The sequence below is a fragment of the Flavonifractor sp. An306 genome, from assembly GCF_002159455.1.
GTDB lineage: Bacteria > Bacillota > Clostridia > Oscillospirales > Oscillospiraceae > Flavonifractor.
This window is the reverse complement of record NZ_NFIQ01000024.1, coordinates 1-47,598: the sequence shown is the minus strand read 5'-3', so window position 1 is coordinate 47,598 and position 47,598 is coordinate 1. Positions and strand designations below refer to the sequence as shown.

General features: G+C 62.1%; 53 protein-coding genes, 1 rRNA gene and 2 other annotated features. Of the genes, 36 read left to right on the top strand and 18 right to left on the bottom strand.

The genetic code is table 11. The features are described from left to right. Positions 1–106 (top strand): 5S ribosomal RNA (rrf, locus tag B5F88_RS08015); the annotation flags it as partial. Between the two features lie 57 nt (positions 107–163). Here rrf and B5F88_RS08010 read toward each other — a convergent pair. Then, positions 164–784: a DUF1643 domain-containing protein gene (locus B5F88_RS08010; protein ID WP_087344047.1), complete on the bottom strand. Its 621-nt coding sequence runs from the start codon at positions 782–784 to the stop codon at positions 164–166. Between the two features lie 84 nt (positions 785–868). Here B5F88_RS08010 and sfsA point away from each other — a divergent pair, with 84 nt between their 5' ends. The 7 genes from sfsA (at position 869) to B5F88_RS07975 (ending at position 6,725) form a co-directional block, all read left to right on the top strand. Next, entirely contained in the window at positions 869–1,549 is a 681-nt protein-coding gene (gene sfsA, locus B5F88_RS08005; protein WP_087344044.1) for a DNA/RNA nuclease SfsA, read from the top strand. 24 nt (positions 1,550–1,573) lie between these two features. After that, positions 1,574–2,275 (top strand): GNAT family N-acetyltransferase, encoded by a 702-nt coding sequence (locus B5F88_RS08000; protein ID WP_087344041.1) that lies wholly within the window; start codon positions 1,574–1,576, stop codon positions 2,273–2,275. A gap of 104 nt (positions 2,276–2,379) precedes the next feature. Further along, entirely contained in the window at positions 2,380–2,703 is a 324-nt protein-coding gene (locus tag B5F88_RS07995; RefSeq protein ID WP_087344038.1) for a helix-turn-helix transcriptional regulator, read from the top strand. Next, on the top strand, positions 2,700–3,992 hold the full coding sequence (locus B5F88_RS07990; protein ID WP_087344035.1) for a DUF2812 domain-containing protein: 1,293 nt from the start codon (positions 2,700–2,702) through the stop codon (positions 3,990–3,992). The genes B5F88_RS07995 and B5F88_RS07990 overlap by 4 nt, the downstream gene beginning before the upstream one ends. Continuing rightward, positions 3,989–5,104, top strand: a complete 1,116-nt coding sequence (locus B5F88_RS07985; RefSeq protein ID WP_242959683.1) for a DUF2812 domain-containing protein — start codon at positions 3,989–3,991, stop codon at positions 5,102–5,104. The genes B5F88_RS07990 and B5F88_RS07985 overlap by 4 nt, the downstream gene beginning before the upstream one ends. Before the next feature lie 29 nt (positions 5,105–5,133). Then, the gene (locus B5F88_RS07980) at positions 5,134–5,730 is read left to right on the top strand and encodes an NAD(P)H-dependent oxidoreductase (protein ID WP_087344032.1); all 597 of its coding nucleotides are present in this window, start codon (positions 5,134–5,136) and stop codon (positions 5,728–5,730) included. Then, positions 5,730–6,725 (top strand): asparaginase, encoded by a 996-nt coding sequence (locus tag B5F88_RS07975; RefSeq protein ID WP_087344029.1) that lies wholly within the window; start codon positions 5,730–5,732, stop codon positions 6,723–6,725. Before B5F88_RS07980 ends, B5F88_RS07975 begins: the two co-directional genes overlap by 1 nt. 61 nt (positions 6,726–6,786) lie before the next feature. Here B5F88_RS07975 and B5F88_RS07970 read toward each other — a convergent pair whose 3' ends face one another. Both B5F88_RS07970 and B5F88_RS21335 read right to left on the bottom strand, forming a co-directional pair. Further along, a complete protein-coding gene (locus B5F88_RS07970; protein ID WP_242959682.1) occupies positions 6,787–7,512 on the bottom strand; it encodes a LysR family transcriptional regulator substrate-binding protein in 726 nt (241 codons plus the stop codon). After that, positions 7,509–7,679, bottom strand: coding sequence for a LysR family transcriptional regulator (locus B5F88_RS21335; protein ID WP_242959681.1), 171 nt, complete (start codon positions 7,677–7,679; stop codon positions 7,509–7,511). The genes B5F88_RS07970 and B5F88_RS21335 overlap by 4 nt, the downstream gene beginning before the upstream one ends. 136 nt (positions 7,680–7,815) lie before the next feature. Here B5F88_RS21335 and B5F88_RS07965 point away from each other — a divergent pair, with 136 nt between their 5' ends. Both B5F88_RS07965 and B5F88_RS07960 read left to right on the top strand, forming a co-directional pair. Beyond that, entirely contained in the window at positions 7,816–8,985 is a 1,170-nt protein-coding gene (locus B5F88_RS07965; protein ID WP_162612143.1) for a M20 family metallopeptidase, read from the top strand. A gap of 24 nt (positions 8,986–9,009) precedes the next feature. Further along, positions 9,010–10,395, top strand: a complete 1,386-nt coding sequence (locus B5F88_RS07960; RefSeq protein WP_087344023.1) for a YfcC family protein — start codon at positions 9,010–9,012, stop codon at positions 10,393–10,395. 98 nt (positions 10,396–10,493) lie between these two features. On the opposite strand, the gene recR is transcribed toward B5F88_RS07960, so the two are convergent. From recR to ilvA, 4 genes are all read right to left on the bottom strand, one after another. Further along, positions 10,494–11,096 (bottom strand): recombination mediator RecR, encoded by a 603-nt coding sequence (gene recR / locus B5F88_RS07955; RefSeq protein ID WP_087344020.1) that lies wholly within the window; start codon positions 11,094–11,096, stop codon positions 10,494–10,496. Next, positions 11,096–11,578, bottom strand: a complete 483-nt coding sequence (locus B5F88_RS07950; RefSeq protein ID WP_087344017.1) for a hypothetical protein — start codon at positions 11,576–11,578, stop codon at positions 11,096–11,098. Before B5F88_RS07950 ends, recR begins: the two co-directional genes overlap by 1 nt. 4 nt (positions 11,579–11,582) lie before the next feature. Further along, entirely contained in the window at positions 11,583–12,230 is a 648-nt protein-coding gene (gene rpe / locus B5F88_RS07945; protein ID WP_087344014.1) for a ribulose-phosphate 3-epimerase, read from the bottom strand. A gap of 247 nt (positions 12,231–12,477) precedes the next feature. Next, positions 12,478–13,698 carry a threonine ammonia-lyase gene (ilvA, locus tag B5F88_RS07940; RefSeq protein ID WP_087344011.1) on the bottom strand — a complete coding sequence of 407 codons (1,221 nt, stop codon included), beginning with the start codon at positions 13,696–13,698 and terminating at the stop codon, positions 12,478–12,480. Between the two features lie 134 nt (positions 13,699–13,832). Here ilvA and B5F88_RS07935 point away from each other — a divergent pair, with 134 nt between their 5' ends. The 7 genes from B5F88_RS07935 (at position 13,833) to B5F88_RS07905 (ending at position 20,520) form a co-directional block, all read left to right on the top strand. Next, entirely contained in the window at positions 13,833–14,474 is a 642-nt protein-coding gene (locus B5F88_RS07935; RefSeq protein WP_087344008.1) for a 5-bromo-4-chloroindolyl phosphate hydrolysis family protein, read from the top strand. A gap of 14 nt (positions 14,475–14,488) precedes the next feature. Further along, complete coding sequence (locus tag B5F88_RS07930; RefSeq protein WP_087344005.1) at positions 14,489–15,670, top strand: toxic anion resistance protein; 1,182 nt, start codon at positions 14,489–14,491, stop codon at positions 15,668–15,670. 3 nt (positions 15,671–15,673) lie between these two features. Continuing rightward, a complete protein-coding gene (locus B5F88_RS07925; protein WP_087344001.1) occupies positions 15,674–16,195 on the top strand; it encodes a hypothetical protein in 522 nt (173 codons plus the stop codon). Between the two features lie 9 nt (positions 16,196–16,204). Beyond that, positions 16,205–17,143, top strand: coding sequence for a TPM domain-containing protein (locus B5F88_RS07920; protein ID WP_087343998.1), 939 nt, complete (start codon positions 16,205–16,207; stop codon positions 17,141–17,143). 109 nt (positions 17,144–17,252) lie between these two features. After that, the gene (locus B5F88_RS07915) at positions 17,253–17,921 is read left to right on the top strand and encodes a response regulator transcription factor (RefSeq protein ID WP_087343995.1); all 669 of its coding nucleotides are present in this window, start codon (positions 17,253–17,255) and stop codon (positions 17,919–17,921) included. A gap of 1 nt (position 17,922) precedes the next feature. Further along, the gene (locus B5F88_RS07910; RefSeq protein WP_162612142.1) at positions 17,923–19,557 is read left to right on the top strand and encodes a HAMP domain-containing sensor histidine kinase; all 1,635 of its coding nucleotides are present in this window, start codon (positions 17,923–17,925) and stop codon (positions 19,555–19,557) included. 45 nt (positions 19,558–19,602) lie between these two features. After that, on the top strand, positions 19,603–20,520 hold the full coding sequence (locus B5F88_RS07905) for a DUF975 family protein (RefSeq protein WP_087343988.1): 918 nt from the start codon (positions 19,603–19,605) through the stop codon (positions 20,518–20,520). A gap of 48 nt (positions 20,521–20,568) precedes the next feature. On the opposite strand, the gene ilvD is transcribed toward B5F88_RS07905, so the two are convergent. The 6 genes from ilvD to ilvB form a co-directional block, all read right to left on the bottom strand. Next, positions 20,569–22,230: a dihydroxy-acid dehydratase gene (gene ilvD, locus B5F88_RS07900; protein ID WP_087343985.1), complete on the bottom strand. Its 1,662-nt coding sequence runs from the start codon at positions 22,228–22,230 to the stop codon at positions 20,569–20,571. 90 nt (positions 22,231–22,320) lie between these two features. Then, the gene (locus B5F88_RS07895; protein ID WP_087343982.1) at positions 22,321–22,773 is read right to left on the bottom strand and encodes a hypothetical protein; all 453 of its coding nucleotides are present in this window, start codon (positions 22,771–22,773) and stop codon (positions 22,321–22,323) included. A 129-nt stretch (positions 22,774–22,902) separates the two neighbouring features. Beyond that, entirely contained in the window at positions 22,903–23,421 is a 519-nt protein-coding gene (locus tag B5F88_RS07890; RefSeq protein WP_087343979.1) for an immunoglobulin-like domain-containing protein, read from the bottom strand. A 99-nt stretch (positions 23,422–23,520) separates the two neighbouring features. After that, on the bottom strand, positions 23,521–24,540 hold the full coding sequence (gene ilvC / locus B5F88_RS07885; protein ID WP_087343976.1) for a ketol-acid reductoisomerase: 1,020 nt from the start codon (positions 24,538–24,540) through the stop codon (positions 23,521–23,523). 113 nt (positions 24,541–24,653) lie between these two features. Further along, positions 24,654–25,211, bottom strand: a complete 558-nt coding sequence (gene ilvN / locus B5F88_RS07880) for an acetolactate synthase small subunit (RefSeq protein ID WP_087343973.1) — start codon at positions 25,209–25,211, stop codon at positions 24,654–24,656. A gap of 15 nt (positions 25,212–25,226) precedes the next feature. Continuing rightward, the gene (gene ilvB, locus B5F88_RS07875; RefSeq protein WP_087343970.1) at positions 25,227–26,936 is read right to left on the bottom strand and encodes a biosynthetic-type acetolactate synthase large subunit; all 1,710 of its coding nucleotides are present in this window, start codon (positions 26,934–26,936) and stop codon (positions 25,227–25,229) included. 49 nt (positions 26,937–26,985) lie between these two features. Continuing rightward, positions 26,986–27,208: a binding site (T-box leader), on the bottom strand. Positions 27,209–27,573: 365 nt separating this feature from the next. Here ilvB and rsxC point away from each other — a divergent pair. From rsxC to rnfB, 6 genes are read left to right on the top strand one after another with little or no spacing between them, the layout of a single operon-like run. Then, entirely contained in the window at positions 27,574–28,920 is a 1,347-nt protein-coding gene (gene rsxC / locus B5F88_RS07870; protein ID WP_087343967.1) for an electron transport complex subunit RsxC, read from the top strand. Beyond that, complete coding sequence (locus tag B5F88_RS07865; RefSeq protein WP_087343963.1) at positions 28,917–29,978, top strand: RnfABCDGE type electron transport complex subunit D; 1,062 nt, start codon at positions 28,917–28,919, stop codon at positions 29,976–29,978. The genes rsxC and B5F88_RS07865 overlap by 4 nt, the downstream gene beginning before the upstream one ends. 3 nt (positions 29,979–29,981) lie before the next feature. Then, positions 29,982–30,539, top strand: a complete 558-nt coding sequence (locus tag B5F88_RS07860; protein WP_087343960.1) for an FMN-binding protein — start codon at positions 29,982–29,984, stop codon at positions 30,537–30,539. Between the two features lie 14 nt (positions 30,540–30,553). Beyond that, a complete protein-coding gene (locus B5F88_RS07855; RefSeq protein WP_087343956.1) occupies positions 30,554–31,201 on the top strand; it encodes an electron transport complex subunit E in 648 nt (215 codons plus the stop codon). Beyond that, positions 31,201–31,791, top strand: coding sequence for an electron transport complex subunit RsxA (gene rsxA, locus B5F88_RS07850; protein WP_087343951.1), 591 nt, complete (start codon positions 31,201–31,203; stop codon positions 31,789–31,791). Before B5F88_RS07855 ends, rsxA begins: the two co-directional genes overlap by 1 nt. A gap of 15 nt (positions 31,792–31,806) precedes the next feature. After that, positions 31,807–32,703, top strand: coding sequence for an RnfABCDGE type electron transport complex subunit B (rnfB, locus tag B5F88_RS07845; RefSeq protein ID WP_087343948.1), 897 nt, complete (start codon positions 31,807–31,809; stop codon positions 32,701–32,703). 61 nt (positions 32,704–32,764) lie between these two features. On the opposite strand, the gene B5F88_RS07840 is transcribed toward rnfB, so the two are convergent. The 3 genes from B5F88_RS07840 to B5F88_RS07830 form a co-directional block, all read right to left on the bottom strand. Further along, positions 32,765–32,935, bottom strand: coding sequence for a DUF1540 domain-containing protein (locus B5F88_RS07840; protein WP_087343945.1), 171 nt, complete (start codon positions 32,933–32,935; stop codon positions 32,765–32,767). 58 nt (positions 32,936–32,993) lie between these two features. Next, on the bottom strand, positions 32,994–33,773 hold the full coding sequence (locus B5F88_RS07835; protein ID WP_343286460.1) for a hypothetical protein: 780 nt from the start codon (positions 33,771–33,773) through the stop codon (positions 32,994–32,996). Positions 33,774–33,853: 80 nt separating this feature from the next. Further along, on the bottom strand, positions 33,854–34,372 hold the full coding sequence (locus B5F88_RS07830; protein WP_087343939.1) for a gamma carbonic anhydrase family protein: 519 nt from the start codon (positions 34,370–34,372) through the stop codon (positions 33,854–33,856). A gap of 128 nt (positions 34,373–34,500) precedes the next feature. Here B5F88_RS07830 and B5F88_RS07825 point away from each other — a divergent pair, with 128 nt between their 5' ends. Further along, positions 34,501–34,713, top strand: coding sequence for a hypothetical protein (locus tag B5F88_RS07825; RefSeq protein ID WP_087343937.1), 213 nt, complete (start codon positions 34,501–34,503; stop codon positions 34,711–34,713). Positions 34,714–34,757: 44 nt separating this feature from the next. Here the strand turns inward: B5F88_RS07825 and B5F88_RS07820 are convergent, their stop codons facing one another. Next, positions 34,758–35,300, bottom strand: coding sequence for a putative ABC transporter permease (locus B5F88_RS07820; RefSeq protein WP_087343934.1), 543 nt, complete (start codon positions 35,298–35,300; stop codon positions 34,758–34,760). A 202-nt stretch (positions 35,301–35,502) separates the two neighbouring features. On the opposite strand from B5F88_RS07820, the gene pyrB reads away from it, so the two are divergent. The 12 genes from pyrB (at position 35,503) to B5F88_RS07760 (ending at position 46,990) form a co-directional block, all read left to right on the top strand. Then, the gene (pyrB, locus tag B5F88_RS07815) at positions 35,503–36,561 is read left to right on the top strand and encodes an aspartate carbamoyltransferase (protein WP_087343932.1); all 1,059 of its coding nucleotides are present in this window, start codon (positions 35,503–35,505) and stop codon (positions 36,559–36,561) included. Positions 36,562–36,712: 151 nt separating this feature from the next. After that, complete coding sequence (locus tag B5F88_RS07810; protein WP_087343929.1) at positions 36,713–37,258, top strand: RNA polymerase sigma factor; 546 nt, start codon at positions 36,713–36,715, stop codon at positions 37,256–37,258. Then, positions 37,258–38,076 (top strand): hypothetical protein, encoded by an 819-nt coding sequence (locus B5F88_RS07805; protein WP_087343926.1) that lies wholly within the window; start codon positions 37,258–37,260, stop codon positions 38,074–38,076. The genes B5F88_RS07810 and B5F88_RS07805 overlap by 1 nt, the downstream gene beginning before the upstream one ends. Positions 38,077–38,135: 59 nt before the next feature. Continuing rightward, positions 38,136–38,347, top strand: a binding site (T-box leader). A 50-nt stretch (positions 38,348–38,397) separates the two neighbouring features. Next, positions 38,398–41,031 carry a valine--tRNA ligase gene (locus B5F88_RS07800; RefSeq protein ID WP_087343923.1) on the top strand — a complete coding sequence of 878 codons (2,634 nt, stop codon included), beginning with the start codon at positions 38,398–38,400 and terminating at the stop codon, positions 41,029–41,031. Positions 41,032–41,194: 163 nt separating this feature from the next. Next, the gene (locus B5F88_RS07795; protein ID WP_087343920.1) at positions 41,195–41,956 is read left to right on the top strand and encodes a hypothetical protein; all 762 of its coding nucleotides are present in this window, start codon (positions 41,195–41,197) and stop codon (positions 41,954–41,956) included. A 94-nt stretch (positions 41,957–42,050) separates the two neighbouring features. After that, complete coding sequence (locus B5F88_RS07790) at positions 42,051–42,356, top strand: STAS domain-containing protein (protein WP_087343917.1); 306 nt, start codon at positions 42,051–42,053, stop codon at positions 42,354–42,356. A gap of 15 nt (positions 42,357–42,371) precedes the next feature. Beyond that, on the top strand, positions 42,372–42,815 hold the full coding sequence (gene spoIIAB / locus B5F88_RS07785; RefSeq protein WP_087343914.1) for an anti-sigma F factor: 444 nt from the start codon (positions 42,372–42,374) through the stop codon (positions 42,813–42,815). Further along, the gene (locus tag B5F88_RS07780; protein ID WP_087343911.1) at positions 42,812–43,522 is read left to right on the top strand and encodes a sigma-70 family RNA polymerase sigma factor; all 711 of its coding nucleotides are present in this window, start codon (positions 42,812–42,814) and stop codon (positions 43,520–43,522) included. The genes spoIIAB and B5F88_RS07780 overlap by 4 nt, the downstream gene beginning before the upstream one ends. A gap of 141 nt (positions 43,523–43,663) precedes the next feature. Further along, on the top strand, positions 43,664–45,118 hold the full coding sequence (locus B5F88_RS07775; RefSeq protein ID WP_087343909.1) for a hypothetical protein: 1,455 nt from the start codon (positions 43,664–43,666) through the stop codon (positions 45,116–45,118). Positions 45,119–45,136: 18 nt separating this feature from the next. Beyond that, positions 45,137–46,102, top strand: a complete 966-nt coding sequence (locus B5F88_RS07770; RefSeq protein ID WP_087343906.1) for a glycosyltransferase family 2 protein — start codon at positions 45,137–45,139, stop codon at positions 46,100–46,102. After that, positions 46,086–46,502, top strand: a complete 417-nt coding sequence (locus B5F88_RS07765; protein ID WP_087343903.1) for a GtrA family protein — start codon at positions 46,086–46,088, stop codon at positions 46,500–46,502. The genes B5F88_RS07770 and B5F88_RS07765 overlap by 17 nt, the downstream gene beginning before the upstream one ends. Before the next feature lie 98 nt (positions 46,503–46,600). Continuing rightward, positions 46,601–46,990: a serine proteinase gene (locus B5F88_RS07760; RefSeq protein WP_087343900.1), complete on the top strand. Its 390-nt coding sequence runs from the start codon at positions 46,601–46,603 to the stop codon at positions 46,988–46,990. Positions 46,991–47,104: 114 nt separating this feature from the next. Here the strand turns inward: B5F88_RS07760 and B5F88_RS20640 are convergent, their stop codons facing one another. Next, the gene (locus B5F88_RS20640) at positions 47,105–47,278 is read right to left on the bottom strand and encodes a hypothetical protein (RefSeq protein ID WP_162612141.1); all 174 of its coding nucleotides are present in this window, start codon (positions 47,276–47,278) and stop codon (positions 47,105–47,107) included. Positions 47,279–47,598 lie beyond the last annotated feature (320 nt).

Genomic DNA, 47,598 nt, shown 5'->3' with positions numbered 1-47,598 from the left:
ATTGCGGTGAGGGTCCACCCGTTCCCATCCCGAACACGGAAGTTAAGCTCACCTGCGCCGAAAATACTTGTCTGGAGACGGACCGGGAAGATAGGTAACGCCAACACAAAAGACGGACAGTGAAAACTGTCCGTCTTTTGCTGTTTTTAACTGCTTGGGGCGGCTAAAAACAAGTGTTGAGGTAGTTTGATACATCAAAGATATCCAAAGTGCTGTCCTTCCTGAGGTAGAGCGGGTGATGGGGGTGCCCCTTTTTGGAGAACGGCCCGGCGGAGTACCAGGTGGCGCCCAGCTCATTGCCGATGCGCACCATATCGGTCAGGCAGGTGGGCAGATAGGGCCGCTTCTCGATGATCGCGCCCCAGGCCGCCCAGACGGCGGGAGTCCCGGTTCTGGTTTGCTCCAGGGCCCAGCGGAAGGCAGCCATATTCTCCTGGTGGAGGACAGGGTTGCACGCCGTTTCCATATCGTCCGGCCGGGTGGCCCGCTGGGCGTAGACGTTGAACATGATAAAGCTGTCATATCCGTTGCCCAGGGCAATGCGCTCCACCGATTTCAGCGTATTGTCCAGGTTGTTGGGCGCGGCTGTGGACGGGTTGATGCCCACACAGATCAGGGGCCGCTCCCCGGCGGTGCCCAGGATGTAACGGTAATCGCAGTAAAAGTTGGGTACAAACAGCCAGTGGGCCACATCATAGTCGGGGTTGGGGAGGCGGGCCTCCTCTAGAGCCTGAGCAAAGGGTAAAACAGACTGCTCAGCGGTTCCGCAGGTGGGAATATGCATGGAAAAACCTCCTGACAGACGGCTTGCGGGGAAGACCGTCCAATGGTATACTCACTTTAACAGGATACAGGCAGGAGAGAAGAAATGCAATACCAACGGATTGAAAAGGGTCGTTTTTTATCCCGTCCTAACCGGTTTATCGCCCATGTGGAGCTGGACGGGCGCACCGAGGTGGTCCATGTTAAAAATACCGGCCGCTGCCGGGAACTGCTGATACCAGGGGCGACAGTCTACCTGGAGAAAAGCGACAACCCCGCCCGCAAAACCCAGTACGATCTGATTGCTGTGGAAAAAGGAACGCTGCTGGTCAATATGGACGCCCAGGCCCCCAATCAGGTGTTCCGGGAGTGGGCGGAGGCGGGGAACTTCCAGGAGAGACTTACCCTTCTGCGGCCGGAGACCACTTGGGGGGATTCCCGCTTTGATTTCTATTGGGAGGCGGGCGGACGCCGGGGCTTTGTGGAGGTAAAGGGGGTCACCCTGGAGGAGGACGGCCATGCCTGTTTTCCAGACGCCCCTACGGAGCGGGGTGTCAAGCACCTGAATGAGCTGGCGCGCTGCCAGGCGGACGGGTATGAGGCTGCCGTGTGCTTTGTGCTCCAGATGGCGGGCATGAAAGACTTCGCCCCCAATGATCGCACCCATCCCGCCTTTGGCGATGCGCTGCGGCAGGCCGCCCAGGCCGGGGTACGGATCATGGCCCGGGAATGTGCCGTAACGCCGGACAGTCTAACCATCGGGGCGGCAGTTCCGGTCTTGTTATAACCAACCACAGAGGAGAAGGGGTTTATGAGGCCGATTTATCAGTTATACCCCAGCGAGATCGGAGCCAAGGGGAAAGCCTACCTGGCCCTGCGCCGCTGCCGGGCGGAGGATGTGGACGAAACCCTGCAGCGGGGCCGTGAGGAGCTGCTGGGCCAGGGCGCCACCGAAATCTATGTTACATCCAGCGACCCCGCCGCCCCTCTGGAGGAGGGCGTGCGTGGAGGCTGCCGTCTGGTCCATGTCCGGGACATGCTGTGGATGGAGCGAGAGCTCCAGGAACTTCCGGCAGAAGCCCAAGGTGTTACTCTGGTCCCCCTGGAGCGGAGCCGGGGCGGGGCGTGGCTGACCCTCCATAACGAGTGCTTTTTCGATATGCCCAATTCCGCGACCTACGGTCCTCTGGATCTGGAGCGGGCCCTCTCCCAGGAGTGCCGGTGCGGCTTCGTCCACTGGAGGGACATACCCGTGGGGGTGTATGAGCTGGCGCTGTCCCAGGACCTGCCGGAGGTGGAGGGAATCGCGCTGTGTAAGGATTTCCGGGGCAAGGGGCTGGGCCGGAGCCTGCTGGCTGCCCTGCTGTCCCAGCTGCGTGATGCCGGATACCGGCGGTGCAGGCTGCTGGTAGCCACCGACAACCAAAACGCCTTTGGGCTGTACCGGTCCATGGGTTTTAAGGCGGCAGGGGTGCAGAGCCAGTGGTTTCAGATGCTGGCGGAACAGGATTAAGGTAAGAGGAGCCAATGGGGCTCCTCTTTTTTACTTGACATATATCGAATATTGATATACTATTCTTATAGCGAACATCGATATACCTGGAGGAGGTGAGGGATATGGCCCGGAAAAAGCTGGAGACCCTGACGGAGCAGATGTTTTATGTCTTGCTGGCCCTGCGGCAGGAGCGCCATGGCTACGGGATTATGCAGGCCATCACCGCCCTCACCAAGGGCCGGGTGAACATTGGGGCGGGTACGCTGTACGCCCTGCTGGAGCGGTTTGAGGGAGAGAAGCTGATCGTCCTCACCCGGGTGGAGGATAAGCGAAAGTACTACCAGCTCACCCCGGAGGGGGACCGGGCCCTGCGGGAGGAATACCGGCGCATCCGGCAGCAGGCGGCGGACATGGAGGCTGTTTTGCGGGAGGAGGAAGGGACATGAAACGCAAGTGGATGCTGTTTACCTATCCTGTCATGGACATCAAGGCGGCGGAGGCCGCGCTCAACCGGCAGGCGGAGCAGGGCTGGCGGCTGGAAAAACTCTGGCTGGGTCTGCTGGCTTCCTTTGTTCCGGTGGAGGAGCCGGTGAGCTACTGCATCGACTGGTACGACCCCAGCCGGGAGGACGGGCTGGACTACCGCACCCTGCTGGCCGACGCAGGCTGGCAGCGGGTGGGGCAGCTCAGCTATTGGAACCTCTACGAGGCCCCGGCCGGATCAGCCCCCATCCAGACGGACGGGGAGCTGGAGTACCGGCGGTTCCGGAAAAAATCCCTGCGGCGCATGGCGATTGCCTGGGGAACCGTGGTTTGTATGGTGGCAGTACTGGGTTTGCTGGGCCTTCTGAGCGGCTTGGAATGGCAGTTTTATCTCACCTTCCTCACCGATACCAACACGGGGGCCATGGTGCTTGTGCTGCTGCCTCTGCTGCTTCCGGAGGGCCTGCTGTGGTCGGGGCGGCTGCTGCTGCGGCTGGGCCAGTGGAAACATGCCATCGCCCGGGGAGAGCCCTTCCCGGTGCCGGGGCGGAGAAGCGTTCTGCTGGCCCGGCTGTGTACCCTGGCTGGCTATGTACTCGTACTCCCCCTGGTGCTGGCCTTCCTGCTGGATGCTATGATGGGGGAACTAAACCTGGGGTGGCTCATCGGCATGAGCATTGCCTGTCTGATTATACTGGGCGGGGACCCCAGGCTGGAATATCAGCGCAAGCGCCGGCATGCCAAGTATATGCTGGCCTGTATGGCAGTGCTGCTGGCGGCGTGGCTGCTGCCTCTGTCCGGGGTGGCGGGGCTGGTGTGTGTCAAGCCGCCCCTGGCTGACGAAGGGCTCCTGCCGGAGCGGGCAGAGCTGGAGGTGGTGGAAACCCACGCCACCCTGTTGTCCGCCCGGACGGAGCGCAGGGAATTTGGGCCGTTAAAAGCGGGAGGCTCGATAGATGGCGTGGCGGACAGCCAGGTATGGAGGCTTCCCTGGGACTGGCTGGCCGACTGGGTGACAGAGCAGTATCGGAAGGAACTGGGTATTGCCAACCAGAGGGAGCTGTCCGGCTATGAGGATGTGTGGCTGGTGCGAAGCGCTATCTCTGAGAACCACTACCCGGAGGGATGTGTGAAGGATATCTGGCTGATCCACCGGGGCAGCGTTGTTCTGTGGGTGCAGACCGATATGGGGCCGCTGGACGAGCAGTGGCTGGACGGCATTCTGGCCCGGCTGGAGGAGGGTGAAGTGTGAAGGAGAAGATGACCCGTTGGTTCCGCTACACCGCCGAGGACGTGAAGGCCGCCCAAGCGGAGCTGGATGAGCTGGCGGAGCAGGGCTGGGAGCTGGCGGAGCTGGGGATCTTCACCGCCTCTTTCCGTCATGCGGAGCAGCCCCGCCGGTGCTGGGTGGAGCCTGCCCGTTGGACCTCCATCCGCCGGAAGGATGAACAGGCCCGGACGGACTACCTGGCCCTGTGCGAAGAGGCGGGCTGGAATCTGCTGGACGAGGCGGGCGGCCTGTTCTATTTCCAGGCCCAGCCGGATACCGATCCGGCCCCCATACAGACCGACGGCAGTCTGGAATGGGAGGATGTGCTGAAAAAGAGCCTGTGGAATCAGGCCTACACCTTTTTCTATCTGGTGGTCTACTGGGTGGCCTGGGCCGCCGGACGTTTTTTCCTGGATCAGCCCCGGGTGTGGGAGATGTTTTTCTCCAATGGGGCTATGCTGGTTCAGCTCCTCCTGCTGCTCTGGCTGGCGGTTAACCTGTATCTGGGCATGCGTGTGGTGCGCTACCGGAAAAAGTGCCGCCGGGCGGCGGAGGCGGGGAAGCCTATGCCGGAGCCCGGACGGAAGGCTGCCAGATTCCGGGGAGCTGTGCCCCTGGTGTACATCCTTTTGGGAGCAGCCATCATCCTGAGCTTCCTGCTGGGCTTCAACAGTAAGCGGTACAACCTGGAGGAGGGTTGGCTGACCACGGAGCGCTCCGTCCTGGGGGAAAGTGCAGAATACCGGGAGTTCTCTGAAAAAGGCGACCTGTGGCTCGAATCCTATGACTGCAAGATTTCCTGGCTGGTGGGAACTATTTGCGGTGACCTGCGGGCTATTGAGGGAGACGAGAACCGCCTCCACCGCTATTTCCACTACCACGGCCCGGTGGAGCTGACCGAGACCGACCTGGGCTATGACCAGGCCTGGAGCTATACCTGGGGCGGGGGAAACGGCCTGATCTTCCGTCAGGGGAATCGGGTGGTCCATATGGAGGCGGAAAATCTGGACCTTACCGACAGAACGGTGGTGGACGGCCTGCTGGACTGGCTGGACCAGGCCGCTTGCGCCGCGGAGGAAAATATGATAGCATGAGGGAAAGATAAAACCGGGAGCGTGAGCATATGGAAAATCTGCTTTTTATCAACAGCTGCGTGCGTGAGGAGAAGTCCCGCACTCTGAAGCTGGCCCGCCGCTTTTTGACGCGTTATCAGGCCGCACATCCCGAAACAGTGATTACAGAGCGTGATGTTTGTGCGGATAGATTACAGCCTCAGTATCCCGAAGTGCTGGCCGAGCGGGATGAACTGTGGAATGCCGGGCAGCTGGACCAGCCCATGTTTGAGGCGGCCCGGCAGTTTGCCGCGGCGGACAAGATTGTCATTGCAGCGCCTTTTTGGGACCTGTCCTTTCCGGCGGCGCTGAAAATTTATCTGGAGCGGATTTCGGTTACCGATATCACCTTCGGCTACGACACCGACGGCAAGGGCGTGGGTCTGTGCAAGGCGTCCAAGCTGCTCTATATCACCACCCGGGGCGGCTACTACGCCGGTACGCCCCTGGATATTGCCACCGCCCACATCAAGGGCCTGGGCGTGATGTACGGCATCCCCGACGTGCGCTTCCTGGACGCCGAGGGGCTGGACGATATCCGCAATGACAAGCAGGCGCTGCTGGACGCCGCCATGGAGCGGGCTGACGCTCTGGCGGAGGAGTTCTGATGGCCCGTCGGATTTTGCTGCTCACCACAGGGGGCACCATTGCCTCCCTACCCACCGAGGAGGGGCTGGCCCCCGGCCTGGCCGGCGCGGAGCTGGCAGGCCTGCTCCCCCGGGGGATCACCGATGCCTACGACCTGACCATTCAGGATATCCTCCATCTGGACTCCTCCAACATCCAGCCGGAGGAGTGGCAGACCATTGCCCGCCATGTTTTTGATAACAGAAGGGAATATGACGGAATCGTTATTACCCACGGGACTGATACAATGGCCTATACCGCCTCGGTGCTCTCCTTTATGCTCCGGGGAATTGCCATTCCGGTGGTGCTGACCGGGGCTCAGCTGCCCATGACCCACCCTCTCAGCGATGGGCTGGAGAATCTGCGCACTGCGCTGGCCATGGCGGCCTCCGGGGTGGCGGGGGTGTTTCTGGCCTTCGACCGAAAGGTGATTCTGGGCTGCCGGGCGGTGAAAACACGCACCACCGACTTTGACGCCTTTGAGAGCGTCAACTGGCCTCTGGCGGGAATGGTGGACGGCAAGGGCCTCCAGATCCGGCGGGAGAGCATCCCCACTCCAGCGGGGGGCTGCACCCTGCGGGACAAGCTGTGCGACAAGGTGTTCCTCATCAAGCTGACCCCCGGCCTGGACCCGGAAATTTTTGATATGCTGCTGCAGATGCACTACCGGGGCATCGTCATCGAGGCCTTCGGGGCGGGAGGGCTCCACTTCGTCCGGCGGGACCTGATCGCCAAGCTCCAGGCGGCGGCCCAGGCGGGCATGGCGGTGGTGGTGTGCAGCCAGTGCCTCTATGAGCCCAGCGATTTCTCCCTCTATGAGGTGGGGCAGAAGGCCCTGGAGCAGGGCGTGATCCAGGGCCGGGACATGACCACCGAGGCGGCGGTGACCAAGCTGATGTGGGTGCTGGGCCAGACCGACGACCCGGCCATTATCCGGGACTATATGGAGCGCTCCCTGGCGGGAGAGATGGCATAACGGAAAAAGTGCATATTCAAAATGCCCGGCGGATATTGCCTTTGCAATATCCGCCGGGCATTTATTTGACGTGTTCGGCGACCCAGGACTGGACGTATTCCAAAAAGCGGGAGAGCACCGGGGAGAGCGTCCCCTGTGAGCGCACAGCCAGGGCGATGTCCCGATACTGCGGAGGGTCCATGGGGACCAGGGCGATATGGTAGGGCATCCGGCTGGCGATCAGCCCGTTGATGATGCCCACGCCCATGCCGCTCTCCACCATAGAGGCGATGGCGTAGCTGTCCTCCATAAAGTAGCGGGTGTTGGGGTGAATGTTGCAGCAGTCGAAGATGGTGGTGATATCCCGGTCGTGGGTCTCCCGGATGTAGATGAGGGCGTCCTCCGCAAAGCGCGAGACCGGATAGGCCGGCGCGGTAGCCAGCGGATGGTTGAGGGGGAGGGCGACATAGATGGGATCCTGTTTCAAAAAGATGGTGCGCAGCGGCGGGTTGGCGTGGATATTGAGGGGAAGGGTGACAAAGGCACAGTCCACATCCCCCTGGATAAGCTTGAGTTCGGAGGAGCTGTACTCCAGCTCGCAGGAAATATCAAACTCAATGTTTGGGTAGAGGGAGAGAAAGGACTGGACGATCTGGGGCAGCCAGTGGGCGGCGACGCTGTGGAAGGTGGCGATGCGGACGCTTCCGCGGGTCAGCCCCAGCAGCCCGCTGACAGAGGCCTCCAGTTCCCGCTGGGCACAGCAAACGGCCCGGATGCTGGGCAGCAGCTGCTGGCCCTCTGTGGTCAACTTGACGCCCCCCGGCTTCGAATGAGCAGCGGGATGTCCCACTCCCGTTCCAGGTCGGTGATGACCCGGCTGACCGCAGGCTGCGTATAGCCGAGCACATCGGCCGCCCGGGTGATATTCCCAAGCTCTACGGTTTTCAGAAAGACTTCATATTTTGATAATTCCACGCGGGTACACCATCCATGAAAATTTCTTATGGAAGCAATAGAGATCTTTAATTTGTTAAATTCACGTTTAAATTGTACAATATGCCTGCTAAAAAGTCAACGTTCCATGTTGAAGCTGATGGGAGGACGGGCAAATATGACAGAGGAAATCGCAAAGAGTATCCAGGCAGTACGGGAGCGGGTTGTGTCGCACCGGCGCTCGCTGCATCAGATCCCCGAGGTGGGGCTGGAGCTGCCGCAGACCGCGGCCTATGTCCGAAAGGTTCTGATAGAACTGGGGTGTGAGCCCCAAACAATCGGGAGCTGCGGGCAGGTTGTGACCCTTGGGCAGGGGACGGGCACGCTGCTGCTACGGGCGGACATGGACGCGCTGCCTGTGCAGGAGTGTACGACGCTTCCGTTCCGGTCCACCAATGGAAATATGCATGCCTGCGGCCACGATATGCATACGGCGGTGCTGCTGGGTGTGGCGGAGGTGCTGAAACAGCATGAGAAGGCCCTGCCGTGCCAGGTCAAGCTGGTGTTCCAGCCCGGCGAGGAGCTTGGCACAGGCGCGGAGAGCCTGGTCAAAGCCGGCCTTCTGGAGCATCCCCATGTGGATGCGGCGGCCGCCCTCCACGTGGAGCCGACGCTGGAGGTGGGCAAGTGTACCTATGGGACGGGGGTTATGACCTCGGATATTTACGACATCTTCATCCGTGTGGAGGGGAAGGGCGGCCACAGCTCCCAGCCTGAGACGACGATCAACGCGTTGGCGGCTGCCAACGGAATTTATCACACGCTGAGCGGGCTGGTACAGCGGGAGGTCAGCGGCTTTGACACCGCCATTCTGGCCCTCTGCTCCATGCATGCCGGCAGCCAGAGCAGCCCCAATATTGTGCCTGAGGTCTGTGAAATGGCGGGTACGCTGCGGTGCTTTGACCGTGCCCTGGGGCAGCGCCTGGTGGCCCGGGTGCGGGAAATTGTGGCCAGCGAGGCGGCCAGTTACCGGGCCAAGGCCACGGTGGAGACGCTGCTCACCCCGTCCCTGACTGTGGACGAGGGCCTGGCCCAGATGCTGCTCCCGGCCCTCAACACCGTATTTGGTCAGAAGCACGTGGCCCGTGTGGGCGCGTCCGCCGGCAGCGAGGACTTTTCTTACATTGCCCAAGAGGTTCCGGCTTTCTTCTGCTGGGTGGGGGCGGGCGCTCCGGGCAATCCGCCGCTGCATAATCCCAACCTGGTTCTGGACGAGCGGGCGATGGAGTACGGCCTGAAGGTGATGACAGAGCTGCCCTTTGTCTGGGCGGAGCAGAATAACGCCTGAGCGGCGGGAAGGAGAGAATTCGAGATGGAGAAGAAAGAAAAGAAACCATTTCAACTGCCCCACGTGATCCTCATCCTGATGATCATTATGGTGGTGGTCACAATCATGTCGTTTTTCATTCCCAGCGGACAGTTTGTCCGCGACGCAAACGGCGTGGTGGACCCCAGCCAGTTCAGCTATGTGGAAAACGAGAATCCCATTACGCTGTTTGACTTCTTCTATGCCATCCCCCACGGCATCGTGGAATCTGCCAGCATCATCATTTCCATCATGGTGATCTCCGGGGTGCTCTATGTGATTGAGCAGACGGGCGCCATCGCGGCGGGCCTCCAGCGGTTGAATTCCGTGTCCAAGGGCAGAGAGCTGGTCATTGTGCTGGGCCTGATGTTTGTGTTCGGCATTCTGGGCGTGATCGGCTGGGGCGAGGACGCCCTGCCCTTTATCCCGATGGTGGTCAGTCTGGCGCTGGCGCTGGGCTACGACCGTATGGTGGGTGTGGCCATCGTACACGTGGGAATCTGCATTGGCTTTACCAGCGGCGCCTTCAATATTTTTACCACCGGCGTCTGTCAGGAGCTGGCCGGGATCAGCCTGTTCTCCGCCTGGCAATTCCGGCTGGTGGAGTTTCTGGCCTACTTTGTCGTAAGCGCCCTTTTCGTTGCCGCCTATTGCAAGCGCATCAAGCGGGATCCCTCCAAGAGCGTGATTCCCGGATACCGGGATGGGACCGATCGGGCACAGGGAATGATGGACGTCAAGGTTCCCATGACGGTCCGGCGTGTCCTGACGCTGCTGACCCTGCTGGTGGCCCTGATCACCCAGGCTGTGGGCGCGGTGCAGTTTGGCTGGGATATGGAAGACATCAGCGGCATGTATATCATCGTGGTGGCCGTTGTGGCCATTATCAACGGCGTAAACCCCAGCAAGGTGTGTACGGACTTCATCAAGGGTACCACCACGGTTATGTCTGCCGTAATCGTCATCGGCGTGGCCCGCGCGTCCTATCTGCTGATGGAGCAGGCCCAGATTGTGGACACGATCATCCACTCCCTGGCTGCCATGTTTGAAGGGAAAAGCCCGTTTATGGTCATTTTCCTGCTGTACATCTTTGTCATCGTATTCAATGCCTTTGTCATTTCCGCCAGCGGCAAGGCCTTTATTCTGTTCCCCGTGCTCAAGCCTCTGGCGGATATCCTGGGCATCAACCAGCAGGTGGTGGTCACCACCTTCCAGCTGGGAGACGGCTTTACCAACTATGTGTTCCCCTCCTCCGGCAGCCTTATGGCCGGACTGGAGCTTGGAGGGGTCACCTATCAGCAGTGGCTGAAGTTTGCAGGCAAGCTCCTGCTGGTGCTGGTGCTGCTGGGCGGCGGATTTGCGTTCCTGGCGCAGATCATCGGCCTATCCTAAGCAGAACCCGGAAAATAGAAAAAACGGCGGAGCGCTGTGTCAACACACAGCGCTCCGCCGTTTTTGCGCCAGGCGCTAAGAAAAACGGGCGGCTCCCGTTACATCTCCCTGCGGCCCTCCAGGGCCCGCAGCAGGGTGGCGTCGTCGGCGTACTCCAGGTGGCTGCCCACCGGGATGCCGTAGGCCAGCCGGGTGACCTTTACCTGGAAGGGCTTCAGCAGCCGGGAGAGGTACATGGCGGTGGCCTCGCCCTCGGTGTCCGGGTTGGTGGCCATGATGACCTCCCGCACCCCTCCGGCGGAGACCCGGGCCACCAGCTCCTTCACCCGCAGCTCGTCGGGGCCCACGTGGTTCATGGGGGAGATCACCCCGTGGAGCACATGGTATACCCCGGCGTACTCCCGGGAGCGCTCCATGGCCATCACGTCCTTGGGGTCGGCCACCACGCAGATCACCGACTCGTCCCGCTTGGGGTCCTGGCAGATGGGGCACAGTCCGTCCCCCTGGGAAAAATTCTGACACACCGGGCAGCAGTGGATGGCCGACTTGGCCTCCACAATGGCCTGGGCAAACTCTGCCGCCTCTCCCTCCGGCAGGGAGAGGACGAAAAAGGCCAGCCGCTGGGCGCTCTTGCGGCCGATCCCCGGCAGCCGGGCGAACTGTTCCACCAGCTTTTCCAGGGCGGGGGGGAAATATTGCATCAATCTATCCTTCCTTCTGAGACAATAATGGGACCATCGGACCCGCCGCCGCGCTCCAGGATGGCGTCCAGATGGAGGGCGCGGCACAGGGGGTCCAGCTTGGGGCAGGCCACCCAGTCGGCAGCGGGGAGGGCGTCTCCATACTTCACCGTATGCACCACGCTGCCGGGCAGAAGATAGCAGTTGTGGGAGAGGTTCAGCGGGCAGAGATAGGATTCCCCCGCCCGCAGCACCAGGACACGCAGGCCCTCCGGCCGCTCCTCCGCCATCACCATGGCGCCCTTCTGCACCACAGTCAGCTCATGGACGTACCGGTGGAGGTGGCTGTTCTGCCAGCCGCTGTCCGCCACGGCTTCGGTACGGATGTAGGAGCTGCCGTCGGAGGCGCACAGGCGAAAGCGCAGCTCGCCATTGTCCATCCGCTCATGACGGGTGGTGATACCCAGGGCCTCCGCCTGCCCGGGAGAGATGGGGCTGGGCATAGGCTCACCCCTCCCGCAAAGCGGCGATGGCCGCCGCCGGCTCAGCCGCGCCGTATACCGCCGAGCCCGCCACCAGGGTGTCCGCCCCGGCGGCAATAACAGCTCCGGCGGTTTTGGGGCTGATGCCTCCATCCACCTCCAGCCGGCAGGCGGGATTGTACCGGTCAATGAGCGCCCGCACCTGCCGGATGGTGTCCAGCTGCCCCTCCATGAAGGCCTGGCCGCCGAAGCCGGGCTCCACCGTCATCACCAGCACCATGTCCAGCTCCTCCAGGTAGGGCAGCACTGCGCTGGCGGCGGTGATGGGCCGGAGGGCTACCGCCTTCTGTACGCCGCATTCGCCCATCAGCTTCAGAGCCTCGGCGATGCGGGTGGGGTGGTCGGCCTCCAGGTGGATGGAGAGCAGATCGGCGCCAGCCTTGGCAAAGGCCTCAACATAGCGCACCGGCTTGTCAATCATCAGATGGACGTCCAGAAACATGTCGGTACACTTGCGGATGGACTGGACCACCGGCACGCCGATGGTGATGTTGGGCACGAAGCAGCCGTCCATCACGTCCACGTGGAGCCAGTCGGCGGTGGACACCCGTTTGATGTCCCGCTCCAGATTGACAAAATCAGCTGAGAGGATGGAAGGGGCAATTTTAATCATCCGTTACCACTCCAGACACAGTTTTTTGAGGAAAAAGCGGGGGACAGGCCTCCGGTTCCGGGGGCAGCCGGGGGCAAAGAGACCCTCTGCCACATAAGATACGTCAAGCGGATGTCGCTCCGGGGCCCCGCCGGTCCTCCCCATGCGCCCACGGGCCGCCGGCCCGGCGGCCCATGCCCCGGGACTGCGCGCCGCATCATATAGTGTCCGGGGGAGCGTCAGCTCTCCCGGACACAGTGGTTAACCTTTAATTGTAAAAGTCGTTGGTGTGGCACTCCCGGGCCTGGTACCCGGCGGCGCACATGGCCTCCAGAATGGCCCGCTTGTGGGTGTGGCCGAAGGCCTCCAGGGTGACCCGCAGCTCCACGCCGCTCTGGCGGTTGATGTTGACAAACTGATTGTGCTCCAGCTTGATGATGTTGCCGTTGGCCCCGGCCACGATCTGGGCCACCCGCAGCAGCTCGCCGGGCCGGTCGGGCAGCTGCACCGAGAAGGTAAATACCCGCCCCCGGTTGATGAGCCCGTGCTGCACCAGGCTGGCCACGGTGATCACGTCCATGTTGCCGCCGGAGAGGACAGGCACCACGTTTTTGCCCTTGCACTTGAGATGGCTCAGGGCGGCCATGGGCAGCAGGCCGGCGTTTTCCACAATCATCTTGTGCTTTTCCATCATGTCCAGGAAGGCGTCCACCAGCTCGTCGTCATCGATGGTGATGATGTCGTCAATATTTTTCTGAATATAGGGGAAAATCTGGTCGCCGGGGGTTTTGACGGCCACGCCGTCAGCGATGGTCTCCACCTTGTCCAGGGTGACGATATGCCCGGCGTCCAGGCTGGCCTTCATGGAGGCCGCCCCGGTGGGCTCCACCCCGATGACGGTGACGTTGGGGTTGAGCAGCTTGGCCAGGGTGGACACGCCGGTGGCCAGCCCGCCGCCGCCGATGGGCACCAGGATCACGTCCACGTCGGGCAGGTCCTGGAAAATCTCGTAGGAGATGGTGCCCTGGCCGGTGGCGATGGCGGGGTCGTTGAAGGGGTGGACGTAGGTCAGCCCCTCCTCCTCCGACAGCTTGGCGGCCAGCTGGGCGGCGTCGTCAAAGGTCTCCCCGTGGAGCACCACCTTGGCGCCGTAGTCCTTGGTGTTGTTCACCTTTACCAGAGGGGTGGTGGTGGGCATGACGATGGTGGCGGACACCCCGGCCTGCTGGGCGGCGTAGGCCACCCCCTGGGCGTGGTTTCCGGCGGAGGCGGTGACCAGACCTTTGGCCTTCTCCTCCTGGGACAGGGTGCTGATTTTATAGTAGGCGCCCCGGATCTTGTAGGCGCCGGTGACCTGCATATTCTCCGGCTTGATGTACACATGGTTGCCGGTAGCCTTGGAAAAGGCGGGGCTGTACAGCAGATTGGTGTCCCGGATGACCCCGGACAGCACGCTGCGGGCCTCTTTGAACTCCTTCAGGGTGAGCATGGACAGACTTCCTCTCTTTAAATCGGTGAGTATCTTTAATAATAATGACTTTTCCCCCTAAAGTCAACGTGTTCTTGACACCGGGAAGGGGGAAAGGTACAATAAAGCAAACCTCATTTTTGGAGGATCTGCCAATGGCAAAGCTTGTCAAAAAATCTCCCGTCCCCCTCTATCTGGCGGCGGCGGTATGGGCCGTGTGGGCCGTGTTTGCCCCCATGTACGCCTGGTGGCACTTTGTGCTGGCGGCGGTGTGTTCGGCGGCGGCGTGGCTGCTGGGCAGGAAGCTGTTTCCCGACCGGGTGCAGATCGTGCCGGACGAGCAGCCCCCTGTCCGGGAGCCGGTGGACCCTCTGCTCCAGGAGCGGCAGCGGGCCCTCTCCGAGCTGCGCCGGCTCAACGACAACATTCAGGATGAAACAATTTCCGCCCAGATCAGCCACATGGAGGAGGTCACCGGCAAGATCTTTGACCTGGTGGCCCAGGACCGGAGCAAGCTCAGCCAGATCCGGCGGTTTTTGAACTACTACCTGCCCACCACCCTGAAGCTGCTCAACGCCTATGACCGGATGGACCAGGCGAGGGTGGAGGGAGCCAATATTGATGGGACCATGGGCAAGATCGGGGCCATGCTGGACCAGATCTGCGCCGCCTTTGACCGGCAGCTGGACGCCCTGTTTGCCCATGAGGCCCTGGACATTTCCACCGATATCACAGTGCTGGAGCAGATGCTGGCCCAGGAAGGGCTGGGCGGCGTCCAGCTGGGACAAGATGAGTAAAAGGAGAGAGTACCATGACGGATCACACTGATTTCACCCCGGAACTGACCCTGACGCCCAATCTGGATTCCGCCGCCGCCGAGGCCAAGGCTCCGGAGGCCCCGTCTCTTACCCTGACCCCCGACGCCCCCGCCGAGGCTCAGAAGGAGGCCAACGCGGTGCAGCTGGACGAGAGCCAGCTTACCGAGGCGGAGCGGAAGATGGTGGACGACTTTGCCCAGAAGATCGACATTACCGATTCCAATCTGGTGCTCCAGTACGGTGCGGCGGCGCAGAAGAATATCGCCGGCTTTTCCGAGAGCACCCTCAAGTCGGTGCGCACCAAGGACCTGGGCGAGGTGGGGCAGGCCCTGTCCTCCCTGGTGGTGGAGCTGAAGGGCTTCGGCAAGGACGAGGATGAGAAGGGCATTTTCGGCTTTTTCAAGAAAAAGCGCAATGAGCTGGAGGCCATGAAGGCGTCCTATTCCAAGGCGGAGGCCAATGTGGACAAGATCGTTACCGTTCTGGAGGGCCATCAGGTGACCCTGATGAAGGACATCGCCATGCTGGACCAGATGTACGATCTCAACACCAAATATTATAAGGAACTGACCATGTATATCCTGGCGGGCAAGAAGCGGCTGAGCCAGGTGCGGGCCGGGGAGCTGGAGACGCTGCGGCAGAAGGCGGCCCAGTCCGGAGCCCAGGAGGACGCCCAGGCCTATAACGACCTGGCCAATATGTGCACCCGCTTTGAGAAGAAGCTCCACGACCTGGAGCTGACCCGGATGATCTCCATTCAGATGGGCCCCCAGACCCGCCTGATCCAGAACAACGACGCGCTGATGCTGGAGAAGATCCAGTCCTCGCTGGTGAACACCATCCCCCTGTGGAAGAGCCAGATGGTGCTGGCTCTGGGGCTGGAGCACTCCCGCCAGGCCACCGCCGCCCAGAACGCGGTGACCAACATGACCAACGAGCTGCTGCAGAAGAACGCCGACATGCTGAAGATGGGCACCATTGAGACCGCCCGGGAGGCCGAGCGCAGCGTGGTGGACATCCAGACCCTCCAGCACACCAACCAGCAGCTCATTTCCACCCTGGACGAGGTCATGAAGATCCAGCAGGAGGGCGCCCAGAAGCGGCGGGAGGCCGAGGTGGAGCTGGGAAGAATCGAGGGCGAGCTGAAGCAGAAGCTGCTGGAGCTGCGGGGTTAACCCATGAAATTTTTCAAGAGCTACACCGGCGGTCTGGTGGTGCTGGCAGTGGTGATTGTGCTGTCGGTGCTGCTGGGGTCCCACCGGTCTCTGGTAAGCGAGCGGGCCAAGGTGGAGGCGCAGTTTGCCTCCATCGCCGGGGATCTGCAGGACTGCCTGGACATCACCGCCAATGTGCTGACGGTGGGTGGGCGCTACCTGGAGGAGGACGAGCTGGCGGGGCTGGAGGGGAGCCGGAACATGCTCTCCGACTGGCATGGCATCTCCAGCGGCTACACCGCCTACACCAGACTGCAGGAGGAGGCGTCCGCCGTGCTGGACGCCCTGGAGACCTGTGCGCTTACCGAAAAGGACCGGCAGTATGTCCAGGGCTTCCGCACCGACCTGGCCGCCGAGGCAGACACCATCGCCCGGGACGGCTACAACGCCGCGGCGGAACAGTTCAACCGCAGGGTGCTGGGGGCCTTTCCCGCCAACATTCTGTCCCGGCTGACCTTTGTGGCGGGGGCGGAGCTCTTTGCATAGGAGGAGACCATGAGACGGAAATTTTGGAATGTGCTGCTCTGTCTGGCCCTGGGGCTGGTGCTGCTGTCCGTCACCGCCGGGGCGGTGGTGGAGCCAACCGAGGCCTTTTACGTGGCGGACTACGCCGACGTGCTCAGTGCCGACACCGAGCAATATATCATTGACAAAAACCAGACCCTCTTTGACACCACTGGCGGGCAGATCGTGGTGGTGACGGTGGAATTCATGGACGGCATGGATTCCGCCGACTACGCCATGCAGGTGGTGGAGAACTGGGGCGGCATAGGCGACGTGGACCGGGACAATGGCTTTCTGCTGGTATACGCCGTGGGGGAGAACAAGGTGTGGGCCATGACTGGCTCCGGTCTGGAGGACGCCCTTCCCGCCTCCCAGATAGAGCGGTATCTGGAGGAGTATTTTTACGACGAGTATGACGCCCAGTCCTATGACCGGGGCACCCGGGACTTTTTTGACGCCATCTATGCCTGGTATGAGAGCTATTATGCCGGCAGCGCCGGCGGCGGGGAGCAGGACTTCCACTATTACCCCGAGGCGGAGCCGGATTATGTCCATGGCTACGTGGGGTCGGTGTTCGGATTTGGCGTGTTTGGCCTGATGGGCCTGATCATCCTGCTGGTGATCCTGGCCTGCCTGACGGACGGCATCAGATACCGGCGTTACCGCCGGCGCTATCTGATGCCCGGTATGCCCCCTCCGCCCTATGTGTACCGTCCCTTTATTTTCGGGCGGCCCCACCGGCCCAGGCCACCCCGCCCGCCCATGGGCGGCGGGTTCCGGAGCGGCGGCAGTTTCCGCGGCGGCGGTGCTGGCCGCAGCGGCGGCGGGTTCCGCAGCAGCGGCGCAGGCCGAAGCGGTGGTGCTGGCCGCCGTGGCGGCGGATTCCGGAGCGGCGGAGGCTTCCGCGGCGGCGGCGCCGGACGCCGGTAACAGTACATAGAAACGTCCCGGAGGATTCTTCCTCCGGGACGTTTTTTTCTCCATGACATCAAACCGACACAAGTGGGTGTTATCCTGAGGCCGAAAGGAGGGAAGGAACATGGAAGAGCGGGTGCTGCTGGCCGAGGACGAGGTGCGGATGCGAACCATTGTCCGGGACTATTTTCAGGCCCACGGGGTGGGCTGCGACCTGGCAAAGGATGGGGCGGAGGCCCTGGAGCTGCTGCGGCAGCGGGACTACGACGCGGTGCTGCTGGATGTGCTTATGCCCGAAGCCGACGGCTTTACGGTGTGCCGGGCAGTGCGGGAGCACAGCCGGGTGCCCATTCTGTTTCTCACCGCCCTGGGGGAGGAGCGGGACATGCTCCGGGGCTATGCGCTGGGGGCGGACGACTATGTGACAAAACCCTTCTCTCTGGCGGTGCTGCTGGCCAAGACCCGGGCCCTGATCCGCCGCAGCCGGGGGGAGGAGGGCGAAAGGCTCACCTGTGGTGCCATTGCGCTCCAGCCGGCCCTCCGCCGGTGTGCCGTGGGGGAGACGGCGGTGGAGCTGGCCCCCCGGGACTATGCCCTGTTGCTCTGCCTCATGCGCAACCAGGGCCAGGTTCTCAGCCGGGCCCAGCTGCTGGACAAGGTGTGGGGCATTGACTTTGACGGCGGCGAGCGGGCGGTGGATGTGCGCATCCGGGCCCTCCGGGCCGCATTGGGCCCGGCGGGAAAGCAGATCCGGACGGTGTTCAAGGCGGGTTATCGAATGGAGGGCGGCTGACATGAAGGATAAACGGCTGTTTATGAGGTACCTTGGGGGGACATTTGGGATTTTTTTGCTGCTGTGGGGGGCGGCCATGGCCGCCCTGGTCTGGGTCAACTGGCAGTGGACCAGTCAGGATGTTCTGACGCAGCGCTACCAGCTTCCGAATGCGATTCTGATGGGAGATACCTCCTTCAACTGGGAGTCCGAAACAGCTGAGGAAAAGGGCTGGATCTCCTGCCAGCTGACGGTCAGCGGCTGTGAGAACCTGAAAGACTACGGCGGGCAGGTTTTTGTGCGGGCGTACGACAAAGAGGGGGGGCGGCTGGGCCAGAGTCAGATGCTGACGGCGACCGCCACGCTGTATAGCGAGGACGATATCCATATGTCCGAAGCCATCTTCTGCCGTATACTCCTGGACCAGGCCATGACGGACGAGCAGTTGGTGGAGGCCGCCCGGTTTATGAATCGCCGGGGGACGGGGTACTATCTGGAGCATATTGGATTGGGGGTCCCCATCGGCGGCGAATCGGAGGTGGTGGGCTGGCTGAAGGATAATGTGCTCTATGTCCAAACGCTGACCCTCCAGCTGGGGGAGGAGCAGGTGGTACTTGGGGGTTCGGACGTGGAGCTCTTTCCCGGACAGGAACCGGCGACCTACCGGATCGGCTGGGTGGAGTTCTCCACCCCCCTGACAGGCAGGGGCGGGCCGGAGAAGCGGCTGGAGCAGTACCGGGAGATGGAGGCGGATGTGGACGACCTGGAGGAGCTCAATCAGGAATGGGGGAAGAGGCCGCTGATTGCGGCCAATAACCCATCCAATGCCAGCCTGATCAGCAGCGGCGCCCATGCGGTGGCCTACAGCTACTGTTTGTCCCCGTACTACGCCCTCACCGGCCTGGGTCCTGCAGCCCTGCTGACCCTGGGGGCGGCGGTGTTTCTGGCGCTCCTGACGGCCTGGCTGGAGTACCGGGCCATCCGGCGGGAACGGGCCTTCACCCGGGCGGCGGCCCACGAGCTGAAAACCCCGCTGGCCATTCTCCGGGCTCACGCTGAATCCCTGAAAGAGGACATCGACCCGACCAAACGGGAGGAGTACCTGGACGTGGTGCTCTCCGAGACCGACCGGATGACCGCCCTCACCGGCGCTCTGCTGGATCTGGCCCGGCTGGAGCGGGGGGAGGCCCTGGTCCGGGAGCCGGTGGAGCTGTCCGCTCTGGTGAAAGGGGTCTTTGACCAGCTGGCCCTGCCCCTGGAGCGGAAGGGGGTGGCCCTGAGGCTGGAGCTGTCCCCGCTCTGGACGGAGGGCGACCGGGCCTGGCTGGGGAGCGTGGTGGAAAACCTGGCCTCCAACGCCCTGCGCTACGGTAGGCCCGGCGGCGTGGTTACGGTGAAGCTGGCCAAAGAGGGCAGATGGGCGGCCCTGACGGTGGACAACGACGGAGAGAACATTCCGGAGCGGGAACTGCACCGGCTCTGGCGTCCCTTCTATCGGGGGGACCAGAGCCGCAGCCGGGACACCGGCGGCACCGGCCTGGGTCTGGCCATCGTGAAAGCGGCGGTAAAAGCCCATAGGGGAGACTGCGCCGTGTCCAACCGGGACGGCGGCGTAACCTTCCGGGTGTGGCTGCCCGGCTTGCAAAGCGCCCAGTGATGTGGTATGATACCTTCACCATAAAGAGATTGTGAGGGATTACCCATGGGATTTAACCGCCCGGAGGCAAAATATCGGGCCAGAATGGCCATGCAGGGTGCCTACCCGCACCCCATGCTGGTGACGCTGGTATATGTGCTGCTCACCGGCGTCATTACCAATGTGATCATGTTCTTTGTGTCTGATCCGTTTAGCACCGCCTACCTGTACATACTGGACGGGGCGGATGTGGATGAGGTCTACCGCTATATCCTGACCGGCCCCCGGGTGACGGTCTATCTGCTGGTGCAGTTGCTGATCACGCTTTATCTGTGGGTCATGCAGTTCGGCTATACCGCCTACGGCCTGGGTCTGGCCCGGCGGACGGGGCCGGGCTATCGCACCCTGCTGGAGGGCTTCCTCAACCTGGGCAAGGCCCTGCTGGTCAGCTTCCTCACCGCCCTGTTTGTCGTTCTGTGGGGCCTGCTGGGCATGGTGCCCGGCATTGTGCTCACCTTCCTGGGGGCCCTGATGGGACCGCTGGGTCTGGGCCTTGTGATTTTGGGTATGGTTGGGATGATCGGCGGCGGTGTTGCCCTGGAGGTCGTCATGTCCTACCGGTACCGACTGGCCATCTACTATCTGCTGGACCACCCCGATATGGGCGTTCTGGAGTCCATTTCCAACAGCAAGCAGACCATGAAGGGCAAAAAGATTGACCTGTTTGTGATGGACCTGTCCTTCCTGGGCTGGCTGATTCTCTCCGTATTCACCCTGGGCATCCTGGGCCTGTGGGTATCGCCCTACCTGTGCGCCAGCGAGGCCAACTTCTACCACTGGGCGGTGAACGGCGTGTTCCCCGGAGATGATGGCGTTGGGAATCCCTCCTTCGGCGGCCAGCTCCCCGGCGGCCCCACCTCCGGCGGACCGGACTCCGACAGCTCCGGCCCCTCCGACACCTATCACAGCCCCTACGGCGACTGACGGCAAAAAACGCCGGACTGCCTGTTTTGGCAGTCCGGCGTTTTTCCTTTATTCCAGCACCGCGCCTCTGGCGGCGGAGGTGACCAGCTTGGCGTACCGGGCCAGATAGCCGGTTTTGACCTTGGGCTCGGGACACACCCACTTGGCCCGGCGGGCGGCCAGGGTGGCCTCGTCCACGTTCAGCGTGATGGAGCAGCTGGGGATGTCGATGGAGATGATGTCCCCCTCCTCCACGAAAGCGATGGGACCGCCCTGGGCGGCCTCGGGGCAGACGTGGCCGATGGAGGCGCCCCGGGTGGCGCCGGAGAACCGGCCGTCGGTGATGAGGGCCACGCTCTCCCCCAGGCCCATGCCGCAGATGGCGGAGGTGGGGTTGAGCATCTCCCGCATGCCGGGGCCGCCCTTGGGACCCTCGTACCGGATCACCACCACGTCGCCGGAGACGATCTTACCCTCATAGATGGCGGAGATGGCCTCCTCCTCGGAGTTGAATACCCGGGCGGGGCCGGTGTGGCGCATCATCTCGGGGGCCACGGCGGAGCGCTTCACCACGCAGCCCTCGGGGGCCAGGTTGCCCTTGAGCACCGCAATGCCGCCGTCGGCGGAATAGGGGTTTTCGATGGGCCGGATCAGCTCGGGATTCCGGTTGACCACACCCTCCAAATTCTCCTCCAGGGTCTTGCCGGTGCAGGTGAGCACGCTGGTGTCCAGCAGGCCCTTCTTGGTCAGCTCCTTCATGACGGCGTACACGCCGCCGGCGCCCTCCAGATCCTCCATGTAGGTGTCCCCGGCGGGGGCCAGGTGGCACAGGTTGGGGGTTTTGGAGGAGATCTCGTTGGACATATCCAGGTCCAGCTCAATGCCGCACTCGTGGGCGATGGCGGGCAGGTGGAGCATGGTGTTGGTGGAGCAGCCCAGGGCCATGTCCACCGTCTCGGCGTTGTGGAAGGCGGCCTCGGTCATGATGTCCCGGGGCTTGATGCCCTGGCGCACCAGTTCCATGATCTGCATGCCGGCGTGCTTGGCCAGCCGCAGCCGGGCGGACCACACGGCGGGGATGGTGCCGTTGCCCCGCAGGCCCATGCCGATGGCCTCGGTGAGGCAGTTCATGGAGTTGGCGGTGTACATGCCGGAGCAGGAGCCGCAGGTGGGGCAGGCGTTGTTTTCATAGTCCTCCACGCCCGCCTCGTCCAGCTTGCCCGCCTTGTAGGCGCCTACCGCCTCGAACATATGGGAGAGGCAGGAGCGGCGGCCGTCGTTGAGCCGGCCGGCCAGCATGGGTCCGCCGGAGCAGAAGATGGTGGGGATATTCACCCGGGCGGCGGCCATCAGCAGGCCGGGCACGTTCTTGTCACAGTTGGGGATCATCACCAGACCGTCGAACTGGTGGGCCAGGGCCATGGCCTCGGTGGAGTCGGCGATCAGGTCCCGGGTTACCAGGGAGTATTTCATGCCGATGTGGCCCATGGCGATGCCGTCGCACACGGCGATGGCGGGAAACTCCACCGGAGTGCCTCCGGCGGCCCGGACGCCGGCCTTCACCGCCTCGGCGATTTTGTCCAGATTCATATGTCCGGGCACGATCTCATTGTAGGAACAAACCACCCCGATGAGGGGGCGCTCCAGCTCCTCCTTGGTGTAGCCCAGAGCGTAAAACAGGGAGCGGTTGGGGGCGCGCTCCACCCCTTTGGTCACATTATCGCTGCGCATGGCAAGCCCTCCTTGCGGATTATTCGTCGGAGTTTATTATAGCGCAGCAATGTGTGAAAAGAAAGATAGCTGTGATACAATCTTGCACAATTATGTGTCCAATACAAAATAGGCCAGCTGGCAGCTCTGGGGGTCGTAGATTGCTATGGTGCAGTTGAGGGGGAAGTCCCGGCTGTGTCCAGCCGGAGAGCGGTCAGAATACCAGTACCAGCCCTGGCTTGGAACCGTGTAGTCCAGCCCCTGGCCGGCCAGCAGGGAGAGGATGGATTCCATCACAGTGGCGGGCAGCTCGTCCAGAGGCAGGGTCTGCCAATCCGTCCGTCCGGCCAGCTCCTCCGCCAGAGCCGCCCCGTTCTCCGGGGTGAAGGCCAGGATCAGGCAGGAGGTTCCATCCCCATGAAAGCCCCCGTGGGTGTCGATGTTGGTGAGCACATCCCCGGCGGGCAGGGACAGGTCCAGCGCCTGGGCTGCCTCTTTTGCGGGAGAGGCGGAACAGGCCGTCAGCAGGAGTACCGGCAGGAGCAGCAGCAGTCGTCTCAGCATGGGCAAAGCCCCCTTTCTGCCCAACAGGATACCACAGGTTATATCATAAATCAATTAATATTTATTGAAAAACAATATCTTAAGAAAAACGTAAGGGCCGCTAGAACAGGCGGCCCTTATGTTTTTCGGTCAGGCGATGGTGAACTGGGCGTATGCCATCTGCTTATCGTAGTCTCCGCTGTCCCGGAAGTCCGTGATCTCCTTGCCCAGCCGGTAGGTGCCGGCGGGGAGGGAGCCGTAGAGCCAGTCCCAGTCCACCGTCCACTGGACGGAGTCCTCCATGGGGATGGCCCAGGCCTCTGCGGTCCACGCCACGTCGTACTCCCGGGGAAGCTGCTCCACCGCAGTCCAGCTTTCTCCCTCCAGAACCTCCAGGCTGTAGTAGCTGCCGGTCTGCAGCTCTCCGGTAGGGGAGCCGCCGGACTGAGTGCAGGTGAGGGTAAGGCCGGTGGGGGACACGTCCTCAGCAGTGAGGGTAATCCCCCAGTCGTATTCCCCTTCTGTGGGGCTGGATGTTGTCGGGGTGGGGCTTTCTGCTGCAAGGGGCGTGGTCTCGGCCTGGGGCGGCTGGGCCGCCGTACCCTGGGCGCAGCCCGCCAGGGTGAGGGCGGCGGCCAGCGCCAGGGCCAGCGTGGTATGCTGCTTCATAGTCTGTCCCTCCTTTGCCCTTTGGACGAAACCGCATGGGAAAAGTTCCATAAAAGCAGGGCTCCGGAGGATTCCGGAGCCCTGTCTGCGGTCTGTTCTTTAGTTGGAGGCGGTATCCAGGTCCTGGTCGCCGCCCCAGATCATGTTGCGGCGCAGCTCCTCGCCCACGATCTCCATCTGGTGCTTCTTGAGCTGGGCACGCTTGGAGTTGAAGAAGGTGCGGCCGTTCTTGTTCTCGGCGATCCACTTGCCGGCGAAGGTGCCGTCCTGGATGTCGGCCAGCACGGCCTTCATGTTCTTCTTGGTCTCCTCGTAGGGGAGCACACGGGGGCCGGAGACATACTCGCCGAACTCAGCGGTATCGGAGATGGAGTAGTTCATGGCCGCCACGCCGCCCTTGTTGATCAGGTCGATGATCAGCTTCATCTCGTGGATGCACTCGAAGTAGGCGTTCTCGGGCTCGTAACCGGCCTCCACCAGGGTCTCAAAGCCGCAGCGCATCAGGTCCACCACGCCGCCGCACAGCACGGCCTGCTCGCCGAACAGGTCGGTCTCGGTCTCGTCGTGGAAGGTGGTCTCCATCACGCCGGCCCGGGCGCCGCCGATGCCGGCGATGTAGGCCAGGGCGATCTTGTAGGCGTTGCCGGTGGCGTTCTGCTCCACGGCCACCAGGCAGGGCACGCCCTTGCCGTTGACATAGGTGGAGCGGACGGTGTGGCCGGGACCCTTGGGAGCGGCCATGAACACATCCACGCCGGCGGGGGGAACGATCTGCTGATAGCGGATATTGAAGCCGTGGGCGAAGGCCAGGGCCTTGCCCTCGGTCATGTAGGGGGCGATGTCCTTCTTGTATACCTCGGCCTGGACCTCGTCGTTGATGAGGAGCATCACGATATCGCCCCACTGGGCGGCGTCAGACACGGTCTTGACCTGCAGGCCGGCCTTCTCGGCCTCGGCCCAGCGCTTGGAGCCCTGACGCAGGCCCACGCAGACGTCGCAGCCGGAGTCCTTCAGGTTGAGAGCGTGGGCGTGGCCCTGGGAGCCGTAGCCGATAATGGCGATCTTCTTGCCGTTCAGGTAGGACAGGTCGCAGTCCTTCTCGTAATACATCTTAGCCATACACTTTGCACTCCTTTATGATATGCTGTGGATCTTTGTCCCCGATGATAGCACAGCGGGGAGAAAAAGAATGATACGCATGATACAATCTCAAAAAGTTTTCCAAGGGGCGCTTACAGGAAGTTCTTGCCCAGGTTGAACTCGGCCTGCTCCTTGTTCTCATCGCTGATGGTGTAGGCGCCGCGCTCCAGGGCCACCATGCCGGTGCGCACCAGCTCCAGGATGCCGAAGGTCTCCAGCAGCTTCTGCATGGCCTCGGCCTTGGTCTCGTCGCCGATGAGGGCCAGGGTGAGGGATTTGAGGGATACGTCGATGATGGAGGCCCGGAAGATGTTGGCAATCTGGATGACCTCGTTGCGGATATCGTGGGTTTCGGCCTTCACCTTGAACATGACCAGCTCCCGGCGGATGGACCGCTCGGGCAGCAGCTCCTGCACGGAGTAGACGGGGAACTGCTTGCGCAGCTGGTTCATGATCTGCTCGATCATGGGGGCGTCGGCCATCACCTCGATGGTGATACGGGACACGGTGGGGTCGTCGGTGGTGCCCACCGCCAGGGACTCAATGTTATACCCCTTCCGGGAGAACAGCCGGGACACCTGGCTCAGCACGCCGGCGGAGTTTTCCACCAGCACCGAGAGGGTACGGCGGATGGCATTGGGTTCATTCATGTTCCACGCCCTCCTTTAATCCAAAATGAAGTCGGTGACCGGGGTGCCGGCGGAGACCATGGGGTGGACCATGGCGTCCTTGTCGATAGCGCACTCGATCACATAGGGCTTGCCGGCGGCCACCGCCCGGCGGAAGGCGGCCTCAAACTCCGGCTGGGTGGCGGCCCGCTCTCCCTGGATGCCGTAGGCCTCCGCCAGCTTGACAAAGTCGGGGCCCCGGTCCAGATCGGTCTGGGAGAAGCGCTTGTTGTAGATCAGGTTCTGCCACTGGCGGACCATGCCCAGGGTGCGGTTGTTGAAGATCACGGTGATCACCGGGATGTTGTAGTGCTCGGCGGTACACAGCTCATGGCAGTTCATGCGGAAGCAGCCGTCGCCGGTGCACTGGACCACCACCTTGCCCGGGTTGCCCACGCTGGCCCCCATGGCGGCCCCCAGGCCGAAGCCCATGGTGCCGAAGCCGCCGGAGGTGATGAACTGGCCGGGGCGGGAGAAGTGGTAGTACTGGGCGCACCACATCTGATGCTGGCCCACGTCGGTGGCGATGATGGCGTCCCCGTCGGTGACGGCCTGGATGGTCTCCAGGATCTCGTGGGGGTGGAGGATCTCGTCCTTCTTCAGGGGGACCTCCTTCTGGGAGAACACCCACTGCTTCCACTCGGGGTAGTCGTGGGCGGGCAGCTTGGCGTTGAGCAGCTCCAGCACCCGGCGGGCGTCGCCGATGATGTGGTGGTCGGTGACCACGTTCTTGTCGATCTCCGCCCGGTCGATGTCGATATGGACAATCTTGGCGTTGGGGGCGAAGGTGGCGGGATCGGTGGCCACCCGGTCGGAGAATCGGCAGCCGACGGCGATAAGCAGGTCGCACTGGTCGCTGGCGTGGTTGGAGGCGTGGGAGCCGTGCATGCCGATCATGCCGGTGAACAGCCGGTGGTTGCCCGGGCAGGCGCCGCCGCCCATGATGGTGGAGGCCACCGGAGCGTTGAGGGTCTCAATGAATTTGCGGAACTCAGGCACCGCGCCCCGGGAGCGGATCACGCCGCCGCCCACCAGCACCAGAGGCCGGCGGGCCTCCTCGATCATGTCCAGCAGGGTCTGGATGTCCCCGGCGTCGGGCTCGGGGGCCTTCAGCTCGTGGCTGGCCCGGCGGAGCATGGCCCCCAGGCGGCCGTGGTTGGCGTGCTCGGACAGGGGCAGGCGCTCATATTCCGCCTCAGCGGCGGTGACGTTCTTGGCGATGTCCACCAGCACCGGGCCGGGCCGGCCGGACCGGGCGATGGCAAAGGCCTCCCGGAGCACGTCGGCCAGTTGGTTGGGGTCCTTCACCAGGTAGTTGCACTTGGTGATGGGCATGGTGATGCCGGTGATGTCCACCTCCTGGAAGGAGTCCTTGCCGATGAGGTTCTCACTGACGTTGCAGGTGATGAACACCACGGGGGAGGAGTCGTAGTAGGCGGTGGCGATGCCGGTGGTCAGGTTGGTGGCGCCGGGGCCGGAGGTGGCGAAGCACACCCCCACCTTGCCGGTGGCCCGGGCGTAGCCGTCGGCGGCGTGGGAAGCGCCCTGCTCATGGGCGGTGAGGATGTGGCGGATCTTGTCCTTATAGCCGTGCAGCTCAAACTCGTCGTATACATTTAATATGGTGCCGCCGGGGTAGCCGAATACCGTGTCCACCCCCTGCTCCAGCAGGCATTCCATCAGGATCTGGGCTGTTTTCATTCTCATGGGTTGGATGACCTCCTTTGACTGGAATAAAAAACATGGCGGCCTCGTCCCATAGGACGAAGCCGCCATGACACTCCGTGGTACCACCTAACTTCGCGGGGCAAACCCGCGCACTCTTGCCCCGATAACGGAGGGTGACCGTCCCCGCCTACCTGTGCTTTCAGCGGAACTGCTCCCGGGTGACCTTCCAAAGCGGCCTCACGGGAGCTTACACCAGCCGCTCCCTCTCTGCGCTTGCGCGCCGCCCGTACTCTCCCGGTCATCGCCTTTTGCCTTCGTAATCTTACGAAAGATAGATTTACAAAATATGATAAGCGTCCCCACCCGGTTTGTCAATGCGGTAAGGCGGGATTTTTGAACTTCTACATTTTAAACAAGTAAAGTGCTCTGGAAGCCTTGAAAATCTGCCGATCCATCAAAATTTAAACTGGGCAGTCTGCTGGAAAAGAGTCCCGGTTTTTGAGGCGGGAAGAGTGGAAAAGAAACAAAACTGAGCAGTTCAGCGAAAAAAGTCAGAAAAATGTTAGATTTATCTAGACAATTTCAAGCGATTGCGATATGATTATTCTGTTTGAAATACCGGTCAAACAACTCAGAAAAATGACCCGTGTGTGGGCCAGATTTGCGAGGTGGACCTATGAAGCAAAGCTTTTATGGCGGCGTGCACCCCCATGACCGGAAGGAGTTGGCACGCCACAAGGAGATTGCGCCGCTGAGCGCGCCTCCCAAGCAGGTGGTCATCGCCATGGCGATGCATATCGGCGCTCCCTGCAAGCCCATTGTGGCGGTGGGTGACCACGTCAAGGTGGGCCAGAAGATCGGCGAAGTGGCCGGTCTGGGCGCTCCCATCCACGCCTCGGTTTCCGGCGAGGTGAAGGCCATCGAGCCCCGTCCCTACGTGGGCGGCGGCAAGATGATGTCGGTGGTGATCGAGAACGACTTCCAGGATACCTGGGGGAGCGAGCTCCAGCCCCACGACGACTACACCAAGCTGAGCACCGACGAGATCGTCAACATCGTCAAGGAGGCCGGCATCACCGGTATGGGCGGCGCCGGATTCCCCACCCATGCCAAGATCAGCTCCGGTATCGGCAAGGTGGACACCATCATCCTCAACGGCGCCGAGTGTGAGCCCTACATCACCGCTGACCACCGGCTCATGCTGGAGCAGGGCGAGCGGGTCATCGGCGGCGCCCGGATCCTGATACAGGCCTTTGGCCTGAAGAGCGCCGTTATCGGCGTGGAGGCCAACAAGGAGGACGCCATCGAGCACCTGAAGAGCCTGGTGGGCGGTAAGGGGGACGTGATTGTGGAGTCCCTGCGCACCCGCTATCCCCAGGGCGCTGAGAAGCAGCTCATCCAGCGCATCACCGGCCGGGAGGTGCCGCCCGGAGGCCTGCCCGCCCATGTGGGCTGCGCGGTGTTCAACGTGGGCACCGCCGCCGCGGTGTATGACGCCGTGGTGTCCGGAAAGCCTGTGACCCACCGTGTACTTACCGTTACCGGCGACGCCATTCAGGAGCCCAAGAACCTGCTGGTACCCCTGGGCACCTCCTTCCAGTACCTCATCGACGAGGCCAAGGGCTTCAAGGAGGACCCCGACCGTGTCCTCACCGGCGGCCCCATGATGGGTATTGCCCAGTACAACCTGGATGTGACGTGCATCAAGGGCACCAACGCGGTGCTCTGCCTCACCAAGCGGGAGGCCGCTCCCGTGGTGGAGGAGGAGGTCTGCCTGCGCTGCGGCCGCTGCGTCAACGTCTGCCCCATGCACCTGACCCCCGTGTACATGCACCTGTACGCCGAGAAGGGCATGTGGAAAGAGGCGGAAGCCCTCAATGTCATGGACTGCATCGAGTGCGGTTCCTGCAACTACATCTGCCCCGCCCGCATCCATCTGGTCCAGTCCTTCCGGGTGACCAAGGGTGAGCTGCGGAATCTGGCGGCCAAAGAGAAAGCGGCGAAGGAGGCGGCCAAAGCATGAACGACGTGAAAAAGCTGAATCTGACGGTGGCTTCGTCCCCCCACGTGGCCTCTCCCATCGACACCCAGAACCTGATGCGGGATGTGCTCATCGCCCTGGTGCCCGCCCTGGTGTTCGGCGTGGTGTTCTTCGGCCCCCGTGCTCTGGTGGCCACCATCATCTCCGTGCTGGCCTGCGAGTTCTTTGAGTGGGGCTATCGCAAGCTGATGCACAAGTCCATGGCCAACAAGGACCTGTCCGCCGCCGTCACCGGCGTGCTGCTGGCCTTTGTGTGCGCCCCCACCCTGCCCTACTGGATGCTGATCATCGGCGACTTCTTCGCCATCGTGGTGGTCAAGCAGCTCTTCGGCGGCCTGGGCCAGAACTTCATGAACCCCGCCCTGGCCGGCCGTGCCTTCCTGATGCTGTGCTACCCTGTGGCCATGACCACCTGGGTGGTGCCCGGCATCGGCACCGACAAGTGGGCCGGCCTGCTCTCCGGCTCGGTTACCATGACCGGGGCCGACGTGGTCACCGGCGCCACCCCCCTCTCCGCCGACTTTATGCAGGGCGGCCTGCTGCCCGACGTGTCTCTGCTGGACGCCTTTGTGGGCAACGTGGGCGGCTGTATCGGTGAGATTTCCGCCCTGGCTCTGCTGGCGGGCGGTCTGTACCTCATCGCCCGGGGCGTGATCCGGGCCCGCATCCCCGTGGCCTACATCGCCACCGTGGCGGTGCTCACCTTCCTGTTCCCCATGGGCGGCAACGACCGGCTGACCTGGATGGCCTATCAGCTGTTCACCGGCGGCCTGTTCCTGGGCGCCTTCTTCATGGCCACCGACTATGTCACTAGCCCCGTCACCAAGAAGGGCGAGGTCATCTTCGGCATCGGCTGCGGTCTGCTGACCGTGTTCATCCGCTACTTCGGCGGCTACCCCGAGGGCGTGAGCTACTCCATCCTGATCATGAACTGCTGCGTGTGGCTCATTGACAAGGTGGGTAAGCCCAACCGCTACGGCGTGACCAAGGAAATGAAGGCTGCCGCCAAGGCCGCCAAAAAAGCCGGGAAGGAGGGCTAAACCATGAGCGAAACTGCAACCAAGAAGAAAGAGCCTGGGATGGCCACTCTGGTCATCGTGCTGTTTGCCATCTGTGCGGTGACGGCCCTGTTGCTGGGCCTGACCAACTATGTGACCAAGCCCTTTATTGATGAGAACGCCCGGCTGAAGCAGGAGAAGGCTATGTCCGACGTGCTCCCTGCCGACAGCTATACCGAGGTCACCGACCAGTACACCGGCGGCGACCCCACCGTGCTCAACGTCTATGACGCCGGGGAGGCCGGCTATGTGGTGCAGGTCAAGCCTGCCACCTCTTTCAGCGGCAACCTGACCGTAATGGTGGGCGTGGGCGCCGACGGCGCCTGCACCGGCATCTCCATCACCAGCAGCGGTGAGACCTCCGGCCTGGGTTCCAATGCCAGCAAGCCCGCCTTTGCCGACCAGTTTGTGGGTAAGACCGGCGAGGTCAAGGTGACCAAGGACGGCGGCGAGATCAACGCCATCACTGGCTCCACCATCACCTCCCGCGGCGTGTCCGAGGCCGTTACCAGCGCCATCGCCGCCGCGGCCAGCATGGGCTAAGGAGGTAAGCGAAGATGAATGTAAAGAATCAACTGCGTGACGGCCTGTTCTTCCAGAACCCCGTTACCGTCCAGCTGCTGGGCATGTGCTCGGTGATGGCCATTACCACCACCCTGTTCAACGGCCTGGGCATGGGCGTGTCCGTGCTGGTCATCCTGACTCTGGCCAACATCATCATTGCCCTTCTGCGCAAGATCATCCCCAACAATATCCGTATCGCCTGTTTTATCGTGGTTATCGCCGGCTTCGTGACCATCGTTGACCTGTGCCTGCAGGCCTTCCTGCCGGACCTGTCCTCCAGCCTGGGCCTGTTCATCCCCCTGATCGTGGTGAACTGTATCATCCTGGGCCGGGCCGAGGCCTTTGCCTACAAGAACGGTCCTGCTGCCTCCGCTCTGGACGGTATTTTCCAGGGCCTGGGCTACACCATGGTGCTGGTCATCATGTGTGTGGTCCGTGAGCTGCTGGGCAACGGCACCTTCGGCGGCGGCATCCTCAACGGCGGCGAGGGCATCCGCATCATTCCCGAGGGTATCCCCGCTCTGGGCATGATCCTCCCCGTGGGCGGATTCCTGACCCTGGCCTGCGTCATCGCCGCCATGCAGTACATCCTGAACAAGCCCAAGAAGGACGAGAAAAAGACTGAGGAGGTGGCCAAGTAATGGAATGGAAGGATCTTTTTACCATTGCACTGGGCGCCGTCCTGGTCAATAACTTTATCGTATCCCAGTTCCTGGGTATCTGCCCCTTCATGGGCGTGTCCAAGAAGATTGAGACTGCTTCCGGCATGGGCCTGGCGGTTATCTTCGTCATGGGTCTGGCCTCCGCCATCTGCTGGCCCATCAACGCCCTGATCCTGGTACCCCTGAAGCTCACCTTCATGCAGACCGTGACCTATATCCTGGTTATTGCCTCTCTGGTGCAGTTCATCGAAATGTTCCTGAAGAAGGCCATGCCCTCTCTGTATGAGGCTCTGGGCGTGTACCTGCCCCTGATCACCACCAACTGCGCCGTGCTGGGCGTGGTGCTCCAGAACACCCAGAACAGCTACAACTTCATTGAGAGCGTGGTGTACGGCGTCACCGGCGGTATCGGCTTCCTGCTGGTCATCGTGATCTTCGCCAGCATCCGGGAGCGGATGGAGTTCTCCGAGTGCCCCAAGGCCTTTGAGGGCTTCCCCATCGCCCTGATGTCCGCCGGCCTGGTGGCTCTGGCCTTCATGGGCTTCTCCGGCCTGAAGGTCTTTGGTTAAGGGAGGCGGAAGAGAATGAATACTGTTATTTTTGCTGTGGTGGTCCTGGCTGTGCTGGGCGCCATCTTCGGTCTGGTGCTGGCCATCGCCGCCAAGGTGTTCGCCGTGGAGGTGGACCCCCGTGAGGAGGCCATCCTGGGCTGCCTGCCCGGCGCCAACTGCGGCGGCTGCGGCTTCCCCGGCTGCTCCGGCTATGCCGCCGCCGTGGTGAAGGGCACCGCTCCCGTCAATGCCTGCGCCGCCGGCGGCGAGGCGGTGGCCGCGCAGATCGGTGAGATCATGGGCGTGGCTGTCGGCGCCACTGTGAAGCAGATCGCTCAGGTGCACTGCACCGGCTGCGGCCAGAACTACAAGCAGTACAACTATGTGGGCCTCCACGACTGTGTGGCCGCCTCCAAGCTCCCCGGCGGCGGCGACCTGGGCTGCTCCTACGGCTGCCTGGGCCTGGGCTCCTGTGAGAAGGCCTGTCCCTTTGACGCCATCCATGTCATCGACGGCGTGGCCAAGGTGGACGAGGACAAGTGCAAGGCCTGCAGCAAGTGCGTGGACGTGTGCCCCCGGCACATCATCGCCCTGGAGCCCTACAAGACCAAGCGTCACGTCACCATTCCCTGCTCCTCCCACGACAAGGGTGTGGACGCCCGGAAGGTGTGCGACAACGGCTGTATCGGCTGCTCCCTGTGCGCCAAGAACTGCCCCAAGGAAGCCATCACCATGGTCAACAACCTGGCTGTCATCGACTACGAGAAGTGCATCGGCTGCGGCATCTGCGCCCAGAAGTGCCCCCGCAAGCTGATCACCGTGGACGGCAAGGTGCCTGAGGTGAAGCCCGCGGCGCCCAAGGCGGCTCCCGCCGCCAAGCCTGCGGCTGAGGAGGCCAAGGCTGAGGCCCCCGCCCAGCCCAAGGAGTAAACAAGAAAAAATCAGGACCTGCAAGTTTTGGCTTGCAGGTCCTGATTTTTTGCCCGGAGGCTTAGTGCTGGCCCAGCTGGAAGGAGGCGCACTCGGTGGAGGCGCACTTGGTGGCGTTGGGCTCGCAGCAGCCCACCTTGATCTCGTTCAGGGTGCAGTAGTTCTGGCCCTGGCAGTGGTGGGCGCAGCTGGACACGGAGCACTTGATGCTGTTGTTAGGGGTCTGATTCATGGAATAATTCCTCCTTACTTCCGTGGTACGCCATTAGTATGGCGGGGAAGGGGGCGAATTATTCACCATCTTTTTTGCCGGCCCGCTCCGGCTCATGGGGCAGGGCTTTGGGGATGAAACGCCGGGCAAAGGAGCCTTTGCCCCGGTTTTTTACGTAAAAATAGCCGATAAAGGAAAAGACCACCGCGCCGATGAAGTTGACGAACAGATCCTTCATGGTGTCCAGAATGCCGATGTCCAGATAGCCCCCCAGCCCAAGCGGATGCTGGGTGCCGTCGGCGGTGACCACAATGACGTCGGTGATGTCGTGGATGGCCACCGGGGTGTTGCCGCCGGTGGGGTCCAGCATGACCGAGCCGATGGAGTGGACGATGGTATCCTTCTGCATGTCCAGCAGGAAGAGCTGGTCCATGGTACACTCGAAAAACTCCCACAGCACGCCGATGGTCATGGAGAAGCAGAAGGCCACCACGGCCAGATAGACGGGGGAGAGGCTGAAGGTAAGCCGCTCGTTGCGGTTGAGAATGTCCAGCAGGGAGAAACCGATGGCGGCGCACAGGAACCCGTTCAGGGTGTGGAGCATGGTATCCCAGTAGGGGAAGGTGACGTAGTAGGCCCGAATCTCCCCCAGGATCTCCGCGGCGAAGATGAACAGGAGAATGATAATCTCCAGCGTGTTGGGGATGTCGATGCGGATCTTCCGCTCCAGAAAGCTGGGCAGGGTAAAGAGAAACAGGGTGAGGACGCACAGAAAGACGTTTTCAAAGTTGCCGTTAAACACCTGGGCGATCAGCATGAGGACCACCAGCAGCCGCAGGATAAAGTAGACGGCGGCCAGTCCGGGATTTCTCCGGACCTGATCCCGGAACTGCCTGCGCCGGTCGGCCCGGCTTTCACGTTGCTTCACAGGTACCTCCTTTACCGGGCGGCAGCCGCCGGCAGCTGCAGGGCGGCAACCCGGCGGTACTCTGCGGCCGACTCCAGAATGCTCTCAGACTCCTCCCTGCGGAGGGGGCGGACGACCCTGGCGGGAGAACCCACCACCAGGCTGCCTGGCGGAATCACGGTGTCCTGGGTGATCAGAGCGCCCGCCGCCACCAGACTGCCCGAGCCGATGACGCAGCCGTTGAGCAGGATCGCTCCCATGCCGATGAGGCAGCGGTCCTCAACGGTGCAGCCGTGGAGAATGGCGGCGTGCCCCACGGTGACGTCCTTGCCGACCAAGACCGGGAAGGACCTGTCGCAGTGGACCACGGCGTTGTCCTGAATATTGGAGCCATCTCCCACCCGGATGGCGGCTTCATCCCCCCGGAGCACCGCGCCGAACCACACGCTGACTTCCGCGCCCAGGGAGACATCTCCCACCAGCGTGGCGTTGTCTGCCACCCGGGCGGAGGGGGTGCAGACGGGGGCCTTGTCCTGATAAGATTGAATCACAGAGACCTTCACACTCCTTAAAGAAATCTGAAAAAATAGTTATACTGCCTCCATTATAGCCCCGGAGCTTGGGGCTGGCAAGTCAAATCTGGGCGTGGCCGGCATAGGATAGGGAGGAGGTGAGCACAATGGATTTGAAGCACAACAAAATCACGGTGGGGGAGCTGATGGATCACCCCAATACCCGGGCGGTGCTCCAGCGGCGGTTTCCCATGGTGGTGAAGCACCCCCTGATGGGGGCCGCCCGGACCATTACATTGGAGCAGATTTTGTCGGTGGCCCAGGCCTATGTACCCCAGAAGAAGATTGACGAGACCCTGAACGAGCTGCGGCGGGCATGACAATTCCGGGGCGGGAGGATGTTTCTCTCCCGCCCCGGTGCCCATCAGGCGGTCCTGCGGCGGGCGGGGGGAAGATACCAGCGCAGCGCGTTGGTGTCCCCGGTCCGCCGCAGCACCAGGGCGGTGAGCAGGGTGTCCGCCCCCCACAGCAGCAGGACGGGGGGCAGCGCCCAGGGGGGAATGGCGCTGACCAGCAGAGTGACCCAGGGGTGGATCACCCACAAGGTCACCACCGCCAGCCCACCCCAGAACAGGCTGAACAGGGGACACACCCGGCCGCCTAAATTCATGGGCAGGTGGGAGTAGTCCCAGAAGGATACCCGGAATACCCGCTGATAAAACAGCCCCGCGCCGTACTCCACCCCGGTACAGGCCAGCGCGGCGGCGGGAAAGAGCAGCAGCGGCTGCTGCCGCACCGTCTCCGGCAGCAGCAGGATGGCCAGGGCCCCCAGCCCGTACACCGGACAGACCGGCAGGAGCAGGCGGCACTTCCGGTCCCGCTTGGGCTCCCTCCGAAGGCGCACATATACCACCTCCACCAGAAACCCCAGAAAGCTGTAAAACAAAAAATACCAGAACCAGGCCAACCTTCGTCCCCCCCCCTTTTTTGTGGCCTTAGCATGAGCGGAGAGAGAAAAATCATGCCATGCAGTTTTTAGCAGGCGGGCCAGTCCATGCGGCCCACAAGGGCCGGCGGGAAAAAGCGTGGAATTTTGTCCATTCTGCTCTTGCCGGAAGGTGGTGAAATATGATACGATAGAAAAAATTCAAAAGGGGTAATGAAGCGTCATGCGGCATCTGATCGACTTTGGAGACCTGACGAGGGCGGAGTGGGAGTCCCTGTACCAGCGGTGCAGTGAGATTATGGACCACCCCGCCGATTTTATGGACGCCTGCCGGGGGCGGGTGATGGCCAGTTTGTTTTATGAGCCCTCCACCCGCACCAATTTTTCCTTTCAGACCGCCATGCTGCGGGTAGGCGGCACGGTGTTCGGGTTTGCCGATCCCAAGTCCACCTCCACCGCCAAGGGTGAGACCCTGAAGGACACCATCAAGATGGTGTCCGGCTACGCCGACGTGGTGGTGATGCGCAATCCCAAGGAGGGCGCCGCCAAGGCCGCCTCGCTCTATTCCGACGTGCCGGTGATCAACGCCGGCGACGGCGGCCACATGCACCCCACCCAGACCACCGCCGACCTGACCACCATTACCCGGCTGCAGGGCGGGGTGGACGGGCTCTCGGTGGGCCTGTGCGGCGATCTGAAAAACGGCCGTACTGTCCATTCCCTCATCAAGGCCCTGGCCAAGTTCAACGGGGTGAAGTTTTACCTGATCGCCCCCCGGGAGCTGGCGGTGCCCGAGTATATCCGGGCCTTTATGAAGGAAAACGGGCTGTGGTTTGTGGAGGTCACCGGCCTGGAGACCGTCATGCCTCAGCTGGACGTGCTCTACATGACCCGCATCCAGCGGGAGCGGTTTGTGGACCCGCTGGAGTATGAGCGGTGCAAGGGCGTGTATGTCCTCAACCGGCGGAAGCTGGACCGGGCCCGGAAGGACCTGCTGGTGATGCATCCCCTGCCCCGTGTGGACGAGATCGCCATCGACGTGGACGACGACCCCCGGGCGGTGTACTTTGACCAGGCCCGGTACGGCATGTTCGCCCGGATGGCGCTGCTCACCGACCTGGCCAACCAGGACCGGAAAAAGGCCGAGCCCGTGGAGATCGGCACCACCCCCGTGTGCTCCAACCCCAACTGCATCACCCAGACCGAGCACTATCTGCCCCCTCTGGTGAAGCAGAACGGCAGTGTGGACTGCTGCGCCTACTGCGACGCCCAGCTGCGGTAAAAAGAGAACAATGAAAATGAGATGCGGGACGGCCGGTGAGCCGTCCCGCATTGTGTTTTTTCAAAAAAGTTTGGGGCCACCTGCGACCTGCCGCCGGTTTTGTCACTCTATATAGGCAGAAGGGCCTTTCAAAAGCAGGGAGGGAGAAGCCATGACAGACCAGGAGCTCATCCGGCTCTATCAGGCCAGGGATCCCCGGGCGGTAGAGGAGACCAGGGCTAAATACGGCGCCTACTGCGGGACCATCGCCCGCCGCCTGCTGACAGATGAGCGGGATGTGGAGGAGTGTCTCAGCGACTGCGCCATGGCGGTGTGGAACGCCATCCCGCCCGCCTGCCCGGAGCACTTCAAGGGCTGGCTGGGAGCTGTGGTCCGCCACCGGGCGCTGGCCATCGGCAGGGCCAACGGCCGCCGGCCGCCCACGGTGGAGGAGAGCGCCCTGGAGCTGGCCGCCTGTCTGGCGGAGGGGGACACCCCCCACAGGCAGCTGGAGGCCAGGGAACTGGGGGAGACCCTCTCCCGCTTTCTCTTTCTGCAGAAGCCGGAGGTGCGCACGGCCTTTTTGCGGCGGTACTGGTATGCCGAAAGCCTGGAGGAGGTGGCCGCCTATATGGGCTGGGGCCTGTCCCGGACCAAGAGCGTGCTCTTCCGGACCAGAAAGCGGCTGGAAATCTATTTGAAACAGGAGGGATATTGATGACGCAGCAGGAGCGGCTTCAGGAGGCATTGGGGTATGTGGACCCGGCCCTGGTGGAGGCGGCGGACTGTCCCCGCCGGAGACGGCCCCTCAGGCTGGGGCGGCTGGCGCTGGCGGCGGCCTGCCTGTGCGCGGCGCTGCTGGGTACGGTGTGGGCGGCCGGCCTGACAGGCGGGTTCCGACTGGTGGAGTTTTTTGAAGGCCTGCGCCTTGAGCATGGGGAAGAGTGCGTCTACGACGGCTATACCCTCTGGGGCGGGGTGACCTTCACCGCGCTGGAGGATTTGCCCCAGGAGGTTTTGGACACGGCCAAAGCCCACCACGCCTCCACGGTGGCGGTGGATGTACACAGCTGGAGCGAGGCGGAGGAGTACTTCGCCCTGGACTTGCCGGAAAATGAGTATCTGGATGGGCTGATTCCCTCCGGTTTCCGGAGCCAGTTGAGCAGCGATCAGGCGGGCCCCACGCTGCTGGAGTGTCAGGCCAGCTATCGCAGCCGCCAAACGCCCGGCCTGCGGGTGAAGGTGAGGATGATGGCCTATACCGAGCGGATGTACCGGCCTGATGACGAGCTGTCCATCAGCGCCCTGTTCCCCGAAGGTACCGAGTTTACCACCCAGGGGTATACCGCAGCCAGCGGTCTGGAGGCCCTGGTGACCACTGTGGAGCTGCCTTCCGACGATCCACGGGGCAGCCGGATGGTGCGGGCCGACTTTGCCCTCAGCGGCGTGTGGTACCAGGTGGAGGCCAGCAGCGGGATCGAGCCGGACCAGGCCCTGGAGGCTGTGGAGGCCGTTCTGGAGGGTTTTGAACGTTAAGAGAGAAAAAATGGGGTATCCTTGACAGAACGTGAAAAAGCGGATATAATAACGTTCTGAAAAAGACGCAGATGGGAAGGAGTACCCCCGCGGAAGGTACAGAGAGGAGCCGGTCTGGTGCAAGGCTCTCCGGCGGTGGGGGGAAGGTCGTCCCGGAGTCCCGCTTCCGAATGCGAGTAAGAGGCGGCGGAATCCTCCCGTTACAGAGGCAATGAGTGTCCCGCAAGGGAAATTCAGGTGGTACCGCGGACTTTACCGGTTCGCCCTGAGCAAAGGCTTGGGGCGGACCGTTTTGTTTTGCCCCGAAAAGGAGTGTGTCAGATGAAAAAAGAACTGCCCAAGGTCTATGAACCCCAGGAGGTGGAGGGCCGGATCTATGAGATGTGGGAGCACAACGGCTGCTTTGAGGGCCGCCGTGACCCCGACAAAAAGCCCTTTACCATTGTGATGCCGCCCCCCAATGTCACCGGCCAGCTCCACATGGGCCACGCCATGGACTGCACCCTTCAGGACATCCTGACCCGGTTCAAGCGGATGCAGGGCTACGCCGCTCTGTGGGTGCCCGGCACCGACCATGCCGGCATCGCCACCCAGATCAAGGTGGAGGAGGAGCTGCGCACCAAGGAGGGCCTGTCCCGTTACGACCTGGGCCGGGAGAAATTCCTGGAGCGGGTGTGGGACTGGAAGCACAAGTACGGCAACCGCATTGTGGAGCAGCAGATGAAACTGGGCTCCTCCTGCGACTGGTCCCGCTCCCGGTTCACCATGGACGAGGGCCTCAGCAAGGCTGTCCGCCACGTGTTTGTCTCCCTGTACAAGAAGGGCTTGATCTATAAGGGCTCCCGCATCATCAACTGGTGTCCCAACTGCGTCACCGCCCTCAGCGACGCCGAGGTGGAGTATCAGGACAAGCCGGGCAACTTCTGGCACATCCGCTACCCCATCCAGGGGGAGGAGGGCCGGTATGTCATCGTGGCCACCACCCGGCCGGAGACCATGCTGGGCGACACCGGCGTGGCCGTCAATCCCAACGACGAGCGGTACAAGGATATTGTGGGCAAGAAGTGCATTCTGCCCCTGGTAGGCCGGGAGATGCCCATTGTGGCCGACGACTATGTGGACATGGAGTTCGGCACCGGCTGCGTGAAGATGACCCCCGCCCACGACCCCAACGACTTTGAGGTGGGTCTGCGGCAGAACCTGGAGACCATCCGGGTGCTGGACGACAACGGCAAGGTGGTGGAGGGCTACGGCCGCTACTCCGGCATGGACCGCTACGAGGCCCGGAAGGCCATCGTGGCCGACCTGGAGGAGCAGGGTTACCTGGTGAAGGTGGAGCCCCACCAGCACAACGTGGGCACCTGCTACCGCTGCCACAACGACGTGGAGCCCCTGATCTCCGCCCAGTGGTTCGTGAAGATGGGCCCTCTGGCCGAGGAGGCCCTGCGGGTGGTGAACGAGGGGGAGGTCAAGTTTGTCCCCGACCGGTTCTCCAAGATCTACACCAACTGGATGGAGAACGTCCATGACTGGTGTATCTCCCGCCAGCTGTGGTGGGGCCATCAGATTCCCGCCTGGACCTGTCAGGAGTGCGGCCATATCACCGTGTCCGAGACCGACCCCACCGAGTGCGAGCACTGCCACTCCAAGCACATCAAGCAGGAGGAGGACGTGCTGGATACCTGGTTCTCCTCCGCTCTGTGGCCCTTCTCTACCCTGGGCTGGCCGGAGGAGACCGAGGACTACAAGTATTTCTACCCCACCGACGTGCTGGTCACCGGCTATGACATCATCTTCTTCTGGGTGGCCCGGATGATTTTCTCCGGCTGCGAGCACACCGGCAAGCCCCCCTTCCACACCGTGTTCATCCACGGCCTGGTGCGGGACGACAAGGGCAGAAAGATGTCCAAGAGCCTGGGCAACGGCATTGATCCGCTGGAGATGGCCAACCAGTACGGCGCCGACGCCCTGCGGTTCAACCTGGTCACTGGCAACTCCCCCGGAAACGATATGCGCTTCTACACCGAGCGGTGCGAGGCCATGCGCAACTTTGCCAACAAGATCTGGAATGCCAGCCGCTTCCTGATGATGAACCTGACCATTGACAAGTGTGAGCTGCCGGACAAGCTGGAGCTGGAGGACAAGTGGATCCTGTCCAAGCTGAACAGCGTCATCCCTGAGATCACCGAGAACATGGAGCGGTACGAGCTGGGCGTGGCGGCCCAGAAGGTGTACGACTTCATCTGGGACTCCTACTGCGACTGGTATATCGAGCTGACCAAGACCCGCCTCCAGGGGGAGGACGAGGACTCCAAGGTGCGGGCCCAGCAGGTGCTGTGCTACGTGCTCACCCAGATTCTCAAGCTGCTGCACCCCTTCATGCCCTTTATTACCGAGGAAATCTGGCAGGCTCTGCCCCATGAGGGGGATTATCTCATGCTCCAGCAGTGGCCGGAGCACCATGTCAACCTGGACTTTCCCGAGGAGGAGAAGGCCATGGAGCTGATCATGGACGCCATCCGGGCCATCCGGGCCAGAAGGGCGGAGATGAACGTGCCCCCCTCCAAGAAGGCCCAGCTGACCATCTCCACCCTGGAGCAGGCGGTGTTCCACCAGGGCATTCCCTTCCTGAAGCGGCTGGCTTACGCCAGCGACGTGCAGGTGGTGGAGGCCACCCGGGAGATGGATACCCAGGGCATGGTCACCGTCACCACCCACGCCGCCCGGCTGTATCTGCCCCTGGCTGAGCTGGTGGACCTGGAGAAGGAGAAGGCCCGCATTGCCAAGGAGCTGGACAAGAACCGCAAGGAGCTGGACAAGCTGGAGAGCAAGCTGAACAACCCCGGCTTTGTGAACAAGGCCCCCGCCCAGGTGGTGGAAGCCGAGCGGGAGCGGGCGGACAAGCTGCGGGCTCTGCTGGTGAAGCTGGAAGAATCAGCCAAAACCTTGGGCTGATAAACAGGCGAAAAACGGCGAAACGCCGCCATCGAATGTGTATGGCGGCGTTTTCGTGTCCATATTGTCACTCTTTGTAACACGGTAGTGGTTGTACTTTTGTCAAAAATCCGGTAAAATACTAAAAAATCTGCGTGACGGTCAGGAAAGGAGGATGGGCTGAATGAAGAAATGGATTCCGCTGCTGGCGCTGCTTCTGCTGCTGGCGGGCTGCACCAGCTCCTGCGGGGAGACAGAGGCCAAAGAGCCCGTCCAGCCGGAGGATAGCCCCAGCGCCCAGGTGAGCGCACAGCCCACCGCAACGCCCACGGCCAGCGCCACGCCCTCCGCCGCCCCCACAGTTGCTCCCAGACCCACTCCGCCGCCCAGGGAGACGGAGGAGGCTGTCACCCCCACGCCTGACCCGGTTCCCACGCCCACTCCGACGCCCACGGCCACGCCTGTTTCCGGGCCCACGGACGAGGAGGTGCTGGCGGCCTACCGGGAGGCCCAGGAGGCCTATTCCTGGTTCCATCTGGCCCCCATGCCCTTTGATCCGGAGGACAGCCGGGAGGTGGACGGGGTGGTGTATTACCGGGTGGACTACCCCGGAATTGACAGCCTGTCCACGCTGCGGGGCTATCTGAAGAGCCTCTTTTCCGATGCCATTGTGGACAGTCTGCTGCCCTATGACGGGGTGCAGTATCTGGACATCGACGGCGTGCTCTATGTCCAGGACGGAGGCCGGGGCGACGATATCTACCGGGGTGCGGAATACACCCAGGTCATGCGGGGAGACAATCCAAACCGCCTGGTGGTGCGGGCCACGGTAGAGGTGGTGGACCCGGAGCAGAACGGCGCGGTGACCGGGAGCGTAACCTATGAGTTTCCCTACGAAAAAGTGGGAGAGCAGTGGATTTTCACCGCTTTTTCCCTGGTGCGTTGATTGCTTCGACAGAATCGGCGGAAGGCATATGATAGTATCGCGGTATACCATTATCTGGTATACCGCGATTTTTTTTGCACAGGAGGGACAAGCCATGGCCATGAACTGCAGGGCGGAGCACCGCACCCTGTATGCCGCCATTGACGGAGAGGTGGATCACCACAGAGCCAGGGAGCTTCTGGCGGAGCTGGACCGGCAGCTGGACCTGGAGCTGCCCCGGAGCGTGACGCTGGATCTGGGCGGGGTCAGCTTCATGGACAGCTCCGGCATTGCCATCCTGCTCCGTGCCCGCCAACGGGTGAGCGCTCTGGGCGGCGCGCTGCGGGTGGTCCATGTGCCGGAGCAGGCGGCCAAGGTGCTGCGGGCGGCCGGTGTGGACAAGCTGATGGATTTGGAATAAGGGGGAAGATACATAATGAAACCGATCAACGAAGCCGTGGTGAGCTTTCTCAGCCGGTCGGCCAACGAGGGCTTTGCCCGCACCACCGCGGCTTGCTTTGCCGCCCAGCTGGACCCCACCCTGGACGAGGTGAACGACATCCGAACGGCGGTGAGCGAGGCGGTGACCAACTGCATCGTCCACGCCTACCCGGACACTCTGGGTCTGGTGACCATGCGCCTGCGGCTGTTTGCCGACAATACGCTGGAGGTCCAGGTGAAGGACAGGGGAGTGGGCATCCCGGACGTGGACCAGGCCCGCCAGCCCATGTACACCACCGGCGGCGCCGAGCGCAGCGGTATGGGCTTTACCATCATGGAGAGCTTTATGGACAAGCTGAAGGTGCGCTCCGTTCCCGGCAGGGGAACCGTGGTGACCATGCGCCGGCGGATCGCCCGCCGGGCGGGGGCCGCGGGGTGAAGGTAGCCGACACCCCGGAGCTGCTGAAGGAAGCCCGCCGGGGGGATAACGAGGCCTGCACCCGGCTTATTGAGGAAAACGGCGGACTGATCTGGTCCATTGTCAAACGCTACTACGGCCGGGGGGTGGAGCCGGAGGACCTGTATCAGCTGGGCTGCCTGGGGTTTCTCAAGGCGGTACGGGGGTTTGACCCTGCCTTTGGCTGCCAGTTTTCCACCTACGCCGTGCCCAAGATTGCCGGGGAGATCCGGCGTTTTCTCCGGGACGACGGGGCGGTGAAGGTGAGCCGGGGACTGAAGGAGCGGGCGGGGACCATCCGGGCGGCCCGGGAGAAGCTGTCCGCCCATTTAGGCCGGGAGCCCACCCTGTCCGAGCTGGGGGCGGAGACCGGCCTGGAGCCGGAGGAGATCGCCGCCGCCGAGGAGGCCAATCTGCCGGTGGCCTCCCTCCAGATGGAGACCGGGGACGGCCTGACGCTGGAGAGCGTGCTGGGTACCGACGGCATGGAGGAGGGCATCGTGGAGCGGGAGTCCCTCCGTACCGCCATCGGCAGCCTGCCTGAGCGGGAGCGGCGGGTGATCCTGCTGCGCTACTACCGGGGCATGACCCAGGAGCAGACCGCCCGGCTGCTGGGGGTCAGTCAGGTCCAGGTCTCCCGCATTGAGCGGCGCACCATGGAGCGGCTGCGCCGCAAGCTGGAGGAGTGAAGGGAGGGGGCGAGCGGCGGCTCGCCCCCTCCCCCCCTTTTGTAGAAAGTGATGGTTGAATCAACCTGGAGAACATGGTAAGCTATAAAAGAATGTGTGTACGCTCCCGCGGGAGCGGGAATAAAAGGAAGTGTACGATGCATGAGAGCGGACAGCCTTTCTGTCTGGCTGGGAAGGGCGATGCTGGCGATTTTTCTGGTGGTGTGCGCCGCGGCGCTGGCGCTGGGCGTCACCCAGGAGAGAGCCTATACTCAGGCATTCCTGCTGGGGCTGGTGTGGGTGGCTGCCGCGCTGTGGCTCCTGCGGCCGCTGTGCCGGCTGACGGCGGAGCTGGGCAGGGTGCGGATCTGGATTGTCCTGACCGTCCTCTGTCTGGCAGTCAAAGGAGCGTGGGTGCTGCTGGTGCAGGTGCCCGTGTCGGGAGACTACGCGGTGTTCTGGGGGTACGCCCAGTCTCTGGCCCGGTCGGAGACCATTGACGGCGGCCGGTATGTGGCCCTGTTTCCCCATATTTTCGGGTATGCCTCCTTTTTAAGCTGGTTTATCCGGGTGCTGGGTCCGCTGCTAATGCTGGCCCAGACCCTCAATGTGATTCTGTCGGTGTGTTCCGGCAGCCTGCTGTTTTTGCTGGGGGAGCGCTGGTGGGGCCTGCCCGCCGGGATTTCCGCCTATCTGTTCTGGATCGCCTGTCCCTCTCAGACTATGTACAACAGCCTGGTGCTGTCTGAGCCGTTGTATACCACCCTGATTTTGCTGTTTCTGCTGCTGGCCACCTGCCTGACCCGGTGGAGCGGCACCCCCCGCCCCGTGCTGCGGGGGGTGCTGTGGGGGGTGGCGGCGGGGCTGCTGCTGCGGTGGATCAACGGCCTGCGGCCCATTGCCGCCATTCTGCTTATCGCCAGCTTTCTGTGGGTGCTGCTGCTGCGGAGCGGCAAGCTGAAGGATGGGGGGACGAGACGGCTGTTTCTCCCCTTCCTGGCGGTGATGACAGTGGTATATCTGGTCACCGGCCCTCTGTGGAACGCCCATATTGCCAGGCGGATCGGGGAGGCGCCCTCCACTACGCCCGGCTACAGCGTGCTGGTGGGCTTCAATCCCGCCTCTGGCGGCCGGTGGAATCAGCAAGACAGCGACACCCTGTTCGGCTACAGCGACCAGCCCGGCGCCACGGCCCAGCAGGCCCAGGCGGCGGCCATGGAGGATGCCAAGGCCCGCATCACCTCAGGCCAGGTGGACTTTATCGAGCTGTTCCGGCAGAAAATCCGCACCTTTTTGGGTTCGGACAACACCTGTGTGGGATACAGTTCTGCTGTTTTACGGCACACCGAGCTGTTTTCCAAGGTCTGCAACAGCTTCTATTATGGTATTGTGCTGCTGTCCCTGGCCGGCGCCGTCCAGATGTGGCGGCGGGGGGCTGGGTCGGCGGCTCTGCTGGCCCCTCTCTATGTGCTGGGTCTGACCTCAGCCCAGATGCTGGTGGAGGTGGCGGGCCGATATCATTACTCCCTCATTCCCATGCTGGTGCTGGTGGCCCAGGCCGGCCTGTGGGATACCGGAACGAGCCAAGCGGCGCATCCGCGCCGGAAACACCAATGAGAAAGAAGGCATGACACGATGGCGGACATTCTTTATATCGTTGTCCCCTGCTACAATGAGGAGGCGGTTCTGCCCGAGACCTCCCGCCGGCTGAAGGAGAAGCTGGAGGGGCTGATGGCGGCGGGGAAGATCGCCCCGGAGAGCCGGGTGCTCTTTGTCAACGACGGCTCCAAGGACAAGACCTGGGAGATCATTTCCCAGCTCCATGAACAGTGCCCCCTGTTTTCCGGCGCGGACCTGACCCGCAACCGGGGGCATCAGAACGCCCTGCTGGCGGGGCTGATGACCGCCAAGGACCGGTGCGACATGGCCATCTCCATGGACGCCGACCTCCAGGACGACATTGACGCGGTGGACGCCATGGTGGAGCAGTATTACGCCGGGTGCGACATTGTGTACGGTGTGCGCTCCTCCCGGAAGAAGGATACCTTCTTCAAGCGGTTTACCGCCGAGGGATTTTACAAGCTGATGAACGCCATGGGGGCGGAGACGGTGTTCAACCACGCCGACTACCGCCTCATGTCCAAGCGGGCCCTGGAAGGGCTGGCTCAGTTCAAGGAGGTCAACCTCTTCCTCCGGGGCATTGTGCCCATGATCGGCTACCGCACCGCCGCGGTGTCCTACGAGCGGGGGGAGCGGTTTGCCGGCGAGAGCAAGTATCCCCTCAAAAAGATGCTCTCCTTTGCCATGGAGGGCATCACCTCCCTGTCGGTAAAGCCCATCCGCATGATCACCGGCCTGGGCTTTGTGGTGTTTCTCATCAGCATCGCCATGCTGATTTACTCCATTGTCCGCTGGGCCATGGGGGAGACCATTCTGGGCTGGGCCAGCCTGATCTGCTCGGTGTGGGCCATCGGCGGCCTGATCCTGCTCTCCCTGGGGGTCATCGGCGAGTATATCGGCAAGATCTATCTGGAGACCAAGGAGCGGCCCCGGTTCCTGCTCCGGGAGGTACTGGAGGACAGAGATGGCAAAGCTGATTGATCAGAGTATCCCCAAGTTTTTGCTGGTAGGGGTGCTGAACACCCTGGTGGGCGCGGGGATCATGTTCCTGCTGTACAATGTGGCGGGCTGGGGCTACTGGCCCTCCACCGCCGCCAATTACCTGGTGGGCGGCGTGGAGAGCTTTTTCCTCAACAAGTACTTTACCTTCCAGAACAAGGAGCGCAGCTGGTGGCAAGTGGTAAAATTTGTCATCACCGTGGCGGTGTGCTGGGTGCTGGCCTATGCCATTGCCAAGCCTCTGGTGCTCCAGGTCCTCTCCGGTCAGAGCGTGAAGATCCAGGAAAATGTGGCCATGCTGGCGGGCATGTGTATTTACACCGGCCTGAATTATTTCGGACAACGGTTCTTTGCCTTTAAGAAGGGGGACAAAAAGGATTAAATTTGCATGAAATCTCCATGACTGCTCTTGCGCGGCGGGGCGGAACGGGGTACAATAAGCCCAGCAAAACCAATGACGAGCCGTAAGGAGGTTATCATATGGCTTTTTTTGACGAACTGAAGGACCGGGCCATGGATCTGGGCCGGGCCGGCGTGGCCAAGTCCAAGCAGCTGGCGGAGATCACCAAGCTGAGCCTGAACAATGCCGGCGAGGAGGACGCCATCCGCAAGGCCTATATTGAGATTGGCAAGCTGTATTACGCCGAGCGGGGCATGGCGGCCGAGCCCGCCTATGTGGCCCTGTGCGAGCGGATCACCGCCGCCAAGATCAACATTGAGGAGAACAAGAACCGCATTGCCGAGCTCAAGCAGGAGGGCAACATCAGCGACGATGAGGCCGCCAGCTATGTGGAGACCAACGTGCCTCCCGAGGAGCCGGTGGGCGGCGAGGACGCCCCGCACAGCGAGGAGATTCCCCCTCAGGAATAAGCAGAAAAAAAGACCGCTGCTCCGCAGCCAATGTCATTAAGTTAGCGGTTTAGCACCGCACAAAAAAATACCACCGTCTATTCCGGATAAATAGACGGTGGTATTTTTTAATATTTAACCAATAAAATAGACAGCTGTGCAGAAAACAGCGCTAAGGGCAATCGTGGGAATCAAAAACAGCAATATGATTTTGACTTTTGGAAATCTTGAACGCTTTTTGAGTTCCCCAAAAAATGTATCTTGATCCAGAAGATAATCATCGGAAAATTCTTTTTGCTCGCTGAGCATAACGGGATTCCTAAATGTATTCAGCCAAAAACTCCAGTTGATTTACCAACTTCTCATATTTAAAAATCCAGTAAGCAAACCGGCTCAAGTCCTTTTGTTCTAAAAGAGAATCTTGTATGTTTTCTATCTGCTCCAGTTGTTTTCCAATACAATTCGTCATTAACGATGTTGGAATGAATTGGTCCTCATATTTGCGGGGATCTTCATAATTCCTAGGGCTTGTTTGAAAAATCAGGAGACTTGTTCTAAGTCAACAGAATTGCAATGGCGGCAAGGTGAACGAAGGCCAAGAAGGAGGTGTCCAGCTTGTCGTATCTGGT

Excerpts from the sequence above, each read along its gene's own strand:
- B5F88_RS08010 (WP_087344047.1), bottom strand. The coding sequence starts at position 784 with ATGCATATTCCCACCTGCGGAACCGCTGAGCAGTCTGTTTTACCCTTT.
- sfsA (WP_087344044.1), top strand. The coding sequence starts at position 869 with ATGCAATACCAACGGATTGAAAAGGGTCGTTTTTTATCCCGTCCTAAC.
- B5F88_RS08000 (WP_087344041.1), top strand. The coding sequence starts at position 1,574 with ATGAGGCCGATTTATCAGTTATACCCCAGCGAGATCGGAGCCAAGGGG.
- B5F88_RS07995 (WP_087344038.1), top strand. The coding sequence starts at position 2,380 with ATGGCCCGGAAAAAGCTGGAGACCCTGACGGAGCAGATGTTTTATGTC.
- B5F88_RS07990 (WP_087344035.1), top strand. The coding sequence starts at position 2,700 with ATGAAACGCAAGTGGATGCTGTTTACCTATCCTGTCATGGACATCAAG.
- B5F88_RS07980 (WP_087344032.1), top strand. The coding sequence starts at position 5,134 with ATGGAAAATCTGCTTTTTATCAACAGCTGCGTGCGTGAGGAGAAGTCC.
- B5F88_RS07975 (WP_087344029.1), top strand. The coding sequence starts at position 5,730 with ATGGCCCGTCGGATTTTGCTGCTCACCACAGGGGGCACCATTGCCTCC.
- B5F88_RS07965 (WP_162612143.1), top strand. The coding sequence starts at position 7,816 with ATGACAGAGGAAATCGCAAAGAGTATCCAGGCAGTACGGGAGCGGGTT.
- B5F88_RS07960 (WP_087344023.1), top strand. The coding sequence starts at position 9,010 with ATGGAGAAGAAAGAAAAGAAACCATTTCAACTGCCCCACGTGATCCTC.
- recR (WP_087344020.1), bottom strand. The coding sequence starts at position 11,096 with ATGCAATATTTCCCCCCCGCCCTGGAAAAGCTGGTGGAACAGTTCGCC.
- B5F88_RS07950 (WP_087344017.1), bottom strand. The coding sequence starts at position 11,578 with ATGCCCAGCCCCATCTCTCCCGGGCAGGCGGAGGCCCTGGGTATCACC.
- rpe (WP_087344014.1), bottom strand. The coding sequence starts at position 12,230 with ATGATTAAAATTGCCCCTTCCATCCTCTCAGCTGATTTTGTCAATCTG.
- ilvA (WP_087344011.1), bottom strand. The coding sequence starts at position 13,698 with ATGCTCACCCTGAAGGAGTTCAAAGAGGCCCGCAGCGTGCTGTCCGGG.
- B5F88_RS07935 (WP_087344008.1), top strand. The coding sequence starts at position 13,833 with ATGGCAAAGCTTGTCAAAAAATCTCCCGTCCCCCTCTATCTGGCGGCG.
- B5F88_RS07930 (WP_087344005.1), top strand. The coding sequence starts at position 14,489 with ATGACGGATCACACTGATTTCACCCCGGAACTGACCCTGACGCCCAAT.
- B5F88_RS07925 (WP_087344001.1), top strand. The coding sequence starts at position 15,674 with ATGAAATTTTTCAAGAGCTACACCGGCGGTCTGGTGGTGCTGGCAGTG.
- B5F88_RS07920 (WP_087343998.1), top strand. The coding sequence starts at position 16,205 with ATGAGACGGAAATTTTGGAATGTGCTGCTCTGTCTGGCCCTGGGGCTG.
- B5F88_RS07915 (WP_087343995.1), top strand. The coding sequence starts at position 17,253 with ATGGAAGAGCGGGTGCTGCTGGCCGAGGACGAGGTGCGGATGCGAACC.
- B5F88_RS07910 (WP_162612142.1), top strand. The coding sequence starts at position 17,923 with ATGAAGGATAAACGGCTGTTTATGAGGTACCTTGGGGGGACATTTGGG.
- B5F88_RS07905 (WP_087343988.1), top strand. The coding sequence starts at position 19,603 with ATGGGATTTAACCGCCCGGAGGCAAAATATCGGGCCAGAATGGCCATG.
- ilvD (WP_087343985.1), bottom strand. The coding sequence starts at position 22,230 with ATGCGCAGCGATAATGTGACCAAAGGGGTGGAGCGCGCCCCCAACCGC.
- B5F88_RS07895 (WP_087343982.1), bottom strand. The coding sequence starts at position 22,773 with ATGCTGAGACGACTGCTGCTGCTCCTGCCGGTACTCCTGCTGACGGCC.
- B5F88_RS07890 (WP_087343979.1), bottom strand. The coding sequence starts at position 23,421 with ATGAAGCAGCATACCACGCTGGCCCTGGCGCTGGCCGCCGCCCTCACC.
- ilvC (WP_087343976.1), bottom strand. The coding sequence starts at position 24,540 with ATGGCTAAGATGTATTACGAGAAGGACTGCGACCTGTCCTACCTGAAC.
- ilvN (WP_087343973.1), bottom strand. The coding sequence starts at position 25,211 with ATGAATGAACCCAATGCCATCCGCCGTACCCTCTCGGTGCTGGTGGAA.
- ilvB (WP_087343970.1), bottom strand. The coding sequence starts at position 26,936 with ATGAGAATGAAAACAGCCCAGATCCTGATGGAATGCCTGCTGGAGCAG.
- rsxC (WP_087343967.1), top strand. The coding sequence starts at position 27,574 with ATGAAGCAAAGCTTTTATGGCGGCGTGCACCCCCATGACCGGAAGGAG.
- B5F88_RS07865 (WP_087343963.1), top strand. The coding sequence starts at position 28,917 with ATGAACGACGTGAAAAAGCTGAATCTGACGGTGGCTTCGTCCCCCCAC.
- B5F88_RS07860 (WP_087343960.1), top strand. The coding sequence starts at position 29,982 with ATGAGCGAAACTGCAACCAAGAAGAAAGAGCCTGGGATGGCCACTCTG.
- B5F88_RS07855 (WP_087343956.1), top strand. The coding sequence starts at position 30,554 with ATGAATGTAAAGAATCAACTGCGTGACGGCCTGTTCTTCCAGAACCCC.
- rsxA (WP_087343951.1), top strand. The coding sequence starts at position 31,201 with ATGGAATGGAAGGATCTTTTTACCATTGCACTGGGCGCCGTCCTGGTC.
- rnfB (WP_087343948.1), top strand. The coding sequence starts at position 31,807 with ATGAATACTGTTATTTTTGCTGTGGTGGTCCTGGCTGTGCTGGGCGCC.
- B5F88_RS07840 (WP_087343945.1), bottom strand. The coding sequence starts at position 32,935 with ATGAATCAGACCCCTAACAACAGCATCAAGTGCTCCGTGTCCAGCTGC.
- B5F88_RS07825 (WP_087343937.1), top strand. The coding sequence starts at position 34,501 with ATGGATTTGAAGCACAACAAAATCACGGTGGGGGAGCTGATGGATCAC.
- pyrB (WP_087343932.1), top strand. The coding sequence starts at position 35,503 with ATGCGGCATCTGATCGACTTTGGAGACCTGACGAGGGCGGAGTGGGAG.
- B5F88_RS07810 (WP_087343929.1), top strand. The coding sequence starts at position 36,713 with ATGACAGACCAGGAGCTCATCCGGCTCTATCAGGCCAGGGATCCCCGG.
- B5F88_RS07805 (WP_087343926.1), top strand. The coding sequence starts at position 37,258 with ATGACGCAGCAGGAGCGGCTTCAGGAGGCATTGGGGTATGTGGACCCG.
- B5F88_RS07800 (WP_087343923.1), top strand. The coding sequence starts at position 38,398 with ATGAAAAAAGAACTGCCCAAGGTCTATGAACCCCAGGAGGTGGAGGGC.
- B5F88_RS07795 (WP_087343920.1), top strand. The coding sequence starts at position 41,195 with ATGAAGAAATGGATTCCGCTGCTGGCGCTGCTTCTGCTGCTGGCGGGC.
- B5F88_RS07790 (WP_087343917.1), top strand. The coding sequence starts at position 42,051 with ATGGCCATGAACTGCAGGGCGGAGCACCGCACCCTGTATGCCGCCATT.
- spoIIAB (WP_087343914.1), top strand. The coding sequence starts at position 42,372 with ATGAAACCGATCAACGAAGCCGTGGTGAGCTTTCTCAGCCGGTCGGCC.
- B5F88_RS07775 (WP_087343909.1), top strand. The coding sequence starts at position 43,664 with ATGAGAGCGGACAGCCTTTCTGTCTGGCTGGGAAGGGCGATGCTGGCG.
- B5F88_RS07770 (WP_087343906.1), top strand. The coding sequence starts at position 45,137 with ATGGCGGACATTCTTTATATCGTTGTCCCCTGCTACAATGAGGAGGCG.
- B5F88_RS07765 (WP_087343903.1), top strand. The coding sequence starts at position 46,086 with ATGGCAAAGCTGATTGATCAGAGTATCCCCAAGTTTTTGCTGGTAGGG.
- B5F88_RS07760 (WP_087343900.1), top strand. The coding sequence starts at position 46,601 with ATGGCTTTTTTTGACGAACTGAAGGACCGGGCCATGGATCTGGGCCGG.
- B5F88_RS20640 (WP_162612141.1), bottom strand. The coding sequence starts at position 47,278 with ATGCTCAGCGAGCAAAAAGAATTTTCCGATGATTATCTTCTGGATCAA.